Source organism: Winogradskyella marina, from assembly GCF_015645385.1.
GTDB classification, from domain to species: domain Bacteria; phylum Bacteroidota; class Bacteroidia; order Flavobacteriales; family Flavobacteriaceae; genus Winogradskyella; species Winogradskyella marina.
Window position 1 is genome coordinate 1 of sequence record NZ_JADOET010000018.1, and the last position, 57,671, is coordinate 57,671.

General features: G+C 32.4%; 51 protein-coding genes, 2 tRNA genes and 1 riboswitch (1 of these 54 running past the window's edge). Of the genes, 22 read left to right on the top strand and 31 right to left on the bottom strand.

Annotation, left to right across the window (positions count from 1 at the left end; translation table 11 throughout):
* Positions 1-620 precede the first annotated feature (620 nt).
* The 6 genes from thrS to ITJ86_RS15340 all read left to right on the top strand — a co-directional run bounded on the left by thrS (position 621) and on the right by ITJ86_RS15340 (position 8,218).
* The gene (gene thrS, locus ITJ86_RS15315) at positions 621-2,564 is read left to right on the top strand and encodes a threonine--tRNA ligase (protein WP_195872536.1); all 1,944 of its coding nucleotides are present in this window, start codon (positions 621-623) and stop codon (positions 2,562-2,564) included.
* Between the two features lie 33 nt (positions 2,565-2,597).
* Complete coding sequence (infC, locus tag ITJ86_RS15320; protein WP_195872590.1) at positions 2,598-3,146, top strand: translation initiation factor IF-3; 549 nt, start codon at positions 2,598-2,600, stop codon at positions 3,144-3,146.
* Positions 3,147-3,254: 108 nt separating this feature from the next.
* Positions 3,255-3,452, top strand: coding sequence for a 50S ribosomal protein L35 (gene rpmI, locus ITJ86_RS15325; RefSeq protein ID WP_040279932.1), 198 nt, complete (start codon positions 3,255-3,257; stop codon positions 3,450-3,452).
* A 104-nt stretch (positions 3,453-3,556) separates the two neighbouring features.
* A complete protein-coding gene (rplT, locus tag ITJ86_RS15330; RefSeq protein WP_195872537.1) occupies positions 3,557-3,901 on the top strand; it encodes a 50S ribosomal protein L20 in 345 nt (114 codons plus the stop codon).
* Positions 3,902-4,068: 167 nt separating this feature from the next.
* Positions 4,069-7,326 (top strand): amidohydrolase family protein, encoded by a 3,258-nt coding sequence (locus tag ITJ86_RS15335; protein ID WP_195872538.1) that lies wholly within the window; start codon positions 4,069-4,071, stop codon positions 7,324-7,326.
* A gap of 88 nt (positions 7,327-7,414) precedes the next feature.
* Positions 7,415-8,218 carry an HAD family hydrolase gene (locus ITJ86_RS15340; protein WP_195872539.1) on the top strand — a complete coding sequence of 268 codons (804 nt, stop codon included), beginning with the start codon at positions 7,415-7,417 and terminating at the stop codon, positions 8,216-8,218.
* On the opposite strand, the gene ITJ86_RS15345 is transcribed toward ITJ86_RS15340, so the two are convergent.
* The 12 genes from ITJ86_RS15345 to tgt all read right to left on the bottom strand — a co-directional run bounded on the left by ITJ86_RS15345 (position 8,192) and on the right by tgt (position 23,073).
* A complete protein-coding gene (locus ITJ86_RS15345; protein ID WP_195872540.1) occupies positions 8,192-8,614 on the bottom strand; it encodes a secondary thiamine-phosphate synthase enzyme YjbQ in 423 nt (140 codons plus the stop codon). The two genes, ITJ86_RS15340 and ITJ86_RS15345, sit on opposite strands and share 27 nt — an antisense overlap.
* A gap of 24 nt (positions 8,615-8,638) precedes the next feature.
* A complete protein-coding gene (locus ITJ86_RS15350) occupies positions 8,639-8,911 on the bottom strand; it encodes an EF-hand domain-containing protein (RefSeq protein WP_195872541.1) in 273 nt (90 codons plus the stop codon).
* 467 nt (positions 8,912-9,378) lie between these two features.
* A complete protein-coding gene (locus tag ITJ86_RS15355) occupies positions 9,379-12,105 on the bottom strand; it encodes a LamG-like jellyroll fold domain-containing protein (RefSeq protein ID WP_195872542.1) in 2,727 nt (908 codons plus the stop codon).
* 101 nt (positions 12,106-12,206) lie between these two features.
* Positions 12,207-12,875 carry a LytR/AlgR family response regulator transcription factor gene (locus tag ITJ86_RS15360; protein WP_195872543.1) on the bottom strand — a complete coding sequence of 223 codons (669 nt, stop codon included), beginning with the start codon at positions 12,873-12,875 and terminating at the stop codon, positions 12,207-12,209.
* Positions 12,875-14,569: a tetratricopeptide repeat-containing sensor histidine kinase gene (locus ITJ86_RS15365; RefSeq protein ID WP_195872544.1), complete on the bottom strand. Its 1,695-nt coding sequence runs from the start codon at positions 14,567-14,569 to the stop codon at positions 12,875-12,877. Before ITJ86_RS15365 ends, ITJ86_RS15360 begins: the two co-directional genes overlap by 1 nt.
* A 1-nt stretch (position 14,570) precedes the next feature.
* Positions 14,571-15,836 carry an asparagine synthetase B gene (locus ITJ86_RS15370; RefSeq protein ID WP_394370120.1) on the bottom strand — a complete coding sequence of 422 codons (1,266 nt, stop codon included), beginning with the start codon at positions 15,834-15,836 and terminating at the stop codon, positions 14,571-14,573.
* An 87-nt stretch (positions 15,837-15,923) separates the two neighbouring features.
* On the bottom strand, positions 15,924-16,958 hold the full coding sequence (locus ITJ86_RS15375; RefSeq protein WP_195872545.1) for an AI-2E family transporter: 1,035 nt from the start codon (positions 16,956-16,958) through the stop codon (positions 15,924-15,926).
* Positions 16,959-17,029: 71 nt separating this feature from the next.
* On the bottom strand, positions 17,030-18,565 hold the full coding sequence (gene dnaB / locus ITJ86_RS15380) for a replicative DNA helicase (protein ID WP_195872546.1): 1,536 nt from the start codon (positions 18,563-18,565) through the stop codon (positions 17,030-17,032).
* A 167-nt stretch (positions 18,566-18,732) separates the two neighbouring features.
* Positions 18,733-19,686 carry an acetyl-CoA carboxylase carboxyltransferase subunit alpha gene (locus tag ITJ86_RS15385; protein ID WP_195872547.1) on the bottom strand — a complete coding sequence of 318 codons (954 nt, stop codon included), beginning with the start codon at positions 19,684-19,686 and terminating at the stop codon, positions 18,733-18,735.
* A 146-nt stretch (positions 19,687-19,832) separates the two neighbouring features.
* Positions 19,833-20,741 (bottom strand): DMT family transporter, encoded by a 909-nt coding sequence (locus ITJ86_RS15390; protein ID WP_195872548.1) that lies wholly within the window; start codon positions 20,739-20,741, stop codon positions 19,833-19,835.
* A complete protein-coding gene (locus tag ITJ86_RS15395) occupies positions 20,728-21,804 on the bottom strand; it encodes an LptF/LptG family permease (protein WP_195872549.1) in 1,077 nt (358 codons plus the stop codon). Before ITJ86_RS15395 ends, ITJ86_RS15390 begins: the two co-directional genes overlap by 14 nt.
* 138 nt (positions 21,805-21,942) lie before the next feature.
* A complete protein-coding gene (gene tgt, locus ITJ86_RS15400; protein WP_195872550.1) occupies positions 21,943-23,073 on the bottom strand; it encodes a tRNA guanosine(34) transglycosylase Tgt in 1,131 nt (376 codons plus the stop codon).
* A 206-nt stretch (positions 23,074-23,279) separates the two neighbouring features.
* Here tgt and ITJ86_RS15405 point away from each other — a divergent pair, with 206 nt between their 5' ends.
* The 4 genes from ITJ86_RS15405 to ITJ86_RS15420 are packed head-to-tail and all read left to right on the top strand — an operon-like array spanning position 23,280 to position 26,441.
* A complete protein-coding gene (locus ITJ86_RS15405) occupies positions 23,280-24,125 on the top strand; it encodes a transketolase (RefSeq protein ID WP_195872551.1) in 846 nt (281 codons plus the stop codon).
* A 1-nt stretch (position 24,126) separates the two neighbouring features.
* Positions 24,127-24,834: a hypothetical protein gene (locus ITJ86_RS15410; RefSeq protein ID WP_195872552.1), complete on the top strand. Its 708-nt coding sequence runs from the start codon at positions 24,127-24,129 to the stop codon at positions 24,832-24,834.
* The gene (locus tag ITJ86_RS15415) at positions 24,831-25,784 is read left to right on the top strand and encodes a transketolase family protein (protein WP_195872553.1); all 954 of its coding nucleotides are present in this window, start codon (positions 24,831-24,833) and stop codon (positions 25,782-25,784) included. Before ITJ86_RS15410 ends, ITJ86_RS15415 begins: the two co-directional genes overlap by 4 nt.
* A 57-nt stretch (positions 25,785-25,841) precedes the next feature.
* The gene (locus ITJ86_RS15420) at positions 25,842-26,441 is read left to right on the top strand and encodes an outer membrane beta-barrel protein (protein WP_195872554.1); all 600 of its coding nucleotides are present in this window, start codon (positions 25,842-25,844) and stop codon (positions 26,439-26,441) included.
* A gap of 84 nt (positions 26,442-26,525) precedes the next feature.
* Here the strand turns inward: ITJ86_RS15420 and ITJ86_RS15425 are convergent, their stop codons facing one another.
* Positions 26,526-27,581: an FKBP-type peptidyl-prolyl cis-trans isomerase gene (locus ITJ86_RS15425; RefSeq protein ID WP_195872555.1), complete on the bottom strand. Its 1,056-nt coding sequence runs from the start codon at positions 27,579-27,581 to the stop codon at positions 26,526-26,528.
* 133 nt (positions 27,582-27,714) lie between these two features.
* Between ITJ86_RS15425 and ITJ86_RS15430 the strand changes: the two genes are divergently transcribed.
* The 3 genes from ITJ86_RS15430 to ITJ86_RS15440 all read left to right on the top strand — a co-directional run bounded on the left by ITJ86_RS15430 (position 27,715) and on the right by ITJ86_RS15440 (position 29,334).
* A complete protein-coding gene (locus ITJ86_RS15430; RefSeq protein ID WP_195872556.1) occupies positions 27,715-28,089 on the top strand; it encodes an RNA-binding S4 domain-containing protein in 375 nt (124 codons plus the stop codon).
* 73 nt (positions 28,090-28,162) lie between these two features.
* Positions 28,163-28,738 carry a methyltransferase domain-containing protein gene (locus ITJ86_RS15435; RefSeq protein ID WP_394370121.1) on the top strand — a complete coding sequence of 192 codons (576 nt, stop codon included), beginning with the start codon at positions 28,163-28,165 and terminating at the stop codon, positions 28,736-28,738.
* 92 nt (positions 28,739-28,830) lie between these two features.
* Positions 28,831-29,334, top strand: a complete 504-nt coding sequence (locus tag ITJ86_RS15440; RefSeq protein ID WP_195872558.1) for a phosphoribosyltransferase family protein — start codon at positions 28,831-28,833, stop codon at positions 29,332-29,334.
* Here the strand turns inward: ITJ86_RS15440 and ITJ86_RS15445 are convergent.
* Positions 29,326-29,847, bottom strand: a complete 522-nt coding sequence (locus ITJ86_RS15445) for a shikimate kinase (RefSeq protein WP_195872559.1) — start codon at positions 29,845-29,847, stop codon at positions 29,326-29,328. The two genes, ITJ86_RS15440 and ITJ86_RS15445, sit on opposite strands and share 9 nt — an antisense overlap.
* Before the next feature lie 130 nt (positions 29,848-29,977).
* On the opposite strand from ITJ86_RS15445, the gene ITJ86_RS15450 reads away from it, so the two are divergent.
* From ITJ86_RS15450 to ITJ86_RS15470, 5 genes are all read left to right on the top strand, one after another.
* Positions 29,978-30,050 (top strand) — tRNA-Lys (locus tag ITJ86_RS15450).
* 55 nt (positions 30,051-30,105) lie between these two features.
* Positions 30,106-30,189, top strand: a tRNA-Leu gene (locus ITJ86_RS15455).
* Between the two features lie 265 nt (positions 30,190-30,454).
* The gene (locus ITJ86_RS15460; RefSeq protein ID WP_195872560.1) at positions 30,455-31,186 is read left to right on the top strand and encodes a hypothetical protein; all 732 of its coding nucleotides are present in this window, start codon (positions 30,455-30,457) and stop codon (positions 31,184-31,186) included.
* 184 nt (positions 31,187-31,370) lie between these two features.
* The gene (locus tag ITJ86_RS15465) at positions 31,371-31,703 is read left to right on the top strand and encodes a helix-turn-helix domain-containing protein (protein WP_195872561.1); all 333 of its coding nucleotides are present in this window, start codon (positions 31,371-31,373) and stop codon (positions 31,701-31,703) included.
* A gap of 52 nt (positions 31,704-31,755) precedes the next feature.
* A complete protein-coding gene (locus ITJ86_RS15470; RefSeq protein ID WP_195872562.1) occupies positions 31,756-33,108 on the top strand; it encodes a hypothetical protein in 1,353 nt (450 codons plus the stop codon).
* A 35-nt stretch (positions 33,109-33,143) separates the two neighbouring features.
* Here the strand turns inward: ITJ86_RS15470 and ITJ86_RS15475 are convergent, their stop codons facing one another.
* From ITJ86_RS15475 to ITJ86_RS15535, 13 genes are all read right to left on the bottom strand, one after another.
* The gene (locus tag ITJ86_RS15475; protein WP_195872563.1) at positions 33,144-33,575 is read right to left on the bottom strand and encodes a hypothetical protein; all 432 of its coding nucleotides are present in this window, start codon (positions 33,573-33,575) and stop codon (positions 33,144-33,146) included.
* An 8-nt stretch (positions 33,576-33,583) separates the two neighbouring features.
* Complete coding sequence (locus ITJ86_RS15480) at positions 33,584-35,077, bottom strand: phospholipase D-like domain-containing protein (protein WP_195872564.1); 1,494 nt, start codon at positions 35,075-35,077, stop codon at positions 33,584-33,586.
* Positions 35,078-35,195: 118 nt separating this feature from the next.
* Complete coding sequence (locus ITJ86_RS15485; RefSeq protein ID WP_195872565.1) at positions 35,196-35,900, bottom strand: M48 family metallopeptidase; 705 nt, start codon at positions 35,898-35,900, stop codon at positions 35,196-35,198.
* 5 nt (positions 35,901-35,905) lie between these two features.
* Positions 35,906-39,166 carry a type I restriction endonuclease subunit R gene (locus tag ITJ86_RS15490; protein WP_195872566.1) on the bottom strand — a complete coding sequence of 1,087 codons (3,261 nt, stop codon included), beginning with the start codon at positions 39,164-39,166 and terminating at the stop codon, positions 35,906-35,908.
* Positions 39,163-39,822: a hypothetical protein gene (locus tag ITJ86_RS15495; protein ID WP_195872567.1), complete on the bottom strand. Its 660-nt coding sequence runs from the start codon at positions 39,820-39,822 to the stop codon at positions 39,163-39,165. The genes ITJ86_RS15490 and ITJ86_RS15495 overlap by 4 nt, the downstream gene beginning before the upstream one ends.
* The gene (locus ITJ86_RS15500) at positions 39,822-40,658 is read right to left on the bottom strand and encodes a hypothetical protein (RefSeq protein WP_195872568.1); all 837 of its coding nucleotides are present in this window, start codon (positions 40,656-40,658) and stop codon (positions 39,822-39,824) included. The genes ITJ86_RS15495 and ITJ86_RS15500 overlap by 1 nt, the downstream gene beginning before the upstream one ends.
* 4 nt (positions 40,659-40,662) lie before the next feature.
* A complete protein-coding gene (locus ITJ86_RS15505) occupies positions 40,663-41,955 on the bottom strand; it encodes a restriction endonuclease subunit S (RefSeq protein WP_195872569.1) in 1,293 nt (430 codons plus the stop codon).
* Between the two features lies 1 nt (position 41,956).
* Positions 41,957-43,444, bottom strand: coding sequence for a type I restriction-modification system subunit M (locus ITJ86_RS15510; RefSeq protein ID WP_195872570.1), 1,488 nt, complete (start codon positions 43,442-43,444; stop codon positions 41,957-41,959).
* Entirely contained in the window at positions 43,441-44,016 is a 576-nt protein-coding gene (locus tag ITJ86_RS15515; RefSeq protein ID WP_195872571.1) for a restriction endonuclease subunit S, read from the bottom strand. Before ITJ86_RS15515 ends, ITJ86_RS15510 begins: the two co-directional genes overlap by 4 nt.
* 229 nt (positions 44,017-44,245) lie before the next feature.
* On the bottom strand, positions 44,246-44,611 hold the full coding sequence (locus ITJ86_RS15520; RefSeq protein WP_195872572.1) for a hypothetical protein: 366 nt from the start codon (positions 44,609-44,611) through the stop codon (positions 44,246-44,248).
* Positions 44,612-44,849: 238 nt separating this feature from the next.
* On the bottom strand, positions 44,850-45,248 hold the full coding sequence (locus ITJ86_RS15525; protein WP_195872573.1) for a hypothetical protein: 399 nt from the start codon (positions 45,246-45,248) through the stop codon (positions 44,850-44,852).
* A 68-nt stretch (positions 45,249-45,316) separates the two neighbouring features.
* Positions 45,317-45,739, bottom strand: coding sequence for a hypothetical protein (locus ITJ86_RS15530; RefSeq protein WP_195872574.1), 423 nt, complete (start codon positions 45,737-45,739; stop codon positions 45,317-45,319).
* Between the two features lie 40 nt (positions 45,740-45,779).
* Positions 45,780-45,877, bottom strand: a riboswitch (SAM-I-IV-variant riboswitch).
* Between the two features lie 37 nt (positions 45,878-45,914).
* Positions 45,915-47,207 carry a phage integrase SAM-like domain-containing protein gene (locus tag ITJ86_RS15535; protein WP_195872575.1) on the bottom strand — a complete coding sequence of 431 codons (1,293 nt, stop codon included), beginning with the start codon at positions 47,205-47,207 and terminating at the stop codon, positions 45,915-45,917.
* 344 nt (positions 47,208-47,551) lie between these two features.
* Here ITJ86_RS15535 and ITJ86_RS15540 point away from each other — a divergent pair, with 344 nt between their 5' ends.
* The 4 genes from ITJ86_RS15540 to ITJ86_RS15555 are packed head-to-tail and all read left to right on the top strand — an operon-like array spanning position 47,552 to position 51,241.
* A complete protein-coding gene (locus ITJ86_RS15540; protein WP_195872576.1) occupies positions 47,552-48,457 on the top strand; it encodes a MerR family transcriptional regulator in 906 nt (301 codons plus the stop codon).
* Positions 48,457-49,917: a phytoene desaturase family protein gene (locus ITJ86_RS15545; protein WP_195872577.1), complete on the top strand. Its 1,461-nt coding sequence runs from the start codon at positions 48,457-48,459 to the stop codon at positions 49,915-49,917. The genes ITJ86_RS15540 and ITJ86_RS15545 overlap by 1 nt, the downstream gene beginning before the upstream one ends.
* A 19-nt stretch (positions 49,918-49,936) precedes the next feature.
* A complete protein-coding gene (locus ITJ86_RS15550) occupies positions 49,937-50,776 on the top strand; it encodes a phytoene/squalene synthase family protein (protein ID WP_195872578.1) in 840 nt (279 codons plus the stop codon).
* Between the two features lie 18 nt (positions 50,777-50,794).
* Positions 50,795-51,241 (top strand): sterol desaturase family protein, encoded by a 447-nt coding sequence (locus ITJ86_RS15555; RefSeq protein WP_195872579.1) that lies wholly within the window; start codon positions 50,795-50,797, stop codon positions 51,239-51,241.
* Here ITJ86_RS15555 and ITJ86_RS15560 read toward each other — a convergent pair.
* From ITJ86_RS15560 to ITJ86_RS15575, 4 genes are all read right to left on the bottom strand, one after another.
* Positions 51,234-51,809 (bottom strand): TlpA family protein disulfide reductase, encoded by a 576-nt coding sequence (locus ITJ86_RS15560; protein ID WP_195872580.1) that lies wholly within the window; start codon positions 51,807-51,809, stop codon positions 51,234-51,236. The genes ITJ86_RS15555 and ITJ86_RS15560 overlap by 8 nt on opposite strands.
* A 113-nt stretch (positions 51,810-51,922) precedes the next feature.
* On the bottom strand, positions 51,923-54,190 hold the full coding sequence (locus ITJ86_RS15565; RefSeq protein WP_195872581.1) for an aconitate hydratase: 2,268 nt from the start codon (positions 54,188-54,190) through the stop codon (positions 51,923-51,925).
* A 210-nt stretch (positions 54,191-54,400) separates the two neighbouring features.
* Positions 54,401-57,175: a bifunctional aconitate hydratase 2/2-methylisocitrate dehydratase gene (locus ITJ86_RS15570; RefSeq protein ID WP_195872582.1), complete on the bottom strand. Its 2,775-nt coding sequence runs from the start codon at positions 57,173-57,175 to the stop codon at positions 54,401-54,403.
* Positions 57,176-57,462: 287 nt separating this feature from the next.
* Positions 57,463-57,671, bottom strand: the final stretch of a protein-coding gene (locus ITJ86_RS15575) for an AAA family ATPase (protein ID WP_195872583.1). Its footprint extends 745 nt past the window's final position; 209 of the gene's 954 nt are visible here — the last part of the coding sequence; its start codon lies beyond the right edge, outside the window; the stop codon is at positions 57,463-57,465.

Here is a 57,671-nt window from a genome sequence, read left to right on the forward strand (position 1 = left end):
CTCTTCATCGTTAAATTTTAAGTCTTACGACTATATCTTTAACAACTAATAGGAATTATTCTAGTACTCTAAATGATCTATTCTCTTGTTTTAAATCAACCGTTTCCAGTTGATTTTTACGCTGTCAATTCAATATGTTAATGAACTTATTTCTTTACTTTTGCTTAACACTATTTCGCTAAGCGGATGCAAATATAAAACCCTTTTTCGTTCCCACCAACTCTTTAGTTGATTTATTTTAATTTATTTTTAAAAAAACTTATAACAGATATATTTTCAAGTATTTAGAAATTACTTTTTTTTATTGTTTTTTCGTTTCAATATACTTCGGCAACCATTTTAATACCATATAGACATTCTCATGGTCGCGTTAGGGATAGAAGCGGCATCCTTTTTGTATTCGTAAAAAAAGCTTCCTTTATTAAATATAACGACAATTGCCATACTAATATAATAGGAACAAATACGTGTTACAAAAAGATATAGTGTATAGCCCGTTTGTTTTACTTCTTTAAGGAAAACAAAACGCCATAATTAATACTTATATATTTATAGAAACTTCACTTTGACTATTCCTTATATAGATATATCTTTGTAGGCTAAAATTTATACTATATATAATGATACAAATTACTCTGCCAGATGGTTCTGTTAGATCTTTCGAAAAAGATGTAACACCTTATGAAGTGGCTTTAGACATTAGTGCAGGTTTTGCACGTAATGTTATTTCAGCAAAATTCAATGATACAGTTATTGAAACCACCACTCCAATAACCACAGATGGTAGTCTTACTTTATATACATTTAAAGACGATGAAGGAAAAAAAGCCTTTTGGCATTCTTCTGCGCACGTTTTAGCTCAAGCTTTAGAAGAATTGTACCCTGGAGTAAAGCTTTGGGTTGGTCCAGCAGTAGATAATGGTTTTTATTACGATGTTGATTTAGGCGAAGAAGGCACTATTTCTGAAAAGGATTTTAAGTCTATTGAAACTAAAATGATAGAAATCGCCAGAGGTAAGCACGATTTTAAAATGCGTGATGTTTCCAAAACTGAAGCGCTTTCTTATTATAAAGGTAAAAACGAATACAAAGTTGATTTAATAGATAACCTTGAAGACGGCACAATTAGTTTCTGTGACCATGCTACGTTTACAGATCTTTGTCGTGGTGGTCATATTCCGAATACAGGGATTATAAAAGCCGTTAAAATCTTAAGTGTCGCTGGTGCTTATTATAAAGGTGATGAAAACAATAAGCAATTGACTAGAGTTTATGGTATTTCGTTCCCTAAGCAAAAAGAACTAACGGAATACCTTCATTTATTAGAAGAAGCTAAAAAAAGAGATCATAGAAAGTTAGGTAAAGAATTAGAGCTTTTTACATTTTCTAAAAAAGTTGGACAGGGTTTACCGCTTTGGTTACCTAAAGGAGCTGCTTTAAGAGAACGCTTAGAGAACTTTTTGAAAGCTGCTCAAAAGAAAGCAGGTTACGAAATGGTAGTAACACCACATATTGGGCAAAAAGAACTTTATGAAACTTCTGGTCATTATGCTAAATATGGTGCAGATAGTTTTCAACCTATCTCTACACCTTCTGAAGGAGAAGAGTTTTTATTAAAACCAATGAATTGCCCGCATCACTGCGAAATTTATAATACAAAACCATTTTCTTATAAAGAACTTCCAAAGCGTTATGCTGAATTTGGAACTGTATATAGATACGAACAAAGTGGCGAATTACATGGTTTAACACGTGTTAGAGGATTTACACAAGATGATGCGCATATTTTCTGTACTCCCGATCAATTAGATAAGGAATTTAAAGACGTTATCGATTTAGTGTTATATGTTTTTGGTTCATTAGGTTTTGAGAATTTTACGGCTCAAGTCTCATTAAGAGACCCTGAAAATCCAGAAAAGTATATAGGAAGTGATGAAAACTGGGAAAAAGCAGAGCAAGCCATATTAAATGCAGCAAAGGATAAAGACTTAAATTATGTTGTAGAAACAGGCGAAGCTGCTTTTTATGGTCCAAAACTTGACTTTATGGTGAAGGATGCCCTTGGTAGACAATGGCAATTAGGAACCATTCAGGTAGATTATAATTTACCTGAACGTTTTGAATTATCCTATAAAGGTAGTGATAACGAGATGCATAGACCTGTTATGATACACCGTGCACCGTTTGGAAGTATGGAACGTTTTATAGCGATTTTATTAGAGCATACAGGTGGAAACTTTCCATTATGGCTCATGCCAGAGCAGGTAATTATACTTTCTATTAGTGAGAAATATGAAAAATACGCCGAAAAAGTTTTAATTTCGCTAGAAAATGACGAAATTCGCGCCCTCACAGACAATAGAAATGAAACTGTAGGTAAGAAAATTCGCGAAGCTGAAATGCAAAAGTTTCCGTATATGATTATTGTCGGTGAGCAAGAAGAGAAGGATAATACAATAACTGTGCGCCAACATGGTGGAGAAGACCTTGGCACAATTAATGTAGAAGACTTCAAAAAAATAGTAAAAGATAGAGTTAGTAAAAGTTTAAAAACTTTTAAATAATAAGTTTAATTTTAAAATACAGAAGCCATAGCAATACGTAGAAACAGAAAGAATTATACAAGACGTGTATCTCAAGAAGATAAACACCGTATAAATTCTAAAATCAGATCTGAAGAAATAAGATTAGTCGGAGATAATGTTGAAATAGGGATTTATCCTATCAAAAAGGCATTGTCCATAGCCGATGAACAAGGTTTAGATCTTGTAGAGATATCGCCAAATGCGAAGCCTCCTGTTTGTAAAGTTATGGATTATAAAAAATTCCTTTACGAGCAGAAGAAAAGAGAAAAAGCGTTAAAATCTAAAGCTACTAAGGTAGTTGTTAAAGAAATTCGATTTGGTCCACAAACAGATGATCATGATTATGAATTTAAAAAGAAGCACGCTGAAAAATTCTTAAAAGACGGAGCAAAATTGAAAGCTTTCGTTTTCTTTAAAGGACGATCCATTGTTTTTAAAGAACAAGGTCAAATTTTATTATTAAGATTAGCCCAGGATCTTGAAGAATACGGAAAGGTAGAACAAATGCCTAAGCTCGAAGGAAAGCGAATGATTATGTTCATTGCACCTAAGAAAAAGTAGTTTCGACTACACTCAACCACCCAATAAGTTGTTGAGAAACAAAATACTAAAATGCTGATATTTCAGCAAAACGATAATAAGCGAAGCGTAAATTAAAAAGAGGACAAAATGCCTAAAATGAAAACAAAATCGAGTGCTAAGAAACGTTTCAAACTAACTGGCACTGGTAAGATTAAAAGAAAGCATGCTTTTAAGAGTCATATATTGACAAAAAAATCTAAAAAGCGTAAGCTAAAATTGACTCATGATGCTTTAGTACACAAAGCAGATGAGGACAATATTAAAACAATGTTACGTTTAAAGTAATACGGTTTTAATCGGTTAAAATAAATTACAAACCCTGGAGTTAGGCAAAAGAATTTAGCAAGTGTCAATTATTGACCGCCTACTACAAAAAACAATTAAAAGAAATGCCAAGATCAGTAAATTCAGTAGCGAAGAGAGCCCGTAGAAAAAAGGTTCTTAAGCAAGCAAAAGGTTACTTCGGAAGACGTAAAAACGTTTGGACAGTAGCAAAAAATGCGGTTGACAAAGCGATGCAATACTCGTACAGAGACCGTAGAGTAAAAAAGAGAACATTCCGTTCGTTATGGATTATGCGTATTAACGCAGGTGCAAGACAGCATGGAATGAGCTATTCAAAATTTATGGGAGGATTAAAATCAAATAATATTGACTTGAACCGTAAGGTACTTGCCGATTTAGCGATGAATCACCCAGAAGCTTTTGAAGCTATAGTAAACAAAGTAAAGTAGGCTTTTAGCCAAATTAATAACAACATTTCGCTTATAAAAAACCGATTCATTCATTTGAATCGGTTTTTTTATGCTTTAAAATTAAATATTAACGGATTTCAAACATTCATATGTATACGAATTACCGTTTTTTCTTTTTAACTTACCGTTTTATAAAAACCTATCACATGAAACTTATACAACTCATCACAGCCCTCATTCTCCTTGTTACTTTCAATGCTTTTAGCCAAGATAAAGACAAAGCCAAAACATGGGATGTATCACAACCTGAAGGTGATTGGGATTTCAAGGATTTAAAATTGTCTACTGATGAAGGAACATGGATGAATTTAGATGTGAGTCCAGATGGGAAACACATTGTTTTTGACCTTTTAGGCGACATCTACAAAATAGACAGTGATGGTGGTAAAGCCAAACTTTTAAGAGAAGGGCTTCCTTTTGAAATTCAACCGCGTTTTAGTCCTGATGGCAAACATATCTCGTTTACGAGTGACGCCGGAGGTGGTGACAATATATGGATTATGGATAGTGATGGTTCTAACGCCAAGCAAGTCACGAAAGAAAGTTTTAGATTATTAAACAATGCTATTTGGACTCCAGACAGCAACTATATTATTGCCAGAAAGCATTTTACATCTGGTCGCTCTTTAGGTGCTGGCGAATTATGGCTTTATCATAAAACAGGTGGTAGTGGTGTTCAACTCACTAAAAAGAAAAATGACCAACAAGATGTAAACGAGCCAACACTATCGCCAGACGGAAAATATTTATATTATAGTGAAGATGTGTATCCTGGCGGAGCATTTCAATATAATAAAGATCCTAACAGTCAAATCTATGTGATCAATCGTTATGATATGGAAACTGGTAAAACCATTAGAATTACTGGTGGTCCAGGAGGTGCAGCACGTCCTCAGGTATCTAGAGATGGAAAAAAGCTCGCCTTTATAAAACGCGTTCGTACCAAAACGGTTTTATTTATTCACGATTTAGAAACCGGTGAAGAATGGCCAGTCTATGACGCACTCAATAAAGACCAACAAGAAGCATGGGCTATTTTTGGGGTGTACACCAACTTCAATTGGATGCCTAATAATGAGGATATCATTATATGGTCTGGCGGAAAAATTAATAAGATTAATATCAATTCGCTTCAAGTTTCAGATATTCCATTTGAGGCTAAGGCTACCATTAAAATTGCAAAAGCTGTTGAATTTGATACTCCTGTTGCACCAGATACTTTTGATGCGAAAGTAATTAGACATGCAACGACCTCGCCTGATGGGAAATTTATTGTTTTTAATGCGCTTGGATATTTGTACAAACAAGAACTACCTAATGGAAAAGCGAAGCGCTTAACTTCTGGAACTGATTTTGAGTTTGAACCTACATTTTCGCCAGATGGAAATACAATTACTTATGTGACTTGGAATGATGAAGAACTTGGAGCCATTTTTTCAGTTTCAGCAAATGGAGGAATTGGGACAAAATTATCTTCAGAAAAAGGCATCTATCGCAATCCATCCTATTCTCACAATGGTAAACACATTGTCTATCGAAAGGAAAGTGGAAATAACGACCAAGGAAGAACCTTTACAAAGAAGCCTGGTTTATATACTATGAACAGTGATGGTAGCAACACAAAATTTATTATAAAAGAAGGTGATTTTCCTAGATTCAATGCGGATGATACCCGAATTGTGTATCAAAATGGTGGACAGTTTTTCGGATCCTTAACTAAAACATTAAAAAGTGTAGACCTCAATGGTTTTGATGAACGTACCCTTGTAAAATCTAAACACGGCAATATTTTAGTTCCAAGTCCTGATAGTAAATGGATAGCATTTGTGCATTTACATAAGGTGTATTTGGCACCAATGCCTAAAGCGGGAAAAACTTTAGATTTTACGGATAAAAGTAAATTTGTTCCAGTAACTCAGTTATCTAAAGATGCCGGAATCAATCTTCATTGGTCTCAAGACAGTAAAACCTTGCATTGGACTTTAGGTAACCAGTATTATTCAGTTGAAGCGACCGAAGATGCTGAATTAGTAGAAAAAGGAATTCAGATAAATCTTGAAGCCAAAACGGATAAACCTTCAGGTAAAATTGCCTTAAAAGGAGCACGACTTATCACTATGGAAGGAGATGATGTTATTGAAAATGGAACGATTATTATTGAAAACAATAGAATTGAAGCCATTGGACAAACATCAGATGTTACCATACCTTCCGATGCAAAAGTTTATGATGTTACAGGAAAAACAATTATGCCAGGAATGGTAGATGCTCATGCCCATATTGGTGGTTTTAGATACGGATTAACAACCCAAAAACACTGGCAATTTTATGCGAATTTAGCCTTTGGAGTAACGACTTCTCATGATCCTTCTGCACATTCTGAAACCGTTTTTGCACTTTCCGAATTACAAAAAGCAGGTGAATTGGTTGGACCACGCCTCTACTCTACAGGTTTTATTCTATATGGAGCTGAAGGAGATTTTAAAGCCGTCATAAACAATCTTGAAGATGCGCGTTCATCGATTAGGAGAACAAAAGCATTTGGAGCGTTATCAGTAAAGAGTTATAACCAACCAAGACGCGACCAACGTCAACAAGTATTACAAGCTGCGCGCGAAGAAGGTATTTTTGTTGTTCCTGAAGGAGGTTCAACATTTTACCACAATATTACCATGGTTATGGATGGCCATACTGGTGTAGAGCATAATATTCCTGTCGCACCAGTTTATAAAGATGTTGTTGAACTTTGGAGTAACAGTAACGTAGGTTATACGCCAACACTTATTGTAAATTATGGCGGAATGAATAGCGAATTCTATTGGTATCAAAAAACCAATGTTTGGGAAAACGAAAAGCTACTTAAATATACACCTCGTGGTATTGTTGATTCACGTTCTAGACATCGCATGATGGTTCCTGATGAGGAATATGAAAACGGACATATTCTAGTTTCAAAAACAACAAAAGCCCTTAGCGATGCTGGAGTAAAAGTTAACCTTGGTGCGCACGGCCAATTACAAGGCCTTGGAGCACATTGGGAATTATGGTCACTTCAACAAGGAGGAATGACCAATCTTGAAGCTCTAAAAGCGGCCACAATAAATGGCGCTAATTATATAGGTGCTGGTAACGACATTGGTTCTCTTAAAAAAGGAAAGCTAGCCGATTTAATTGTTATGGATAAAAATCCTCTAGAAAATATAAGAAATTCTGAAAGTATCATTTATACCATGATTAATGGTCGATTATACGATACAGCAACCATGAATGAAATAGGTAATCACCCCAAAGAGCGTACTGAATTCTATTGGGAAAATAATAAATATAATCAAGCATTTCCTTGGCATGAAGCATCACAGAGTTTTACACGAGAAGCTTGTGGCTGTCATGTTGGTTCGCATTAAAACAAAATAGCCGATGTTTCCGAAACCTATTGGTATCGCATCGGCTTTATAGTTCACCTCATTTGAATACAACCTACACATACAATTTATGAAAGACATTAAAATGGTCGTCACAGATATGGATGGCACTTTACTCAATTCTAATCACGAAGTGAGTACTAAATTCTTTGATCTATTTAAACATCTTAAGAAACAAGATATTCAATTTGTAGCGGCTAGTGGCCGACCTTATTACAGTATTGTAAAAAAACTTCAAACTATTGAAAGCGACATTATAATCGTTGCAGAAAATGGTGGTTTAGTAATTAAAAATGAACAAACACTTCTCTCTAATGTACTTAATCCAAATCGTGTAAAAGAGCTATATGCCTTAGTTACAAAAATTGATAACACCTACCCTATTTTTTGCACAAAGCACAAAGCCTATATTTATAGAGCATCAGAAGAATTGGTGAAGACCTTTTCTGAGTATTATTCAGCATATACCATTGTTGATAATCTTGAAGAGATTACAGATGACATCATTAAAATAGCTTTATACCACCAGACAAATTCTGAAGCACACATATTTCCACATGTAAAGCATTTAAAACCCAAACTCAATGTTGTAGTTTCAGGAAATCATTGGGTTGATATTTCAGAAGCCATTACTAATAAAGGTAAGGCGCTTACATTTTTGCAAAAAGAACTCGGTGTAAAACCATCTGAAACTATGGTGTTTGGTGATTTTAATAACGATTTAGAAATGCTGAAATGTGCTGAATATAGTTATGCTATGGCCAATGCACATCCTGATGTAAAAGCCGTTGCTAATTTTGAAACCGACACCAACGATAATAATGGTGTAGAACTGGTTTTAGAACAATTAATTGCCGAAAGCAGTAAGCACTAAATGTCTTCCACCTGCTCTATTTCGATGTTCGCAAAGGTAAATCCCTTGCCAAATACCAAGATTTAGTTTCCCATTTGAAATAGGAATTAGAACAGACGGTCCCATTAAAGATGCTTTTATATGTGCTGGCATATCATCAGCACCTTCAAAGGTATGTTTATAATAGGGCTGATTTTCTGGTACCATGTTATTAATATGGCTTTCAAAATCTAATCGTACTGTTGGATCTGCGTTTTCATTGACGGTTAAACTTGCGGAAGTGTGTTTAATAAATACTTGTAATTGACCGATTTTAATCTGGCTAATTTCAGGGATTGCATTTAAGACTTCAGATGTAATTAAATGAAAACCTCTTGAAAAGGGCTGAAGTTTAATTTCGTTTTGAAAAAATTGCATGTAGAAATTGATTTTCTAAAGTTTTTAATCTGTTGAGATTTCATCAAATGCAAGCTTAAACTCTTCCCAACTAATACGTTTATCGCCATCTTTATCATAACCTTCAATAAGTTTTGTACTTACCAACCCTCGAATAAAACCACTTATTTCGGCTTCATGAAGTAGATCTTTAATTTCTGACTTTGATAATTTCCCATTACCATCTTTATCAAAAAACTCAAAAGCTTTTTCGGGTGTACTAAAATGATTGGTAATTAAAATTTGGATTTTATTGAGTACGGTTTCTTTTGATAGCATAACTATTGTCTTTTCATTAAAAATAAGAATTATAACGGGGAAACTCTATTGTATTCATAAAAAAAGGTCGCATTACTGCGACCTTTAACTTAGTTGATTAAAAACCCTACTTCTTAATCACCCTTGCCGAAATTTTCCCAAACCTCGTAATACTTTCAAAAGATACAAGCCATTATGAAAACTAAAATTTTTAATTGACTTATACTCTTTTGCTAAAACCATAAATAACAATGTAGTATTTATAGTCTTGGATATGCTATAATCATTGGCTATCAAAATTAAATCTATATCTACAACATACCAATAGTATGGTGTGAAATGCGTTGTTATGTATGTGAATGACCGACTATTATATAAAATACTCGATTTTTATATAAATAAGGATAAGATGATCACCTTAGCCAAAAAAAAAAAAAAAAACGGCGATATCCTAAAAGGTTATCGCCGATTGATTAAAATTACTTTAATTAAATTTTTATGATCTGCTTTATAGTTTCATTTTGGTTGATATTTATTCTTAAGATATACACACCTGATTGGTACTGATTTAAATCTATGGAAAAATTTGCGTCCGTGCTTACCTTATTTATAAGTAATCTACCATTTATATCGTAAACGGTCACTTTTGATTCTTGCGCATTTGGTATTACAATAGAAACGTTACCATTTGTTGGGTTTGGAAACACTTTGATGCTTTGCATCTGATCATTATCTGCTATACTTAATACTTCTTCAACAGTAACTACAATTTGTACACGCTCACTTTCGCAACCATTGTCGTTTATACTAGATACCCAATACGAGGTTGAGCCAGCTTCTGATGTATCTGGTGTTGGTGCCTCAACTTCTCCTGTTCCACCAGTTTCTGTTGTGTACCATAATAAACCTGATCCGTTAGTACCTACTGTTGCTGTTAGTGCTGTTGCTGTATCATATTGCACATATTCTACAAGAGAATCAGCATCTGGTGGAGTTAATAATGTAGTTATTGGTGAACCAGCTAACCAGTTTGAAGTCGATCCTGTTAAAGCAAAATTATTCAATGTTCCATTATTACCATTTCCTGATACATCAGTTAAGGTGTTTATACCAATGTTTTCACCTGCATGCATACCTTTATTGAATTGATAAGATGCAACTAATCCGGCTTCCGTACATTGAACTTCACTACTTTTAGCATTATCAATTTCTGTAGCTGTTCTAACGACATCCCAAATACGTAATTCATCTATAGAACCACTAAAATGTGACGTACTAGGACTTCCAATAGTTAAAGACCCCATTGGTACAGTATAGATACCAAATGTTCCAGAAGCATCTAAAGCACCATCAATATATAAGCTAGCTTCACCATTTGTACTTATTGAGCTTGTAGTTAATGCTACATGATGCCAATTATTATCATCAACATTTTCATTAGATATAAGATTAAACCCACCATAACCATGTCTGCCAGTTGTATATGTTAACTTTCCATTACTTACTGCTAATAAACTAGAATCATAACCAGAATTACTTAATATAATTATGCCGTCTTTATCAGTTTTGATCCAAGCCTCGATTGTAAAATCGGTTAGCGAGGTATATGTATTTGCTAGCGAAACATAATCATCTACTCCATCAAAATTAAGATGGGTTGCAGGACCAGGACCATATACAGTAACCACAATTTCTACACGTTCACTTTCACACCCGTTTTCATTTGTACTTGCTATCCAATAAGAGGTTGAGCCAGCTTCTGATGTATCTGGAGTTGGTGCTTCTGTACTTGCAGTTCCACCTGTTTCTGTATTGTACCATAATAAACCTGTTCCGTTAGTCCCAGCTGTTGCTACTAAAGCTGTTGCGGTATCGCCTTCGCCGTAATTTACTGGTGTAGTTACCTCAGGTACACTTGGAATAATAGAACCAGTAGTTACAGGCGAACCTGCTAAAAAGTTTCCTGTAGTACCGGTTAAAGCAAAATTAGTAAATGTGCCATCGTTTGCATTTGCCGTAGCGTCAGTTAAAGTTGTAATCGTTGTATTATCATTTCCGTCAAAACCTTGATTGAATTTATAATAGGCTACTAAGCCTGTTTCTGTACCTTGTAGTTCACAGTTTTTTGAACCATTTATTTGTTCTGCTGATCTTGTAACATTCCAAATACGGATATCATCCATATGACCTGTATAATGACGACCAGAATATATGGGATTGTTTCCAATTAATACTGTGTGAATATTATTATTAATAATCCCAGAAGCAGAAGCTTGAGTTTCCAATACACCATCTACATAAATCTTAATAGAGTCACCTCCTAATGTAGCGGCTATATGATGCCAATTCCCATCCGTAATACTAGTCGTTGAATTAATTTCTTGTGTAGGGACAACACCACTAGCGGTAAAGTTTACTGTTCCTGATTCATTCAAATGTAACCTCCAACTATCATCTCCTTTTACCACGAGAGCATCCCATTGCTGAGGCATTACACTTGAATTCATCCAAAGCTCTACGGTCATTTGATTTGTAAAATCGAAATTAGACTCGTTTGGTATTTCAATATAATCATTAGCACCATCAAAATTGAGATGAGTTGCAGGTGGTGGAGGAAGAACTGCTCCAAAGTCTTGCCATCCTTCTGCTGCCTGATAAAGTCCTTCTGTTCCAATAGGAACATACAAAGTTGCCGTTTCCATATTGACACCAAAAAAAACATTGCTAGTAATAGGTAATGGTGTTGCCCACTCGACTGTAACCGAAGTTAAATCAGTACAAAATTCAAATGCATTATTACCAATATTTGTTACCGAACTAGGAATAACCACAGAAGTTAGATTAAAACACGCATTAAAGGAAAGCTGTCCGATACTTGTAATTGAATTCCCCAGATCTACGGATGTTAAATTTGAACAAAACTGAAATGCGTTATTTCTTATTTCAGTCACTGTATTGGGAATTGTAATTGAAGTTAACGTTGTACTACCCTGAAACGCAGCATCTAAAATTGAAACTACAGTGTAAGTAGCACCAGCGTTTTGAACCATTGAAGGCACAACTAGCTCACCAACATAACTTGAAGACGACGTTACACCAACAGTATTGGTAGTCGAGGAAATAACATAATAATTTACTCCGTCTACAGAAAATGTTTGAGCGGAAATTGAAGTTGCAAACACTATTGCAAATAATAAAAGTAATTTTTGTTTCATAATCATAGATTTAGTTAGGAATAATTGTAGTCCAAACCTAATTATTTATCTATGAAATGCACAAAACAAGGGTTGAAACGCGTTATTTTGTATTTCAGAGGTTATTTTAACCGTTTAGCGAATGTTCTGGATAACGAGATTTCTATGTTATTTACGAAAACAGATGATGCCGTAAGTCGTTGAATTTTTGTTCTGTTGACCAAATAGGAACGATGCGTTTGCACAAAAATATCGGTTGGCAACTGTTCTACAATTGTATTCAAGGATTGCCTAACCGTATATTTTTTAGATGTGGTGTAGATATTTACATAGTTGCCATCAGCTTCAATATAATTGATAGAGTTATACTCTAAATTAACGATATCATAACCATCTTTAATCTGTAACGTTTGGGTTTCCCGCTTTTGAGCTATCAAACTAATTGCTGCTATAACCTCTACTTTCTTAATAGGTTTGGTTAAATACCCATTTGGTTTTGTTCTTATCGCTTGACTCATTAAAGCAAAATCTTGTTGACCCGTTATAAAAATGACTGTAGCATTTTCGTTTTTAGCTTCCGATAGTTCTATTCCTGTATTTTTACCATTGAGGTTTATGTCCATTAAAATAATATCTGGTAAAAAGGATGTCATCAAACCTCGAGCTGTCTGTGCATCATTTGCTATTTTCACATTGTTAAAATGTTCTTCTTTCAATAATTCAGAAATATAATCTGCTATTATAATTTCGTCTTCTACAATAAGGATTTTTGTAAGTTGCTCTTTGGTCATTAGGCTATCTGTTGTGAAAATGAAAATTTAAAACCATTACTGCTTTGAATTGAATAATCTACTTTTATTTGTCTAGCGAGTTTATCTATGAGTTTAGGTTTTATGCTCATATTATTAGCTGCTGTTCCATTATCTGAATACTGAAAATACAAGGTGTTTTTCTGTTTGGTTAATTCAAAAATTATGGTTTTGTTATCTTGTGGAGAAAAGGCGTGTTTTATTGAATTTATAAATAATTCTGTAAGCAGCAATCCATAGTACATGGCATAATCTGTGGAAATTTCTACAGACTGGATATTTATATTTGTTTTAATCTTATTATCCTTAAAGACTTCAAAAAAAGAAGCCATGACATCATGGAGATAATTCTGTATATCAATTTTCTTCTTGTCGTTGTTTTTGTAGAGGTGTTGATGTAATGTTGAAATGGCCTCTACTTTCGTCAAAATATTTTTGAGCTGAAAGTTCTCTTGATTTTTTGATTTTTTCAATTGGTCTGAAATAAGAATAACTACCAATTGTAAATTATTGTTGATACGATGGTTGGCTTCACTTAATAAAAACTCATTTTCTTGAGATAAGCTATGCAGTTCCTTATTACTTTTTTTCTCCTTTTTTAAGAAATAAGCAATTAAAAGTGATAAACCTATTGCCGCTAAAAGTAATCCAATGCTTATAATTAATTTTGCTTTATTGGATGCTAACGCCTTATTTTGGTTTTCAATTTCTAGATTACTAATCTTTATTTGGTTTTCTTTTTCTGTCAATTTATATTTCTCTTCAAGTTCAAAAAGAAATTTACTGTGTTCTATTTTATAATAGGCATCTGTAAGATCTAATCTGAGCTCTAAATATTCATAGGCTTTTGTCGTATTACCTAATTTTTCATAGATATTCCTAATATTATCAACAAAAAGAATTTCTCCATAAAACAATTCATTCTCTTTGGCAAAACTCAAAGCTTTTAAACACTCTTCTAAGGCTTTATTATACTGTTTATCTTTTATTAAAACTCTAGTATAATTAATATACGCATCTACTTTATTCTGAATTAAATTGTTTTTTTCGGCAAAGGATATTAGGTCTTCGAGATAGTCTATGGTTTTCTTATAATCCTTTTTATTTTCATAAACTCCAGATATTTCAAGCGAAGAATAAAATATGCCATCCTTATCGTTTATTTTTTTTGAAAGTTGAAGTCCTTTTTTAGCGTACAATAGTGTAGAGTCAGGTATAAAAAAATACTCGGTAAACAATGCCGCTTTTCTACCATAATATTTTGCTAAGTAACGATCTTCTATTTTATGGTGTTTTAATATTGATGTCGCAATATCTAAATGTTTTACTGCATCAGTAAACAAGATTCTTTTGCGATAAAATTCTGCCATTTTCACATGGTACAAAAACTTTAGTTGCTTATTATTAGTTAAATTAATCGCTTCAAATGCCTGAATGTAATAGGTATTGGCCATATCATAATCTAACTTAAGTTTATAGATATCTGCCAGACCTAAAAGAAAATGTATTTCATCTTCTTTAGTGGTACGTTCTTTTAGGTGTTCTGTATAATAAGACAATGCTTCATCTAATTTATTTTCATAAATTAAATTCTGGCCATGGTTTAAAATTGTGTCATCTTGAGCAAATAACAGTTGAAAGCTTGTTAAGAATAGCGCTATAAATATGTGTTTCATATTAAGTCTTCTGCTTCTTCTTTTTCGCAGCTGGAAACAATACATTGTTTAAAATTAAACGATAACCAGGTGAGGTAGGATGTAAATCTAATTCGGTTTTTGGGTCGCCTACTCTATGTGTATAATCTTCTGGATCGTGACCTCCATAAAAGGTAAAAAAGCCTTTACCTTTAATACCGTGAATGTATTTAGCTTCACCATTGGTTCGGTTTTCTCCCATTACCAATACATTAGATTTAATTTGATCTCTAGTAAACGACGTCGTTTGGCCCATAAACCCTTTTACTAAAGCCGTATGATTTTGTGTTAGCATCGTTGGAATAGGATCCCATTTTGCAGAATATTCCATTAAAGAAAAATAATCTACAGTTTTATTTATCTGTCTTTTTTGAGTCATATCTATTGAAGAAAACTCGTAAACATTAGGACTACGTTCTAGTATATAATCTTTAAAAGCGAAGGTTTTAGAATAATCAATTTTATTCTGATATCCTGGATCACTTCCATCACCATCAAACATTGGCTCACATATATCTACTCCTTCAGCCGAAAGCGCAATATCAAAACTATCGGTCGCTGAACACATAGCAAACATAAATCCGCCACCAACAACATAATCTCTAATTTTAAGCGCTACAGCTAGTTTAGCATCAGATACCTTATCGTATCCTAAGGTTCCAGCTAATTCTTCTGCTTCTTTTTTATCTTCAATATACCAAGCTGCGGATCTATAAGCTCTATAGAATTTACCATATTGACCTGTAAAATCTTCATGGTGCAAGTGTAACCAGTCGTAGAGTAGTAATTCATCTTTTAAAACCTCCTCATCATAAATTGTTTCATATGGAATTTCAGCATAGGTCAATACCATAGTTACAGCATCGTCCCAAGGTTTTAGTCCTGTTGGAGTATAAACAGCTATTTTTGGTGCTTTTTCTAATACAACCGCTTCTTGATTTACAGCAGGACTCGCAATATCTTCTAAAATCTGAGCCGCTTTAGCATCAGAAATCACTTCAAAAGAGACGCCTCTAATTTGACATTCGCGTTGAATAATTTCGGCATCAGGTAATAAAAACGAACCACCTCTATAATTAAGTAGCCACTTTACTTTTAGCTCGCGATCTAAAGTCCAATAGGTTATACCGTAGGCTTTTAAATGGTTGCTCTGCGTTTCTGCGTCCATTGGAATAAGAATATAAGACGCATAAGCATTGGAGCTACATACAATTAGAAATAAAATGATGGCAATTTTCTTCAAGTTCATAGATTTAGAACGAAATATAACCAATTTTTAGTCTTTAATGAATTGATTTATCATTCTTTTAAGACCTTGTTTGAATATGTAATACGACTACTTTAAAGTAGATTCACTTCCCGAAAGTAAGCTAGCTATGACTTTGGTACCTTCAAACTGTTCTAAAATAATTTTAACAAATACAGTTATCGGAATAGCCATTACTAAACCAGGAATTCCCCAGAGAAAACCCCAAAACATTAGCATAACTAAAACCGCAATGACGTTTATAGAAAATGATTTTCCCATAAAAATAGGTTCTAATACTGCACCAAACGTAACTTGTACTAAAGAAATTGATAGAATAAAGAAGAACAAAGTACTTGTAGGATCGAGCTCTACAAAAGCAAAAATTGATAAGAAAATTACTGAAATAAAAGAGCCTACCATTTGAACAAAATTAATAGTAAAGGCAAATAATCCCCAAAATATAGGGAAACTCACATCAAAAAACACGCACATTAATCCTGTAAATATACCAGTTAAAGCACTAACTAAGACCTTCACTTTTATGAATTTTATAAGATCTTTTTCGATCTTCATAAAGGTTTTAATAGATGTGTGTTTTTGTTTTAAAAGCGTATTATTCAATAACTTATGAACATTTATAGATTCTGCCAACCACAGAACAACAAAGAAAACAGTCATTAATAAACCGGTTAAGAAAGAGTTTAAAAATCCAAGTGTTGATCCTAAATTTTCCTTCTGAAAAAACTGGCCTAAAACCCCATGCTCTTGTTCTATCTCAATACCAAAATTATCTAATAAGTAGATTTTTAAGTCCGCTGTTTTTAATTCAGCTTTAGCTAAGAATTCAGTATTGTTTGCTAAAATTTGTTTACTCGAAAGTTGTATGAGTTCAATACCTAATTTAAGCCCTAAGGTTACCAGAAGTAAAACAATAATTATGCTTATTATCTTTGGTACATTTCTACGACCTAACCATCGCATCAATGGTAAAAACAACAACGCAATAAACATTGAAAAAATCAATGGAATAAATATAAAGGACAATATCTTTAGTAAATAGAATACTAAAGGGACTGCTATAATTAGCAACAACACATTTGTTGTACGTCTTTGTTCTAACATTCGGCAAATTTCTTTTTAACTAAGCGGTCAAAGATACATCAAAATACACTTTTCATTAGCTTAAAATGCTGTTAAAATGGTACACCGTCATCTTCAGGACCTCCAAAGGCGTCTGAAGCTGAAGGGAATTTATCTGGAGTAAACGTATTGTCGCTGGCTGCATCGTTCATTTTTGAATGAAATTCACCACCAAAAGGAGTATCAAAATCATCTAAATTATCAAACTTACCTAAATGACCAATAAACTTCAATCGAATGTTTTCTAAACCACCATTTCTGTGTTTTGCAACAATAAATTCACCTTGTCCTTCGGTTGGCGAACGTTCTTCATCATCCCATTCGTCAATCTTATAATATTCAGGTCTATAGATAAACGAAACAATATCCGCATCTTGCTCAATGGCACCAGATTCACGTAAATCGGATAATAATGGACGTTTACTTCCACCACGCGTTTCAACTGCACGCGATAATTGAGATAAGGCGATTACAGGAACACTCAATTCTTTTGCCAAGGCTTTTAGATTACGAGAAATCATGGAAATTTCTTGTTCACGATTTCCACCTTTTTGACTTCCACCTGCAGTCATTAATTGCAAGTAGTCAATCATAATCATCTTAATTCCGTATTGAGATGCCAAACGACGTGCTTTTGCTCTTAAATCGAAAATAGAAAGCGACGGAGTATCATCTATAAATAAAGGAGATTGTTCTAAGGTTTTTACTTTAACGTTTAGCTGTTCCCACTCGTGTTTCTCTAATTTACCTGTTCTTAACTTTTCTGAAGATAGTCCGGTTTCACTCGAAATTAAACGGGTTATTAACTGTACAGAAGACATCTCTAAAGAGAAGAAAGCTACAGGTATATTACTACTTACAGCAATGTTTCTTGCCATGGTTAACGTTAATGCCGTTTTACCCATACCAGGACGTGCTGCAACAATGATTAAATCACTTGGTTGCCATCCTGAAGTTAATTTATCGAGTTTATCAAAACCTGAAGGTACACCACTCATACCTTCTTTATTAGACATTTCCTCAATTTTCTTTTTCGCCTGTATTACTAAACTTTGAGCAGATTCAGTAGATTTCTTTACGTTACCTTGAGTGACTTCGTATAATCTTGCTTCCGCATTATCTAATAAATCAAAAACATCTTTAGTTTCGTCGTATGCTTCCTCAATTATTTCGTTCGAAATCTTAATTAAACTTCTTTGAATATATTTTTGAAGGATAATCCTAGCATGAAATTCAATATGTGCCGAAGACGATACGCGTTGCGTTAAAGAAATGAGGTAGAAATCACCTCCAATTAATTCTAATTTTTCATCTTTCTTTAATTGACTAGAAACGGTTAATAAGTCAATTGGCTCACTATTTTCGAAGAGTTTAAAAATGGCTTCGAAGATATGTTTGTGTGCTTCTTTGTAGAAAGAATCTGGACTTAAAATATCAATTACTTCGTCTACACCCTTTTTATCAATCATCATTGCACCTATCACAACCTCTTCTAAATCAATTGCTTGAGGTGGTATTTTACCTTTTTCTAGGTTAATGATAGTGCCCTTATCAACTTTGTAGCCTTGTACTGGGTTTGGTTGTTTCATAAGTAACAAAAGTAGTTAAATAGTGTTGAGAAAATGAAATTGATCGCTTTACGATTTCAACATGTCATCAACAATCTAACTGTTAATAACTTGGATTTATTGTTAATAGCGCCAAAAAAAACCGAAGCTAAAACTTCAGTTTTTTTAGTTGCCTATGTTCATTGGATTTAGTCTTTATAGACTCCCATCGTATCGTATTTTTCCATACGTTGATTCACTAAATCTTCTGGTGATAAGTTTTTAAGCTCTTCATAAGATTTAATAATAGCGTTTTTTACCGCTGAAAATGTTTTATCTCTATTGGTATGCGCTCCACCAAGTGGTTCTTTAATAATAGAATCAACAAGCTTCATACGTTTCATATCTTTAGCTGTAAGTTTTAATGATTCAGCAGCTTGTTCTTTATATTCCCAACTTCTCCATAATATAGAAGAACACGATTCTGGTGAAATTACAGAATACCAAGTATTCTCTAACATCATTACGCGGTCACCTACTCCAATACCTAATGCACCTCCTGATGCACCTTCACCAATAATTACTGTAATGATAGGTACTTTAAGACGTGCCATTTCTAAAATATTTCTAGCAATTGCTTCACCTTGCCCACGCTCTTCTGCTTCTAAACCAGGATAAGCACCTGGAGTATCGATTAATGTCACAACAGGAATTCCAAATTTCTCAGCAGACTTCATAAGTCGTAATGCTTTACGATAGCCTTCTGGATTAGACATTCCGAAATTACGATACTGTCTTGTTTTTGTATTAAACCCTTTTTGTTGACCAATAAACATATACGATTGATCTCCAATTTTACCCAAACCACCGATCATGGCTTTATCATCCTTTACATTTCTGTCACCGTGTAATTCTAAAAATGTATCACCACAAAGTGCTTTAATATGGTCTAAAGTATAAGGTCTATTAGGATGACGTGATAACTGAACACGTTGCCACGCTGTAAGATTTTTGTAAATGTCTTTTTTAGTTTCAGCAAGTTTTTTCTCTATTTGCTTACAGGTTTCAGAAACATCTACGTCACTTTCTTTGCCTATAATCTGACATTTATCGAGCTGTTCTTCTAATTCTTTTATCGGTAATTCAAACTCTAAATATTCCATACAATTTGAAGTTAGTTTTTGTTTAGTTAGTATAGTTAGGGTACAAACCTACGTATTCTTATTTCTATATTACAAGAAATAAATAAAAATATAAGTTCACCATTTCAATTTACAAAAATAGAATTTATTACAGAAACTATACAAGTTTAATTGGTAATACTATTGGATTTAATTCGTCGTCGCTTATAATTTTTAAAAATGGCATCAAACACAACCGTAACCATAATAAGGATAGCACCTAAATAAAACTGTGGTGACATCTTTTCTGTATCGGGAAAAAGCAAAATAGCGATTACTATCCCATAAATCGGTTCTAGATTATAACTTAAAATAACTGTAAATGGACTGATGTAACGCATTATATCTACAGAACCAATAAAGGCGTATGCTGTACAAACTGAAGCTAAAATAAATAGATACACCCAGTCGGAATTAGATAACATAAAGAACTCTGCATTAAAGGATTTACCCGTTAATAAAATAAACACAGTTATAAAAAACACACCACTGATAAACTCATAAAACGAAATTACAGTAGCATTGTGCTTCTCTATAAAAAGACCATTAATTACAGCAAATAATGTTGATAGTAATGCCGATAGTAATCCTAAAACAATGCCATTAATGTAACCCATTTCGCTACTCGTAATTAGAAACACTCCAAGGATTACGATGATTCCAAAAATAATCTCATAGCCTAAAATGCGACGTTTAAAAAAAACAGGTTCTATTAAGGATGCAAAAAAAGCACCCGAAGAAAACATAGCCAAGGTTATAGAAACATTAGCTTGGTTGATGGCTTCAAAAAAGGTAATCCAATGTAAAGCAATGATAATACCAGCAACAAAAAACTGTAAAAGTGCTTTTTTAGATACTTTAATATTTAGTCTTATAACTTTAATGTAGATGAACATTAAAATTCCCGCCATTGCCATTCTATACCAGACCAATTCTAATGCTCCAATAGTAATGAGTTCTCCTAGAATTGCCGTAAACCCAGCAATGATAACAAGAAAATGTAAGTGTAAATAATGCTTTAGTTTAGCGTTTGGCATTTTGTAGCAGATATATTGCTAAAATACCAAATAATACATTAGGAAACCATACTGCTACCACAGCTGGAAAATTAGACTGTTCTGCCATGACTCCAAAAACCTTATCAAAGAAAACATATATCATGGCAATTGCGATACCTACCGCAAGGTTTGCTCCCATGCCACCACGTCGTTTTACCGAAGATACTGCAACAGCAATAATTGTAAGGATAAATATGGATACAGGTAAGCTCCATTTTTTTAATTTTACCACTTCGTATCGACCAATATTAGGCGAACCTCTTCGTTTTTCGGCAGCAATAAATTTGAGTAATTCACCGTAAGACTTAGTTTCTGCAGCATATTGAACAGGTGTTAAGTCTTCGAGTTCAAATGGAAATTGCATGAGTTTTTGACTCTCTTCTTCCACTGTTTCAACTCCATTATTAAATGAGCGTTTAACGTACGTTATAAGTTTATAAGCACTGTCCTTTTCAACATAATTAATTCTGTCTGCGAAGATTTTATACTTCAATTCGTTACCTTCAAAATGTTCGAAAGTGAATTTTAAACCTGTTTCAGTTTTAGGAATAAAATTATTTACATAGACATAATCATTATCATTAATTTGTTGGTAAACATCCTTTGTTTGCTGTATTTTCCTATTCTTTCTTAAATACTTATACTTAAACTCATTGAAACCTTGACTTGCAATAGGAGCTAAATACATCCCTAAAAACAAAGCAATTCCTGCAATAATAGAAGCACCAATTAAATAAGGTCTTAAAAACCTTGAAAACGAAACTCCAGAACTTAAAAAAGCAACGATCTCTGTGTTATTAGCCAGTTTAGAAGTGAACCATATAACCGATAGAAATAAAAATAAAGGAAATAGAAGGTTCGCAAAATAAACTGTAAAATCTAAATAATAATAGGCGACCTCACCAAACGGCACATCGTTTTCTAACATCTTACCAACCTTCTCTGCTAAATCTACTATTATTCCAATAGGAACAAACAGCAATAACATTATGAGAAATGTGAACAAATACCGTTTTAATATGTACCAATCTAGTATTTTCAATTTTGTGTTGTTTGTTATTTAGTTATTTGTGTCAAAGTTGTTTTGACTAATTAAATTAATGATGTCATAAAAAACACTTCTAAAGTCCTCACAAGGGGACAATTTTCAATTTTCAATATTCAAATTCTAGTTCTAGTTCTACAAACGGTTATCCATTTGCTTCACCATTTTTTCTTTCCATGCTCTAAAATCGCCAGCAATAATATGTTTTCTAGCTTCTCTAGTTAACCAGAGATAAAATCCTAAATTATGAATGGTCGCAATTTGCTTGCCTAACAATTCATTTACTGTAAATAGATGCCTTAAGTATGCTTTACTATATTCGGTATCTACGAATGTAATTCCCATCTCATCTATTGGTGAAAAATCATTAGCCCATTTTAAGTTTTTAATATTAATTGACCCGTGAGCTGTAAACAACATTCCGTTTCTGGCATTTCTTGTTGGCATCACACAATCAAACATATCTACACCTAACGCTATATTTTCTAATATATTGATTGGAGTTCCAACTCCCATTAAATATCGTGGCTTATCTTCTGGTAAAATATCACAAACCACATCTGTCATGGCATACATTTCCTCTGCAGGTTCACCTACTGAAAGTCCACCAATTGCATTTCCTTCTGCTCCAGCATTAGCAATATATTCTGCTGACTGCTTTCGTAAATCGGTATATGTACTACCTTGAACAATTGGAAAAAAAGTTTGTTCATAGTCGTATTTAAAAGGGGTCTTTTTTAAATGTGTTAAACAACGTTCTAACCAACGATGCGTCATGTGCATAGAACGTTTTGCATAGTTATAATCGCACGGATAAGGTGTACACTCATCAAAAGCCATAATAATATCTGCACCTATGCTACGTTGTACTTCCATTACGTTTTCTGGTGTAAATACGTGGTAACTCCCATCAATATGTGATTTAAACTTTACACCCTCTTCTTTTATCTTTCTATTAGAAGACATAGAGTACACTTGGTAACCACCAGAATCAGTTAAAATATTACGGTCCCAATTCATGAATTTATGTAACCCTCCAGCTTGTTCTAAAATTGGAGTTTGAGGTCTTAAATAAAGGTGATAGGTATTTCCAAGAATAATATCAGGATTAATATCATTTTTTAATTCGCGTTGATGCACACCTTTAACAGAAGCCACAGTGCCAACTGGCATAAAAATAGGAGTTTCTATAGTCCCATGATCTGTAGTAATTGTTCCAGCTCTTGCTTTGGTTTCTTTATCGTTTGCTACTCTAGTAAATTTCATGTAATATTTTAAGTCTGACGGCAAATATAAATAACTCTATTACATTCCTTCTTAAATTAGATTTAAAAAATAGTTGCTCATTGACATTTGGAATTTTCATCATATTGTTAGCAAATCATGCAATTCGTTAATAAGTGCCTCATTTCTACTTTTGAAAACACTTAGTAAAAAGTTACTTTTGTAGCATAAAACTTAAGCGACATAACATGCCAAACATTAAAGAATTAGAAGATTTAACAACTCAAGTTCGTAGAGATATTTTACGAATGGTACACAAAGTAAACTCTGGTCACCCAGGAGGGTCATTAGGTTGTGCCGAATTTTTTGTATCAATTTACAAAGAAATCATGGAACGAAATGAAGGTTTTGATATGGATGGGATAGGTGAAGACTTATTCTTTCTTTCAAACGGACATATTTCACCTATATATTATAGTGTATTGGCGAGATCGGGCTATTTCCCTGTTGAAGAACTAAACACGTTTAGACTTATCAACTCGCGTTTACAAGGTCACCCAACAACACACGAAGGCTTACCAGGCATCAGAATTGCTTCTGGTTCATTAGGTCAAGGAATGTCAGTTGCTCTAGGTGCGGCGCAAGCCAAAAAACTAAATAACGATGATCACCTCGTTTACAGTCTTCATGGTGATGGTGAATTACAAGAAGGTCAAAACTGGGAAGCCATTATGTATGCTTCTGCTAAAAAGGTAGATAATCTTATTTCTACAATTGATTTAAACCAACAACAAATTGATGGTTCTACAGACGATGTTTTACCAATGGGAAGCCTTAGAGCAAAATTTGAAGCCTTTGGTTGGACTGTTTTAGATATTGAAAAAGGTAATGATATCGAGGCTGTACTTAAAGGTATGAAAGAAGCTAAATCCCTAACAGGAAAAGGAAAACCTGTTTGTGTTCTTTTACATACAGTAATGGGTAATGGCGTTGATTTTATGATGCACACACACGCTTGGCATGGTAAAGCGCCAAATGATGAGCAATTGGCTATTGGTTTAGAACAAAATGTTGAAACTTTAGGAGATTATTAATATGAAAAAAATAGTCGTAATAATCCTATTACTATTTATATCTATTGGCTTCTCTCAAGAAAAAACAATTACACTAGATTACGCTGTAGACTACCTTGTTACCAATAATAAACAGTCGAGAATTGACACTGTAAAAGTTGGCTTAGACAAAAGCGGAACATATCTGTGGACAGATAGCAAGTATTTAGCTAAAAATTTAGCAGCATCAATGTTTCTTGGAAAAGACAGCTTGTTAGAGAATTCAGAATTATCTATTATTTTAGATACAGAAAGCAATTCAATTATGCTATTCTTTAATTCCGAAGGAAATGAGTTATACATGAATATGTTATTATCAAGTTTCTTTCCTGATTCAGAAAATGGAGAAAATAAAGAATTTGACTTTATTACTGAAAATACCAATGACACTATACTCGTCGCTGGAAAAGAAGCTGAGATTTATGATATTTACCCTAGCAATGAAGGTGAATCTCAAAAAATATCAATAGCATTTGACAAAACACTAGAGGTTGACAACAACCAATTATTTAGAAAATTTCTTGAGTTAATTTTCGCAACTCAAAATGGCTTAGTAATGGATGAAATGAATTTTCCTAACGGACTTATTTTAGACATCACACTTAAAGGAAGAAAACTAATTGAAGCCAACAACATAGAACAAAAGACAAAAACAATTACTATTAATCACAGTTTCAAAATAACAGAATGAAAACATATACATACACAGAAAAAAAAGATACAAGAAGTGGTTTTGGAGCCGGTTTAGCAGAACTTGGAAGAACAAACCCTAATGTTGTTGCACTTTGTGCAGATCTTATTGGGTCGCTAAAAATGAATGAATTTATTGATGAAAACCCAGAACGTTTTTATCAAATAGGAATTGCAGAAGCTAACATGATGGGAATTGCTGCAGGTTTAACCATTGGTGGCAAAATTCCTTTTACGGGTACGTTTGCAAACTTCTCAACGGGTCGTGTTTACGATCAAATTCGTCAATCCATAGCTTACTCTGGTAAGAATGTAAAAATTTGTGCTTCTCACGCTGGATTAACCTTAGGTGAAGATGGTGCAACGCATCAAATTTTAGAGGATATTGGATTAATGAAAATGTTACCAGGAATGGTCGTTATTAATCCGTGTGATTATAACCAGACAAAAGCGGCTACGATAGCTATTGCAGATTATGATGGCCCTGTTTATTTAAGATTTGGCCGCCCTTCTGTCCCTATTTTCACTCCTGCTGATCAGAAATTTGAGATTGGTAAAGCCATTCAATTAACTGAAGGTACAGATGTAACTATTGTTGCTACAGGTCATTTAGTTTGGGAAGCTTTAGAAGCCTCAAAAGCATTACATGAAGCTGGTATTTCTGCTGAAGTGATCAACATACACACCATTAAACCATTAGATGACAAAGCTATTATAGAGTCCGTTTCTAAAACAGGTTGTATCGTTACTGCTGAAGAACATAACCACCTTGGTGGTCTTGGTGAAAGTGTTGCTAGAGTTTTAGCACAGCACAAACCTACACCTCAAGAATTTGTTGCAACAAACGATACTTTTGGAGAATCGGGTACACCAGCACAGCTTATGGACAAGTATGGTTTAAATAGTGATGCGATCCAAAATGCTGTTAAAAAAGTTCTGAAAAGAAAATAATTTTGATTTGGCATCGTTTTTGGAAATAAGAACCTAATCTTATAAAAAACGAACATTATGAAAAATTTAAAGAAAACAGTTATTGCAACTGTGATTTTTGCTTTTGTTGGATTTACAATGACGGCTCAAAACGGAAATTCTTTTGGAATTAAAGGAGGACTAAACTATAGTGCCAACGGAGACTATTTTGAATCCATTGGTGCTAATGCTGAAAGTCCTGATCGCAATATTGGATACCATATTGGACTATTTGGAAAAATAGGTAACAAGTTTTACTTAAAACCAGAGCTCATTTATACGGCAACACGAAGTGAGTATAGTAGTGATGAGTTTTCTGTTCAGAAAATAGATGCTCCTATATTATTAGGTGTAAAAGTATTAGGACCAGTAAGTGTATTTGCTGGCCCTTCATTACAATATATTTTAGATACAGAATTTGAAGGTATAGACATTGATAATGTTGAAGAAGATTTCTCAGTTGGATTAAATTTTGGAATCGGACTTAGCTTTAATAATATTGGTATAGACTTAAGATATGAAAGAGGTTTTACTGAAAACGAAGCGACTTTTATTGATAATAATTTAGGATCTGGAGTTGTTAGTAGAGTTGATACAAGACCAGACCAATTAATATTAAGTTTATCTTTAGCGCTTTAATGCTAAAAAAGTTAGTTATAAAAAAAAGCCGCTCAATTATTTTGAGCGGCTTTCTTATTTTAAAAAACTTAACGAAGTTAATTACTAAATCTCATTATAATTAATGGAAATATTTGGATCTAAATAATCTGGTGTTCCATCATTATTTGAGTCTGCTATAGTTACTGTTTTAATAGTAATTATACCATCGATTTCAGTTCGACTTCTTTCAAACTCGTTAGCAGCAAGCACTGGCTCTTCTTCACCTAGATTGGTATCTACGGTATATGTTGTAGGAATTAATTCATCAATCGTTAAAACAAGATCTCCATCATCGTCGATGTCTATAAAGTCTGGCCTCCCATCATCATCTGTGTCATCGTCAATTACATATAAGTCGGTATTGCGATCTTCAATATAAGAAGGTATACCGTCATTATCATGATCCTCTACTTGAACTTGTAACAATTCAAACTTAAACATAATATTATCATAAGATGAACCTGTTGCAACACCCGAAAAATACGCCAAACCAGAAGGTATAAACATCACCCCTAAACCAGGATTGGTAAAATTTAAATTACCATTCTCATCAATACCATCAAACATTGCTGCTTTAAATTCAGGAAACACAAGCGGCCAAGCCCTAACAAAAGCGGCATTGTTTGTGCCGTCTGCTTGAAGTGGAATACCAACAGGTGTAACAGTTGAATCAAAAACCTCATAATTACCATCTAAAGCATCATTTACTGAGCTTCCGCTATACCTTACAAGAATTAAGTCTGTAAAATTTGGAGAATCACCTTCCCCTTCAAATAGATTTAATATATAATATTCATAACTAGCACCAAGATGAGTTGTGGTACGCTCTTCAACAGCAGACATCAACAAAGTATGGTTTTCTGGCACCTCTTCACCTTCTTCTAAAGGGGTAATTACAATATCAGTGTATTTAAAATTAGACCCCGTTTCAAAAAAACCAGAATTATAATAATGTGATGTTAAATACGCGACTAAAGAGTCTTTATCTTTAGCTTGTTGCTCTGTTCTATCTTCTTCAACAAAAGTAACTGTATCACCATCGTCATCATTGTTACATGAGACCACAACGATAAATAAAAGCATGAGTAAAAGACTAGATTTTAAAATTTTAATTTTCATAGAAACTTATATTACCCGTTTTAAGCTACTACAGCTTTAAATGGAGTTCATTATTGCTTATTTTTAAGGCGCAAGATACAATAATATAATATTTTTGCACTACAACATTAACGTAGTTTTTAGTAAAAAAGATATGCGAATTGATAAATATTTATGGTGTGTACGCTATTACAAAACAAGAAGTATTGCGACAAAAGCTTGTAAAAAAGGACAAGTTAAAGTTAATGGAGCTGCGGTAAAACCATCGCGAGAAGTATTTCCTACTGATAAGATTGAACTTAGAAAAGACCAAATTATCTATCAGCTTACAGTTAATGATTTACCTCCAAATCGCGTTGGTGCAAAACTGGTTGATATATACCGTGTAGACACAACACCAAAGTCGGCATTTGAAGCCAAAGAACTCTTAAAGTACAGCAAAGATTATTATAGAAAGAAAGGTACAGGACGTCCTACAAAAAAAGACAGACGTGATATTGATGACTTTTATGATAATGAAGAAGAGTGAGTTTAAACGTAAAATTGCATAGTGACAGAAGCAATGTTTTAATTTAAAACAACTAGTTCAGATTATGAATCAAATGAACAAGACATACTGGGAAGAGCGTTACGACGCTCATAAAACCGGTTGGAATATTGGCTACGTTTCTACTCCACTAAAAACGTATATTGATCAACTTGAAGATAAATCCATTAAAATTTTGATTCCAGGAGCTGGCAATAGTTATGAAGCCGAATATTTATGGCATAAGGGTTTTAAGAATGTCTATGTATTAGATATTGCTGCACATCCCTTAAATAATTTTAAACATCGTGTACCGGAGTTTCCTCAGAACCAACTGTTGAATTTAGACTTTTTTGAGTTGAGCGATAGCTTTGACCTCATTATAGAACAAACATTTTTTTGTGCACTCCACCCAAGCTTAAGATTAAAATATGCACAGCAAATGCATCAACTTTTAAAACCCAACGGTAAGCTCATTGGTTTATTATTTCAAATGGAGCTTACAGAAGATGGACCACCTTTTGGTGGAAGTATTTCTGAATATCAATCCCTTTTTAAACAAATATTCAGCATTAAAGTATTAGAACCATCAATTAATTCCATAAAAGAAAGACAAGGTAATGAACTGTTTTTTATCTTTGAAAACCCATAATGGGTATTTGACATACTTTGATTGTAGTCATTTTTAAAGATTAAGCTACAAACTGTCGTTTATAATAATTCCTAATTTTGTAATAACAACCTATGGCACTAACGAAAAATACGATTTTAAGTCATAAAGAAATTGAGCACAAAATAAAGCGCATAGCGTATCAAATTTACGAAAGCAATGTTAATGAAACAGAGCTTATAATTGCTGGGATTGAGAGCAACGGTTATTTGCTTGCCAAGAAAATAAAATCGCATTTAGATAAAATATCTACTATTAATTCTACATTATGCAAGGTTACCATCAATAAGGTAGAACCAACGACACCAATAAAAACGTCTATTTCTAAAGACGATTATAGTAATAAGTCATTAGTGCTTATTGATGATGTGTTAAACTCTGGCAGCACCTTAATATATGGCATAAAGCATTTTTTAGATGTTCCCTTAACTCAGTTTAAAACAGCAGTTTTAGTAAATCGCAACCATAAGAAGTATCCAGTAAAAGCGGATTTTAAAGGTATTTCGCTTTCAACTTCTTTATTTGAGCATGTCCATGTTAACTTATCTAAACAACCTTACGAGGCCTATTTAGATTAAGTGCGCCACAAGGTCTTCTAAAATTTCTTGCTGTGTTTTATTATCGGTGTTTAGCGTAAACTGAGATTTACTATAATACGGAATGCGCTCAAACAAGTGTTTTCCTATAAATTCTAACAATTCAGCCTCAGTACTTATATGACTGATTAACGGTCTATTTTCTCTTTCTTTAAATAAACGTTTGACTAAAAGCGGAATTGATAGCTTTAAGTAAAACGAAATCAAATTGGTGTTTCCCGTTAATAAGTCCATGTTATTTCCAAAACAAGGAGTTCCTCCACCTAATGCAAGCACTAGATCTTCTGAGGTGTTTAGAAGCTCATTGAGATACTCCGTTTCTTTTTTTCGAAAATAGATTTCACCTTTAGTTTTAAAAAGCTCTGGTATTGAGGCACTTTCCTTTTCTGAGATATAATCGTCTAAATCTAAAAAACTAGAATTCAATCTTGTAGCTAATTCCTTACCTAAAGTTGATTTTCCCGATCCCATATATCCTATTAAAATTATAATCATAACGCTTATAAATTGATTATTAAACTGATAGCTAATTAGACTACAAAAAAACAAAAAAAAATATAAAAAAAGTGTTGTTTTATTGATTAAACATTATATATTTGCACCCTCGTTAAAGAGAAAACATTTTGACCAGTTAGCTCAGTTGGCAGAGCATCTCCCTTTTAAGGAGAGGGTCCTGGGTTCGAGCCCCAGACTGGTCACAAAAAAAGTTAAGCGTAAAGCTTAACTTTTTTTTTATCTTTACTTCATTATTATGCGCACGTGGCGGAATTGGTAGACGCGCCAGCTTGAGGGGTTGGTGGACATTAGTCCGTGGAAGTTCGAGTCTTCTCGTGCGCACTAATATTTATCTACACCCAAAATAACAAACTGTTTAACAGCAAGTTAAAAAATAAACTTCAGATTACTACCCCTAATTTTACCCCTGAATATTATTTTAGTCTTAATAATTGAATTAATTTCTAATTAATAAATTCTTTTAAATGAAATAAAAATTGGGGCGGCTACCACCAGAAAGACACATCTTAAATACAAGCTTAAGGGAAGTCGTTTCCCCCAGAGGGTCAGAAAAAAATTTTTATATTTAGATTTTAAAAAAGTAAATATGGACTATTTAATTGAAAAATTATCTGATCTTGATAAAATAAACGTAGACAATATTGACAACCTTGCACATAATTATATTATAAACTTTGAAAACTATATTACTCAAGCAAGAGAGGAAAAAAAATCGGTTAAAGAAAGTTTTTTAATAGATGAAATAATAAGGTTTGATTCAGCAATAAATATTTTGAAGTATGCCAACAATCTTGGGGATTTAGAAATCACTGCCAATAAGCTACTTGACAACTATAATTCAACCTATAATTCATTAGAGAGCAAGTATAATAAATACGGAAGCGACATTTTCACACCGATAACTAAAAGATGGCGAGTATTAAATAAAAGAAATACTACTTTTTTAAATTATGGTTTTAACCAAGATAAGGATATATTTAGCGATACTAAAAAGGCCAATAAATTAAATCTCTATTTTAGAGATAAGAAAAGCGTAGAAACATTCTATCAATTTGAAGAAAAGCTGATTGTTAAGGGTTTTCTAGATGAAGAAAGAAATAATTGGAAAGGTTCAACAGCTTCACTTTATAGGTTTGTCCATTATTGTTCTATAAACAAGCTATTTAAAGAACGTTATTTTGGTGATTATTTTATAGATGTATTCAAGGCTTTTAGAGGAATTTATAATAAACATGATGCTAAAGACTATGATAAGATTAACAAAAGAGATAAAATTGTAGCTGCCAATTCTGATGAGTTCGATTTTCTAAATCCTTGAGAAATTAATCAAATAGTCTCCCCTTTTTATCCCTTAACATAAGATTAACTTCCTTATACTACCCTACAGAACGGCTAATCAGCACTAAATATACTTCATTTTTACATCTCCCCATTCTATCCCCTTTTTGAATTTATGTAAAAGTTTTCTGGTAAAATTGTTCAAATTATTAAATAAAAATAAAATGAACACAAAAAAAGAACAATACCAAATCCTCTTTACTCAACATCTACTTAATAATACACATAAGAAGATATACTCATTAAACGATGTTGAAAAAATCATCAACAAAGTTATAGATTCATGCGTTCCTAAAATAGTCACTTCCGTATTAGAGCAGCAAAGTTTGAATTCTGAACTAAAGTTATATACAAGGAAAGAAGTTTGCGACATCCTAGATGTTACCACTACCACACTTCATAATTATAAGCACCAAGGAAAACTAGTACCCATCAAGAAGAATGGTAAGGTTTATTACAAAGCGGCAGATTTAAACAATTACATAAACAAACAATAAGATAATTATGAGAAACTCAATAAATAATATCTATGTTTGGCTACCGAAAAAAATGCATACAGACCTAATTCATAAATTAGAAGCGTACGATAATAACAAGACTAAGTTATCTAAATCGAAAATGCTTTATTTAGCAAACCTTCCTATTTACTTAAATTCAAGGCATAAAAATGACGAAAACAACAATAGTTGGACTCCAATATGTAGTGACTTATTAAAAAACATCAAAAATTATTCAAAATATATAAGTTTTCTTATTGACAATGGTTTTTTTGAAAAACACAAATCTAATTATAGTTCAGACAGGAATCAGTGCAATAAATACAGAATTCACAGTAAATATTCAAAACAGGTTATACAATTTCAATCTGTAAAGGCACATTCAAATTTTACAAGAGGCATTAATAAATCACGAATAGATAGAGAATCTATAGCAAATAAATCTTGTAAGCATCTCACAAAATGGTTAATTGCTGAAAAGTTTACAATAAATTACAATGAAGCTGCCGAGTATCTTAAAACCAAATATGCAGGTACTAATAATCTAAAAAAGAGAAACAATAGAATAGTAAGCATAGATGAAATAAAAAATAACATTTTCACTTATAGCAGGAACGGAAGAGACAACAGATTACATTCTAATCTAACACGGCTAGCAAAGGATCTTAGAAAGTTCGTAAAATATGATAATGAATTCCTATATTCAGAAGATATTTCAAATTGCCAGCCATATATAGTTTCTAATTTAATAAATAAGATTAAAGATAGAGTGAATAACAGAGGTATAAAGAATAATATAGATAGTTATCATAATCATATAATAGATAAATATACCCCTATAATGTCCGACCATTTCGACCAAGACGAGTGTAGTAAAGAGATTGAACGTTTCTCTAACCTAATGCTTAACGGATCTTTTTATGAAGATTTTTCTAATTATCTATATGAAGACGGAATAATTTCTTTATTCTATAACGATAGTGCTAGTTACACTTCAAACCGTAAAATATATACATTCAAAAATAAAAGAGATGCTTCTAAAGCTATATTTTTAAAAACGTTGTACTCATCAAAAAAATCTAAAGAAAATATAATCAACACGTTTAAAATGAATTTCCCTTATGTCTATGAAATTATTCAAACTTTTAAAACTGAAGACAAAAGTGATTTCCCTATAATGATTCAGAATATTGAAGCTGATTGCATTATAGATTATTGCACAAAGATATTAGCAAAGAAGTATCCAAAAATGCCACTTTTCACAATACATGATAGTATTCTAACAACAGAATCTTATTCTGATATACTTAATAAAGAAGTTAAAATATTATTATCTCAATACTTTGAGAGCGAACCAAATTTAAAATCTGAACATTGGTGCCCAGAATGTTTAGATGTAGCTTAATTATACTTTAATTTTAAAAGTCATTAGCCATTAAACTAAGCTATATGTGGTTTATACTTTAAACACTCTAGATATGAATCAAAAGCTTCATATGAATATTGATTTTTAGAATTTATTTTACGATAATGTTTTTTGAGCACATTATCACTACGTAACACTTCACTATAGCACATATATGGTTTTCCTCTTTTATTTAAATAAGTAACTTCTGTAGTAAATAAAGTATGGTCTTTACCAAATCCCCTACTTATAATAAAGTATTTTAACGTCTGAGTTTCAAAATACGAGTCTAATTCATGATTCAAGTAGTATTCAATTACATCCTTATTATTTCTAATAAAATGCTTTTCATATAATAAAACTGATTTTGGAACAAAGGACGGCGAATTAATATAGCCTTTTATGTTTCTTACAGTTTTATCGTTTAGTATATCATCTATTTGTCGTTGCTCTCTCCTATAGTTCATTATTATATTTAAAAAGGTGAAACAGAGCCATCTTCATTAACAAAATTACCATAACTGTCTCGTAGTAAAACATTTCCAAAAAAATTAAAAGTATTCCCAGCTCTATCTTTAAAAATGAAATCTTCTACATATTTATACCTATTGCCTTTATTATCAAAATACTTATATTCTGAAGCATCTTGTAATTTTAAAACCGCATCTCTTTGTTTATCGAGCTCCTGTTCAAGTTCATATAAATAACCTTTAGTATAAATAAGAAAATAAGAAGTATAATCTATATATAAATTAGGATACATTTCTAGAATAAAATCCTTATCTGCATCCGTAATACGACAATATTTTAAATAAATTTCACTTATAGAATTTGCAATATTTTCTATATGATAAAAACCATTTACACTAAAGCCTGAGAGACTTAATGCTTTTAAATTTTTAAACCCTGAAAACCATTGTATATCTATACGTGCCTCTTTTTCACTATACAAATTGATATAACTCGCACTTTTTTTAAATTTATTAATTATTTTTTCATTTACTTCATTAAAAGTCATATTTATCCTCTCCAATCTTGCAGCAATATCATATGGAATAATATCACTAGAAATACTTTCTAATATACAAATATTTGAAATCGTTAGATTTTGGTTATAGTTAATTAATCTATTAAATTGAAATAATGTTTTGAATGTTATTTTTTTTATGTTCTTCAACTTATCTAAAGATAGTAAAGGTACTTCTGATTCTAATTCACAATCCAATTCAATAGGGTTAGTCATATTAACTATATTTAAGATCAGGATTAAGAATTCATGTAAGGAATATTTTTCGATTTTTTCGACTTCCCAATGATAGTAAAAGTCATCATCATATTGCTCTATCTTTAATTGGTTATAAAATAGGTCTAATTCATCCTCAGTACCAAAATCACTACACACCTCTTCAATAAAAAAAACCTTCCAGTCGTAACTCAAAGAATGCCACCATGCTATTTTATTTTCACTTACAGTCTCACCATAACTTAATTCCTGCGCTTTAAGAATATAGAAATCTGTTTTTGTTTTAATTTCTACTTCTTTTTTAGGCATTAAGCTATTATCACCTAAAATAGAAATAAAATTCCTTTTAGCCTCTGTAATGTTATTTTTAGAATATGTAACTAAAACATTTTCCCCATCAACTCTCTGAATTGCTTTATTTGTCCAATTATATGAGCCTGTAATTAAGACTTCATCATCTATAATACAATACTTATGATGGCTTTCTCTAAAAAAAATATTCTCATTTGGTATAAGAAATTCTATATTAAGAAAATAATCTCTATTGAATTCATCATCCATTACTATGATTTTAACATCAACATCACATTTTATTTTATCTTCAAGTATCGAAAGAATCTTCTTATCTGTTATCCAAGCTACAGCTAACCAAATATATTCTTTAGCATCATCTAACAAATGAATTATTTTTGCTTGAATATCTTTAAAGTAAATTTCATTTTCCATACATACCTTTTTAATCAAAGCTTATTTTTTTAGACTAAGATTTAATGCAAGTAAAATTTTAATTGATCGTAATAAATATTAATATCTAATGTAAGGTTTAAACTTATTTTATAAATTATTATACCATCATCTTCTCCAATCTATCCTTAATTATTTTCCAATCAGGATATACTTTTTCTAAAAGATTAAAAAAATCTGTACTGTGATTCAAATACTTGAGGTGACATAATTCATGTATAATCACATATTCTATACATTGTTTTGGTGCTTTAATAAGCTCAAAATTCAAATGTATGTTACCATTCTTATCACAACTACCCCATCGTTTCTTCATCCATCTGTATGACAATGTTGGTTCATCCCTGTAAAAGCTTTTTGAGATAGATTTTAACCGTTTAAAAAGCACTTCAAAGTATTTCTCTGCCTTTTCCCTATACCACTTTTTTAACTGCTCCTGAACGGCTAATTTATCGTCTTTATCTTTAACATAAACATTAATATACCCTCCTTTTAATTTTACATATGCCTCATTTGACTTATAAAGTTTCAACCTATATTGCCTACCCAAATACAAATGTGTTTCTCCACTGATAAATTTACGCTCGGGTGTTAGCGGATGAAAAGACAAAAAGAAATCTTGTTGTTTAATAATCCATGAGGCTTTATGCTTTACCTTTTCTCTTACTTTTTCAATAGAACTTTCTTTAGGGGCAGAAACTTTCACCGATTTATCAGGGTGTACTTTTATACCTAATGTTTTACGCTCAGAAAACTCCAAACTATAATCAATTAATGTGTTACCATATTGAATTTTGTCCTTCATAAAAACTACTTATATTTTAAAATAGCAACCTTCATACATTCTTCGATTAAGTGATCAATTTTATCCCAATTAGTATCTATATCAAATTTCTTTAAAAGTTCATATAGTGCATCTCCTATAGATATATTGATTTTCCCAACAACATCAGTGTTTTTTTGCCACTCTACAATCTTATTATCATTTATATATATATGCTGTTTAACTGTATTGTCAACTGCTAAACTTGTCTCTATATGGAATTTTGTATTTAAAAGTGTAGGGTCATTAAACACAGACTTACTAAAATTATAAAAAGCTAGCGCAACGTCATTGTTCGCAAGTTCTTGAGGTGCATCTTTAGACCTACCGTGTAAAAAATTATTCTCATGTTCTTTAGCTCGCTTTAAAAACTCAGCTTCAGATATTCTTTTCAAATAATATTCTTCTATAGTTTCTTTTATTAAGTCTGAGAGCCTTTTGTAATATACAGGGTCTTCTTGCATTTTTACATTAATAGCTTTAACTGTTCTACTAGCAATATGATCTGCTTGAGCTGCTTTACCTGTGATTTTTTCTATTTCAGCCTCCCTCTCCTCTTTATCAAAAATATTAACTAATTCTGTTACTTTCATAATTTCACCTTCAGTTGAAATATGTTTATTGATTAGCTTTTGTATTTGAGGCTCGAACTCCTTATATGCTAAGTCATCATTATATCGTCTTTTTACATCAATTCTTAACTTTAAAAAGAATTTAGCATCTCTTTTATACACCTCGATTTTCTTAGCTGATGTATTGTTTACAAAATCAACAGAGGACAAAGCCATCTTTAATAAACGAGCATAATTCCTTAATTTTTCATAAAAATTATTTCTCACATCTTCAGGTGATAATAATTCTTCATAAGCAGTTGGCTCTAAATTCTTATCTTTAAGTGTCTTAAAAATATCCCATAATTCTGAATGAGATTGTGGTAAGTTTTTTATTTCTTCATTAATATTTGTCAACGTACCTTCTATCTCAGACTCATCAAATTCTGCAAGTCCCGAATAAGTACTTAATGCATTGTCTAAATTTTCTAAATTACCGTAATAATCAATGATATAACCATAGTCTTTTCCTGGATACACACGATTAACTCTTGCTACAGCTTGCAGTAAAGTATGTTCTTTTAATGATTTACATAAATATAATACCGTGTTATTTGGTGCATCAAAACCTGTTAAAAGCTTGGCTACTACTATTAATATTTCAGGATGCTCACGTTTCTTAAATTGTGTAATAACACTTTTCTCAAAACGTTTGAGGTCTCCATATTTATCAATCATAGCATCGAAGTAGTTGTCCTCTCTTTGTTTTTCTTCATTTACATTATAGAATCCATCCTCAGCTCCTTCTCTTTGATCTGATTGTGTAACAATAACTTCTGAAGATACCTTACCAATATCATCTAAAAATTCCTTGTATAATAAGGCGGTTTTAATACTTGGTGCCACTAACTGTGCTTTGGGCTTATATTTATCAGATTCAGTTTGAAAGAAGTTTCTATAATGTTCTGAGATATCCCAAGCTCGAGCATAAATAACTTTTTCAGTTTTATTTAACTCGCTAATAGTATTAAACTTCTTTTTTAAATTGGCTTTTCCATAATCAGATAGAGGCTCTGAAAGCTTATCAAAGTATCTATTTACAGGGTCTTCATCTACTGTTATTAAATTATGCCTACCCTCATAAAGTAGTGGCACTACGGCACCATCTTCAACAGCATCTTTAACCGTATAAGGATGCCCTATATAACCACCAAACTTACTTGCTGTACTCTTTTCCTTTTTCATTAATGGTGTCCCTGTAAAGGCTAAAAAACAAGCATTTGGAAAGACACGCTGCATGCTAACATTGAAAGTTCCATATTGTGTTCTATGACCTTCATCTATCATTACAAAGATGTCGGGTGATAAGAATGGTTTTTTACATTGTTTTACAGCAGACTCAAATTTATTTATGATAGTCGTTATTATAGCATCACTTTTATCATTTAGTAATTCTGCTAGATGAGTCCCAGTTTTAGCCTGCTTAACTTCTTTTTGACACTTTTTAAAAGTATCTGATATTTGGTCATCTAAATCAATTCTATCTGTAACTAATAAAATCTTTGGATTAGAAATTTCTGAACTAGAAGCTATCATTTGAGCTAACATTACCATTGTTAAAGACTTTCCACTCCCTTGAGTATGCCAAATAACACCTCCTTGCCTTTTTCCTGTATTATCAAAATGAGTTACACGACTCAACGTATCATTTACTGCAAAATATTGCTGATACCTTGCCACCTTTTTTATTCCCTCATCATAAATAGTGTAGTTTCTAATAATATCTATAATACGCTCGGGTCTACAAAGGCTATAAAGTAACTCGTCTTGTTTAGTTAGCAACCTTTCCTCTAGTTCTAAACCATCAAAGTAACGTCTTGCATAATTAAAACCATTTGTTCTTTCTGCAAACAAATCATCTTTTACAGATTCTTTTAAAGGTTTATTTTTTAACTCTTTTAACTCTTTCCAATAATTGATTTCTGCTTGTTTAGATGCAAATTGCTCTTTCCATTTTGCCCAAAACTCCTTACTTGTCCCTGTAGTAGCATAACTACCATCATTAGTTGCTATACTTAATAGCAGATTAGAGTATATGTAAAGTGACCTAATGCCTTTTTTACTAAAGTTTCTTATATGCTGCTCAATAGCTAACTCAGTTGGGGACTTAGTACCACTTAATGATGGGCTTTTACATTCTATAATAACAGTAGGTATACCATTTATAAATAAAATAACATCAGGTCTATAAGTGTCCGTTCTGCCTGTACGCATTACCGCATACTCTTCTGTGACATGATAAACATTATTTTTAGGGTTTTCCCAATCTATGTATTGTAAAGTATGGCTCTTTTTATCACCATCTATACTTTGTTCCATAGCCTTTCCCAAAGTAATAAGGTCATAAAAAGCTGCATTAGCATTTATAAACCCTTCATTTATTGGTAAGTCTTTTAATGATAAAATAGCTGAATTTATATTTGAATCTGAAAACTCATAGACCTTGCCTTTGCGACTAATACTATTAATAGTTTTTAATTGCGTTTTAAGTACATTTTCAAATAGTACAGAAGATTTCTTACCTCCTCGCCATTGTAATGCCTTTTCTGGTGACACATACTCATAACCCATGTTTACCAATAACTGAATACTTGGTATTTGAGAACTATGGTCTTCTAAAAATGAGGGTGTTTTCATAATTCATTTGTTTCTAAAAATCTAACCTTTGATTTATCCCACTCTATAACTGTTTCATATTGATAACTTTCATCGTCATAATACAAGATTTTTATTTTAAAATAAGAATCTCTTGGATGCTGAAAAGTCTTCCCTGATAATTGAATATTCTTTCCTTTTTCAATTGTGATATCTTGACTCCATTCTTGAATCCAAAATGTTCCTTCTCCCTCTAATAATTCAAAACCTCTATAAAATGCCCTTTCTCCTCTATTATTTAATTGTATATGAAAAGTGTAATCTGTGCCATTATACCCACTATTATTCTTCCATATCCTTGGCTTTACAGACATTCTTAATCTCCTCTCAAACAAATTATTGAGCTTAACCAATTCATTTATTTGAGACTGCAATTCATTGTCATTTTTCAAAAGATTTTTAAACTGAATCATTGTATAAATAATGGTTACTACTGCCAAAATAGCACCAACCCATATTCCAAACAACTCTACACCAGATAACGGCTCAGTAATTGTATGCACAACTAAATCTTCATCAGGTTTTTGTAGCTTAACTAAATTTTCAAGATTTAAATGAATTGTATCCTGCACACTAACTATTGTGTCTTTTACAATACCATTTTTCGTGTTTTTTAATATGATTATTTTATCCTGCATTATGATTCATTTTTCTCAATGAGATTAACTTTGATGAGTTGAGATTGCTCCACATTTTTATCAAATCTCTGTCTTAACACTTCGGTTATAATGTCAATTACTGTTACAGTAATAGCATTATCTTGAAAATAGAAATCAGTTACAATTCCAACTAATTTAATGTATTTTTTACCATCTATTACGTTTTCTTTCATTGGCATGTACCATAAACCGCAACCACTCAAACCTTTTGGGTTGGGTAATGTGCTATATTTAGAATCCAATTCATTATTATAATCGTTGTTGTTATAATCAACTATAATCTTGCTATTCTTTTTATAGTCGGGAACTTTTATAAATTTACCAGATTTCGACTTTACTCTTAAGATTAAAGGGGTTGGAATATAACCCTTATTGTCCTCACTTTCATAGAAGGTACGAGTCCATTCATTGGGATAACCAAATAAGTAGTATTCTCGTTTATCAGATATTTTATGATTTAATTCTAAATCATGAAGATTCATAAAATTAAATATTGTTTTGATGTTTTCAACAGTTTCATCATCAAGCTTAAAAACCACAATATCAATTTCATCATTCTTTTTATTTTTAACAATCGTATTAGTAATTATCCCTTTTAATGTAAATAAATCCTTGCCATCAGAAACACGCATGGCCTTTACAACATTAGTATTTATTACGTGAGCTGAAGAGATTAGAAAATATTGTTTATCGACCACTACAAAAACACCAGAACCAATTATTTGATAATTATTAAATAACTGACAAGTAAAATTGGAAACGAACTCTCTACATTCTTCCATTTGGTTTATTAATATATCCCTTGAGCTTTTCATGAACCTAAACTTTTACCCTAATTTTCCCTGTTAACAATTGTTGCATTAAACCTTTTTTCTGCGATTTTAATTGCTCTAAATAGTTTTGATACTTTTCTAACTCCTCATCGATTTTATCAAAGAATTCTGCAATAACAGTTTGTTCGTTTAAAGAAGGAATATTCACATTAATGGTCTCAAAAACATTCCATCGTAACCCACCTCGTCGTGCAATAGAGCCAGACATATTGCTTTGATAGTTATAAATCATCCTATCTGTTTTAAGTAGTCTAAACATAAACGAATCATTAATTGTTTTGTCCGTTTTAAAAACGGTATACATTGGGCTAACCAAACCTCTTTCCATTAAGTCTTGAAAACCAATAGAACCTTCTTCAATGTGGTTTGTTGCATAGGCGAAATAACCTTTAGGTACTATTTTGTATTTAGACAAATCATCTCCAAACACTTTTCTGCCGAAATAATCTAAAGACCTAACTAAACCATCATATTTAGTGCACGATAGCACTTCTAAATCATCATCTTTTTTATTCTTATCAGTAAACTGTGTTGCAATTTCCCCAATTCTAACTTTTCTCCACTCCTCACTAAACCCATCCAAACGTGTTTTACCTGTTAAGAGCTGTTGCATTAAACCTTTTTTACGTAGCTCTAACTTATTTATAAGGGTTTGTGTTTTTTCAATGGCTTCGTCCCAATCGGATAAGATAGAGGCTATTTTTTTTTGTTCTGAAAGTGGTGGAACAGGAATTAGTATTTTACCCAAATTAGTTTTAGATACTCCTAACACTGAAATGCCTGTCGCCACCCTATAGATAGACCTTATAACCTCTTCATTTTTAAATAGGTATGATTTAAAACCATTAATAAAATTACCCCCTTTATCTCTCAAGGCAAATGTATGTAACCCAGAAATTAATTTAATATCATTAACGTTTATCAATTCTATACAATCACAAATCCCTTCATAATCTTCAGAAGCATCTGCCATTACCAAATCACCATCTATTAAATAATCAGGTTCAGATTTGATTAGTTGATTATCTATAATTTTGGGCAATAATGGTTCTTTTGATACATCTAAGAGTTCATATTTAAATGAGGAATGGATATCTCCATAATGAATATTATATATAGATTTTTCATCTAATACTTCGTTTGAAAGTTGCCTCCTTGATAACGAGTTAGTTTTTAAAAAGTCAAAGACATGAGCTACATTTTCAACACCCCAATCATCAGGAATCCATCCAATCTTGGTTTTCTTATAACCAATTTTATTTTCTTCTATCACCTCCATATTAAAATCCTAATACTTCTAAATGTTGTTCTAACTTTTGCTCGACTTCTTCTATCTGCTCTTTTATAGCTTTTATCTCTACTTGAGTAGCTTTAATATCTACAGGTTCTTCTTCTTCAAACGTATCTACATAACGAGGGATATTTAAATTATAGTCGTTTTCTAAAACTTCTTCTAATTTTGCTACATAACTATACTTATCTATAGTTTCCCAATTTTTATATGTCGTAACTATCTTATCTATGTTTGCTTTACTAAGTTTGTATTGGTTTTTAGCATTCTCATACTCATTACTAGCATCTATAAATAGTAGTTCTGTATTATCACCTTTATTTTTATCGAATATTAGAATTGTAGCAGGAATACCTGTTCCAAAAAACAAATTAGCAGGTAAACCTATTACTGCTTTTAAAAGATTTTCTTCAATAAGTTGTTTTCTAATTTTGCCCTCAGAGCTCCCTCTAAATAATACACCATGAGGCAATACAACACCTGCTTTACCATGCTCGTTTAAGGTTTCAATCATATGCGTTATAAAAGCATAATCACCTTTACTTTTTGGTGGAACACCTCTATGAAAGCGATTATACCTATCTGAACTAGCATTCTCTGCGCCCCATTTATCTAAAGAAAATGGTGGATTGGCAACTACTATATCAAATTTCATTAAAGCATCATTCTCCTTTAACAATGGGTTATTAAGCGTATCTCCCCATTCTATATTGGCATTGTCCATTTCGTGAAGAAACATATTCATTCTTGCTAATGCCCATGTACTTCCGTTTAATTCCTGACCGTTAATAGCTACGTTTTTGCTACCAATTTCATCAGCTACTTTTAATAATAATGAACCTGACCCACAAGTAGGGTCGCATACTCTATCTCCTTCTTTTGGCTCAACTAACTTGGATAATAATGTTGATACTTGAGATGGTGTATAAAACTCACCTGCTTTTTTACCTGCGTCTGAGGCGAAATTTGCAATAAGATACTCGTAGCTATCACCTATAACATCATTTCCTTCTAGATTAGATGGTCTTAAATCTAACTCTACAAAATCAGTTAATAAGTTCTTTAAACGTCTGTTACGGTCTTTAGTTTGCCCTAAATTGGGTTCTGAATTATAATCTATATTACGGAATACTTTCTCTAATTTTGAACGGTTTGCATCTTCAATATTCTCTAAAGCAATATTAATAAGCTCACCTAAATTATCTGCGTTTCTATTCTCATATAAATACTCAAAGGAACTATCTTCATTGACCTTAAAACGCTCATGTTTCATAGCTCGCTCTACACGCTCTAAATCGCCATTGTATTTATCCATATAACTCACCCTTTTTTCTTTATTTACATCTGATATGTACTTAATAAAGAGCATAGTTAAAATATAGTCTTTATATTGCGTTGCATCTATAGTACCTCTAAAGGTGTCGCATGCAGCCCAAACCTTATTGTTTATTTCTTGCTGAGTTAGTTTTTTGCTCATGATATCATCTTATTATTATTCATAATTTTATTTATAAGCCCTTTTTTAAGCTCTTTTCTCTTTATTAATAAATCTTGTGTTAATCTTAAGTCTTCATCTAAAAGATCTATAAATTCTACTATTTTTATCTGTTCTTCAATTGAAGGTAAAACAACATCAATTTGCTCTAACTCTTTTTTTGGTATAGAAGTAATTGTTGCACCTGCCCCAATAAGCTTAAGATTATACTGAATTTTTTCTGAATTTAGATATTGTGCCAAAAACCCACCTAATACTTTTGATGGATGCGTTCTAATAATATAAAATAATGATGAAGGAATAACTTGCCCAAAACTATCATTGTAAGCCCATGCAAAGACTCTTTGTCCTTTACCTGCTAATATTACGTCATTGGGTTGCAACAAGAATTTTTCATTTTTATCATTAAGTGGAACAAAACTATTTTCAAACTTTGAAGGCTTATAAAAAGCATCAAAATGACTAGCATGCAAGTACTTAACAACTCCTTCTTGAGTGGGTTTATCATAAGCCCCAAACTGAATTTCCGCAATATCTCCGAGTTTTTGTAACATAAAAATGCTCTAATTTTTAATAATTTCATCACAAATATACATAAAAATATTATTGTAGAGCATTTCTAATTTTGTTTTTTATTTTGTAGAGTGTTTCAAACACAAATAGTGTTACAAAGAAAAACCTTAAATAGTAGTCCTTGAAGTTGTTAAAAAATGATACTTAATCATTGTTTTTCACCAATTACATTATAGAATTTTGGAAGTGGAATTTAAAAAGGGTAAACTTTTAATTAATTTTATAATATAGAGTATTTGGGATTCCTTCTATTGGGTTTACAAGTTCAATTTCAGTATTTGATATTTTTATGAAGCTCCAACTCGCCGCAGTACCTCCCCCTGATAATCCGACTTCATAACTGTTTTCTGTGATAGATTCAATTGCTTCAATCGCTCCATGACCACTTTCAATTCCTTCTTTGTAGCAAGTCTCATAGGAAGCCAATATATAACAAAAGTCGTCTGACGTGAATCTGAAATCATTTTGACCATGTTCTGATGTCCAAGTACCTTGAATCCATGAAGGTGGATTAAAATATTGGTTGTTGCTAGAGCTGTCATCTGATGAAGAGCAAGCTGTTAATGTAAGAATCAATAATAATAGAGGATAAATTTTTTTCATGATTAGATGTGTTACTTTAAAAAGTTTATATCGTTATAGACTCAAATTAAACACAAAATTATTGAAGAACATTACGGTTATCCGTAACCCCAACTAGAACTGTTATAACCAAAGCATCCAATATTCACATTTAAACCCCTTTAAACATCTTGAGAGGATCAAAATATGTCACTCAATTCTTTTACTAACACATAATAAAATTGCTACTAACTTACAATTTAATCTTACTATCAATATTATTATTAACTTCTAACATTACCGTTTTATCATTAAAGACGATTACAATTCTATTTTGATTTAAATTAGACATCAGTTCTTTAGCGATATAAATGACTCCCTTTTTAAATAATTCGTGTTCTATTGGAAATTTAGGATAATTGATAAAGCCTAATGTAGCCGAAGGTTCATCTTGACCTAGAAAAACGATATCACATAGAGTAACCTTAGTGCTTAATAAAATTCGGTCGTTCATTTCTTTTAACTTCTGCTGAGCTCTTGTTAGCTTAGCCTTAAGTTCGGATACTTTCCAAGCCTTCTCAGAATACCCTTTATTTAAACCTATTGTGATTTCTGCTGTATAACCCGGAACGGTTACTTGATTTATTTTCATGCTGATGTTTTAAATCTATATATTCTTGACAGTATTAATTGGATCACAGAATAATAGTTATAGATTAATTAAAATTCAATTATTGGTTGATCGGTAGGTTGGTTTTTAGTCCAACTTTTTAAAACGTTGATATGATACTTCAGCATCATTAAATTACGGTTTTCAGATACTGAGACATAATCTTCACTAATATGTTTAACCGTTGTGTCGTCGTCGTGCTGAGACAGTGCTAAGGCAACACTCTCCATTATTTTCTTGTCAATATCCTGCTCAACTTCTTGAATAGATCTTCCTTCTGTTTTAATACCTAAGCCGTTTAAAACCTTACATACAGTATTATAATCAGAATTCTTATCAAGGATATGGTTATTTCTTATAGTAATTCGAGTTGAACTTACATGTTGTGGTTTCTTTCCAAAGATTAAATCTTTTAGCTTAAATTTATACTTGTAATAATACTTCTCGAATTTTGTAATTTTCTTGTATTGCATAATTTTAACGCTTTAAAATTACACCAATAAAAGATTTGGAAGTTGCACATTATTTTGACAGACTGTCCACATCTTTTGACCACCGTGGACTCTCGTCTCGGTTGGTATCTTATTAAGATAAGATTCTTGATGTATGAATTATTTATTTAGGTAAATATAATAAAACATCTTAAGCTTATTTATTAGATGAACGTTTATCCCAATAATCTTTTTGCTGTTTCGCATATTCCACCTGAGTTCTCTTAATATAACCAAGGAACTCCTTTTCAGTTGCATGCCCTGTAATCTTCATAATAGTTAGTGTCGGAAGTTTTCCATACATATTAGTTGCAAAACTTCTTCTACCTACATGCGAAGAGATTAAATCACACTTAGGATACTTACCTTTAGTTTTTCGATGAACAACAACTTTCTTACCATTTTCTAAAATTTCACGAGGCATAACTTTAGCTCCTGAAACCAACTTAGTAATTCCTACCTCCCTACAAACAGTCTTTATATAATTATTAAATTTTTGAGGAAATATTCTTAAGGGAAATTGACCATCCCTTTTATTTAAAATACTTCTGATATAAGGGTTTACATGAATCAATACAGGTGTTTCTGTTTTCTTAGTTGACAACTCTATAAATTCATCATCTTTAATGTAAGTAGAATCAAGTTTTAATAGATCAGAAACTCGTAAACCTGTCCAAACAGCTATAATTAGCCAATCTCTCGCATTGTCTAGTTTTTGATCTTTGAACTCATGAGAAAAAATAGAATATATCTCATCTTCAGTTAAATAAACATCTTGTGTTCTATTAGAAGGTGCTTTAAATAGTTTGCTTTTATAATCTTTGGACACCTCATAACCTTTCATTTCTGCTTCACGGCAAAGTTGAGCTACGTATTTTACATACCTCCCAATAGTATTAGGTGACAAATGATGCTTATTTGTTAAATAACTTATAAAACGCTGATTAAAAGCAACATTTATATCCTTTAGTTTTATTTTTTTAGAAAGTTCATCCTGTAGCCCAATTAATTTCACTTTTAATGATTCAAAATATTTAACTGTTCTTACATCTAGATCTCCATTATCAACCCTTTTTTGTATACCATTTATATATTGATCTAAAAATGGTAATAAATAAATTTCAGAGTTAATCTTGTCATCATCAAAATTTTGATTAAAAAAATTCTTGATTGCCGATCTTAACCATTTCGTGTTAATCACGGTACCTTCAAGATTATCATTCTCAAACTCTTTATTAATATGAACTTTTAAGTCTCTAAGTTTCTTATTTAAATTACCGTAATCTAACTTATCAGTCTGATTAATCTGCTCTTTAGCTACACTCCATTTCCCTTTAGGTATCTTTATACCTGTTGAAACTTCATAGTCCGCTCCTAGTCCTGGTTTAAATCTTAAATAGATTGACTCTCCACTTTTGTTTTGTCTTACTCTATATTTTATTGAAGCCATCTGTAGTGATTAATTTTATTACCCCTATTTTTACCCCCAATTTACATTAATTTCATTAAATACTAACTATTAAATAAGATTAAAATTAAACACCAAACAAACAGAAGTCATTATAAATAAAGATCTAAAGAGACATTAACTATTTAATCAAATTAAATAGAATAAATAGTTTCGAGTCTTCTCGTGCGCACAATTACCTAAAAACTTACGCTTCATATCCTAAATAAATCACCTGCACGCATTATTTCCTTTCTCCCATTATTCTTTTTTTTTCATAATTTTCGTTAATTCCTAACTTGGTATTAATATAAATCTTATTTTTGTTTAAACTTTTGTAAAAAACAATGAACAACATTAAAGATAAGTTTAGTATTAAGGATCTAGAAAACCTCACAGGTATAAAAGCCCACACTATAAGAATATGGGAAAAGCGCTACAATCTTCTCGAACCTAAACGTACCGAAACTAATATTAGATATTATGACTTGGCCAGTTTTCAGAAGTTACTTAACGTAAGTTACCTAAATAATAACGGTTATAAAATTTCAAAAATTGCTACCATTGCGTCTGATAAAATTCCAGCATTAGTAAAAGAAATTGCGGCAGAAAGCAACACAGACAACCATGCTATAAATGCATTTAAATTGTCTATGCTAAATTTTGATCAAAGTTTATTTTACAAAACTTATAAATCGCTACTTTCTGAAAAGACGTTTGAAGAGATTTTTTACAACATTTTTATCCCGCTTTTAACTGAAATTGGATTGTTATGGCAAACCGACACTATAACTCCTGCTCACGAGCATTTTATTTCACAACTTATTCGTCAGAAAATTCTAATTAACACAGAAAAGCTACAAGAAAATCAAAACTATAATTCAGACAAAACCTTTGTATTGTATTTACCAGATAACGAAATACACGACATTGGTTTAACATATATTAATCATGAAGTAATTAGACATGGTTATCGATCCATTTATTTAGGTCAAAGTATTCCTATTGAGAGTTTAATTGATCTTAAAAATTATTACAACAATATTGTATTTATTTCTTATTTTACGATAAAACCAGAAAAAGAAAATCTATCTGATTATTTTCAGAAATTTTCTGATCTCATATTAACGTCACCAGACACAGAGTTTTGGGTATTGGGAAGTATGCTCAGTTATATTGACAAAGACAAATTACCTAAACAAGTAAAAGCATTTAGCTCTATTAAAAGTTTTACCAACACTTTAGAAAATTAATGACTAAAACAGTATCCATAATAGGTTCAGGATTTTCAGCTTTATCAGCAGCCTGCTATTTAGCCAAAGCTGGTTACAAGGTGTCTATGTTTGAAAAAAACAGTACAGTTGGTGGCAGAGCACGACAACTTAAAAAAGATGGTTTTACCTTTGATATTGGTCCAAGTTGGTATTGGATGCCAGATATTTTTGAAAAATTCTTTAAAGACTTCGGAAAGACAGTTAATGACTATTATGAATTAGACAAATTGAGTCCTGCCTATAAAATTTTCTTTGCAGATGATATTATTACTGTTGGAGATCATATGGATCAAATTTGTATGGAATTTGAACGAATTGAGAAGGGCAGCTCAAAACCACTTCAACAATTTATAGCCACAGCTCAAGACAATTACAATATCGCTATAAATAAAATTGTTTTAAAACCTGGCCTTTCCCCTTTTGAATTGGTAACCAAAGACACCATTACTCGTTTAGACCAGTTTTATAAAACGATTAGTTCTGAAGTTCGTAAGAAGTTTAAGAATCCCAAACTAATTTCAACATTAGAATTTCCTGTTTTGTTCTTAGGCGCTAAACCCAATCAAACACCATCGTTTTATAGTTTTATGAACTTTGCCGATTTTGGTTTAGGAACTTGGCACCCTAAAGGTGGCATGTACGAAATAGTTAAAGCCATGAAGCGTTTGGCTGAAAGCTTAGGTGTCACAATTCACACCAACAGTAATGTCGAAAAAATTAGTGTCGAGAATAAGAAAGCGAAAAGCCTAACAGTTAATGGACAAGTTATTAGTTCTGATGTCATTCTTAGTGGTGCCGATTATCATCATTCTGAAACGCTCTTAGACAAAAATTACAGGCAGTACAGTGAATCTTACTGGGAAAGCAGAACATTTGCCCCTTCATCTCTTCTCTTTTATGTTGGTTTTAATCAAAAACTGAAAAACATAGAACATCACAATCTTTTCTTTGATACCGATTTTGAAAATCATGCTGAAGAAATTTATGATGATCCTAAATGGCCTAAAAATCCATTATTTTATGCTAACTTTCCTTCTGTAACAGATGAAAGCATGGCACCTGAACATTGTGAAAACGGATTTTTCCTAATTCCAATTGCTCCAGGACTAGAAGACACACCAGAGCTACGTCAGCAATATTTCGACCTTATTATGAGTCGTTTTGAAAAACGAACAGAACAGGACGTTAAAAACCACATCCTATTTAAAGAATCGTATTGTGTTACTGATTTTATTAACGATTACAATTCTTATAAGGGGAACGCCTACGGTATGGCAAACACCTTAATGCAAACTGCATTTTTAAGGCCAAAATTAAAAAGTAAAAAAGTAGATGGACTTTATTTCACAGGGCAACTCACTGTGCCTGGACCAGGAGTTCCACCTGCTTTGATTTCAGGAAAGCTAGTTGCTCAACTGATTCAAAACAATGAAGTTTAACAACTAAAAAATTACACTTATGAAATTAATTTTTGACCATGTTTCCCACACTTGTAGTAAGGCTGTCACACAAGCTTACAGTACCTCATTCTCAATGGCGACTAAAATGCTTTCCCTTAGTATTAGGCAAGACATATACAATATTTATGGTTTTGTTAGATTTGCTGATGAAATTGTAGATTCATTTCATGATTATGATAAAGAAAAACTCTTTAATATGTTTGAGAGTGATCTTGAAGCAGCATTAGAACATAAAATTAGCCTTAACCCTATTCTAAATTCTTTTCAAGAAACCTATCATAAATATGGTATTGATAAACATTTGGTCAATTCGTTTATGGACAGCATGCGTTTAGATCTTCACAAAAAAGATTATTTAACTGACGCTGAATACAAAACCTATATTTATGGCTCAGCAGATGTTGTTGGCTTAATGTGCTTAAAAGTTTTTGTAAAAGGAGACAATGCTAAATTTGACGCATTAAAAGACTCAGCGATGAGCTTGGGATCTGCGTTTCAGAAAGTGAACTTTTTACGAGACCTAAAAGAAGATTTTGAAGACTTAAGTAGAACTTATTTTCCAAACACTGATTTAAATAAGCTTAATGAAGCTTCAAAAAAGGCCATTATTACTGAAATTGAAGAAGATTTTGCAAAAGGCTTAGAAGGCATTAAACGATTGCCATTAGAGGCTAAGTTTGGTGTATTTATGGCATATCGATATTATAGTAAACTTTTAGAAAAACTTAAAAAGACACCAGCTTTACAAATAAAATCGACAAGAATTAGGGTTCCTAATTATAGAAAAATAGAATTATTAACACGCAGTTACGTAAAATATCAATTAAATTTACTGTAACCTTTTAAAGCCTCTATAATGCAAACCGTTTTTTGGATATTAATTTTTTTAGGCACCTTCTTTATTATGGAGTTTAATGCGTGGTTTACGCATAAATACATAATGCATGGATTTTTATGGAACCTACATAAAGACCATCATCAAAAGGATCACGATAGTTGGTTTGAAAGAAATGATGCCTTTTTTGTCTTTTATGCCATTGTAAGCATCCTATGTTTCTATCTCTGGAGTTATGAAGCTATTTGGTACACCTTGCCAATTGGACTAGGCATACTAGTTTATGGTATGGCTTATTTTATCGTTCATGATATATTTATTCATCAACGTTTTAAACTATTTAGAAACGTTGATAATAAATATGCGAGAGGTTTAAGACGTGCGCACAAGATTCATCATAAGCACTTAGGAAAACACAAAGGAGAGAATTTTGGAATGCTTATAGTTCCTTTTAAGTATTTTAAATAGGTTGTTCTGAAAGCAATTCGTCGAGCTGACTCCTAACTTTTTTACTATTCCAATCTACAGCTCCAGACTCATCTACTACAATCTCACCGCTCTTATTAATTATAAAAGTTCTAGGAATTGAATGTACAGATAATTCTAAAGGAGGAGCACTCAATGGGCTGTAAACTTCAAAATTGAATCCATTTTTAGTTTTGAATTTTTCTACCTTATCAAAATCATCATTAGTTACAAAAAGAAATACAACCTTGTCATTATAGTCGTTATATACGTCTTGAATACTAGGCATTTCTGCAATACATGGAGGGCACCAAGTCGCCCAAAAGTTTATAAATACCACTTTACCTTTTGTATCCTTAAAATCTAAATCTAATTGCGAATCAGAAATTAGTTTCCAGTTAGAATAACTTACCGACTTACGTTCTTCTTTATCGATTATTGAAGATTGATTAAAGTAGCTCATGCCTTTATGAACCCAAACTTGAAAAAACGAACGTGTTTGCGGAATTATAAAAAGCAGTATAACAGCTACAAATATAATATTACTCTTAGTCCATCTTTTCTGTTTCATACTGAAATTCCATTTTAATAATGGTCGCTATATAATACATTCCTTTCAAAATAAGATACAAAAAACTCCCAGTTAAAATAACTGGGAGTCTATAAAATATTGCGGTCACTTTATTAAGCGTTTTGCTTCTTAATTAAGTTTAAAGCAGAACCTTCATTATACCATTTAATTTGTGCTTCATTATAGGTATGATTTAATGCAATAACATCTTTAGATCCATCTGAGTGCACAATTTCAAGGTGCAATTGTTTGTCTGGTGCAAACTCATTTAAGTCCGTAAAGTTAAATGTATCATCTTCTTGAATTAAATCGTAATCTGCTTCATTATCAAAAGTTAAACCTAACATACCTTGTTTTTTAAGGTTGGTTTCATGAATACGCGCAAATGATTTTACGATAACAGCTGCTACACCTAAATGTCTTGGTTCCATAGCTGCATGCTCTCTTGAAGAACCTTCACCATAGTTATGATCACCAACAACAACTGACCAAACTCCAGCCGCTTTATATGCTCTTGCTGTATCTGGTACTCCACCAAACTCATCTGTTAATTGATTTTTAACAAAGTTGGTTTTCTTACCGAATGCATTAACAGCTCCAATTAAACAGTTGTTAGAAATATTATCTAAATGACCTCTAAATCGTAACCATGGACCAGCCATTGAAATATGATCGGTTGTACATTTACCAAAGGCTTTAATTAATAACTTAGCCCCTTTAATTTCATTTCCGATAGGCTCAAAAGGAGTTAGTAGCTCTAATCTTTCAGAATTAGGATCTACAGTTACCTCTAAACCACTTCCATCGGCAACAGGTGCTAAATAACCATTCTCTTTAACTTCAAAACCTTTTGGTGGCAATTCCCATCCTGTTGGTTCTTCGAACATCACTTCTTCACCATTTTCATTGATAAGTTTATCTGTTAATGGGTTAAAGTCTAAACGTCCAGAAATAGCAATTGCTGCTGTCAATTCTGGTGAAGCAACAAATGCATGTGTATTTGGATTCCCATCAGCACGCTTAGCAAAGTTTCTATTAAAAGAGTGTACTATACTATTTTTAGGTGCATTTTTAGGGTCATTATATCTTGCCCATTGTCCGATACAAGGACCACAAGCGTTTGTAAATATTTTAGCATCTAATTCTTTAAATATGCCAAGAATCCCATCACGATCTGCTGTAAATCTTACTTGCTCAGAACCAGGATTAATTCCTAATTCAGATTTCATTTTTAAGCCTTTATCTAAAGCTTGTTGTGCAATAGATGATGCTCTCGATAAATCTTCGTAAGATGAATTAGTACACGAACCAATAAGTCCCCATTCTACTTGTAATGGCCATTCATTTTCAGTAGCTTTTTTAGTCATATCACTACCTACTTCAGTAGATAAGTCTGGTGTAAAAGGGCCATTTAATAATGGTCCTAATTCAGATAAGTTAATTTCTATAACCTGATCGAAATACTGTTCTGGATTAGCGTATACTTCATCATCTGCTGTTAAGTATGGTCTAATAGCATTTGCTGCATCTGCAACATCTGCTCTTTCGGTAGCACGTAAATAACGTTCCATAGAATCATCGTAACCAAATGTAGACGTCGTCGCTCCTATTTCAGCTCCCATGTTACAAATTGTTCCTTTACCTGTACAAGACATTGATGTTGCACCAGGACCAAAATATTCTACAATCGCACCTGTTCCACCTTTTACAGTTAGAATTTCAGCGACTTTTAAAATAACATCTTTTGGCGCTGTCCAACCTGAAAGTTTTCCGGTTAACTTCACACCAATCAACTTAGGAAATTTAAGCTCCCAAGCCATTCCTGCCATGACATCAACAGCATCAGCTCCACCAACTCCAATAGCAACCATTCCTAATCCACCTGCATTTACAGTATGTGAATCTGTACCAATCATCATTCCACCAGGAAATGCATAATTTTCTAATACCACTTGATGAATAATACCAGCACCTGGTTTCCAGAATCCAATACCATATTTATTAGATACCGATTCTAAAAAGTTAAATACCTCACTACTCGTTTGGTTTGCGTGTTTTAAATCTGTATCAGCACCATCTTTAGCTTGAATTAAGTGATCACAATGAACTGTAGTTGGTACAGCCACTTTAGGTTTTCCTGCTTGCATAAACTGTAATAACGCCATTTGCGCAGTTGCATCTTGACAAGCTACACGGTCTGGAGCAAAGTCTACATAATCCTTTCCTCTGGTAAACGCTTTATTAGGTTTTCCATCCCACAAATGTGAGTAAAGTATTTTTTCTGAAAGTGTCAATGGCTTACCAACAATCGCTTTAGCTGCATCAACGCGCTCAGTCATGTTAGCATAAACCTCTTTAATCATATCAATATCAAATGCCATAGTCTTTTTTTTAAATTTTAATTCTACTAATATACAAAATGCAATAGTACTTTAAAAGCGTTCGATACATATAATAGCGATAGTGGAATAGGAATTTTCTATATATAATTATTCTAAATTGGAAACAAGGTTTTGTGGAAATAAAACGTATTAAAAAACAAAAAGCCTGAATCTAAAATTCAGGCTTTAACTTATAGTATAAAATATTAATTATCTCACTAATTGTTTCGTAGAAGGCTTAAACTTCGTTAAAACAATACCATCAACAGCAGCTTCATATTCAGCTAAAGTAGGTGTTCTACCTAATATTGTAGATAAAACTACCACTGGTGTAGATGATAATAAAGACTCTCCTTTTTTCTCTCCATCATCTTTTACAACACGTCCTTGGAATAAACGTGTAGATGTTGCCATAACCGTATCTCCTGGTTCTGCTTTTTCTTGGTTACCCATACATAAATTACAACCTGGACGCTCTAGGTATAACATGTTTTCGTACTTAGTACGTGCTAATCCTTTTGGTGCATTATCATCAAACTCAAAGCCTGAGTATTTTTGTAATACTTCCCAATCTCCTTCTGCCTTTAACTCATCTACAATATTATATGTAGGAGGTGCAACAACTAAAGGTGCTTTAAATTCAACTTTACCTTGTTGAGCTTCAATGTTTTTTAACATTTGAGCTAATATTTTCATATCGCCTTTATGTACCATACAAGAGCCTACAAATCCTAAATCAACTTTTTTAGTTCCACCGTAGTATGATAATGGTCTAATATTATCATGCGTGTAACGCTTAGAAACATCTTCGTTATTCACATCTGGATCTGCGATCATTGGTTCAGCTATTTCATCTAAATCAATAATAACTTCTGCATGATATTTTGCATTAGCATCTGGTCTTAAAGATGGTTTAATACCAGTTTTAAGCTCTGTAATTCTAGTTTCTGCTTTTTCAACAAGACCTTTAAGAACTTGCTTCTCGTTATCCATACCTTTAGCAATCATGATTTGGATACGACCTTTAGCAATCTCTAAAGATTCGATTAATGTTTCATCTTCAGAAATACAGATAGAAGCCTTAGCTTTCATTTCAGCTGTCCAATCTGTAAATGTGAAAGCTTCATCTGAAGTTAGTGTTCCGATATGAACCTCAATCACACGACCTTGGAATACGTTTTCCCCTCCAAATTGCTTCAACATTTGTTGTTGTGTGGCATGTACCACATCACGGAAATCCATATAAGATTTCATTTGACCTTTAAAGGTTACTTTTACAGATTCTGGAATAGGCATAGAAGCCTCACCTGTAGCTAAAGCTAGTGCTACTGTACCAGAATCGGCACCAAACGCCACTCCTTTAGACATACGTGTGTGAGAATCTCCACCAATAATAATGTCCCAATCACCAACAGTTATATCATTAAGTACTTTATGAATAACATCTGTCATTGGAAAATATTTCCCTTTTGGATCACGACCAGTAATTAAACCAAAATCGTTCATAAAGCTCATTAACCTTGGAATGTTGGCTTTAGACTTATCATCCCAAACTGAAGCTGTATGACAACCCGATTGGTATGCTCCATCTACAATAGGAGAAATTACCGTTGCAGCCATCATCTCTAATTCTTGAGATGTCATTAACCCAGTAGTATCTTGGGACCCTACAATATTTACTTCTGCACGAACATAAGAACCTGCATGTAACGTAGCACCTGAAGTACCTACTGCATTTTTATTGAATATTTTTTCTACTGCTGTTAAGCCTTGTCCTTCAATTGTCACTTCTTTAGAAGGTGCATATACTTGAGGAATATCAATACCTAAAACGTTACAAGCAAATGTTTGTAATTTTTTACCGAAGACAACGGCGTAAGATCCACCAGCTTTCATAAACTCCATTTTCTGCGGTGTAAATGCAGCAGAAACATCTTTAAGCTCTTGATCTCCGTTGTATAATTTTTTCTCTTTTGTATTTATAGTTAATACAGTTCCTGTAGCAACTGAATAGACTTCTTTTAAAATTGGCTCTCCATCTTCATCAACAATAGTATTACCATTCTCATCCTTTTGCTGCACCCAATTTTTAAGGTCTAATCCAATACCTCCTGTAACACCAACTGTTGTTAAGAAAATTGGTGCAATACCATTGGTACCAGCAATTACAGGCGCAATGTTTATAAATGGTACGTATGGGCTAGATGAAATACCTGTCCATAAGGCCACATTGTTTACACCTGACATTCTTGAAGATCCCACTCCCATGGTTCCTTTTTCTGCAATTAGCATCACACGCTTATCTGGATGTGCTTCTTTTAATGCTAATAATTCATTTTGCATCTCTTTATTATGCTCAAACATACATTGCCCATGTAACTCACGATCTGATCTTGAATGCGCATCACCACCAGGAGATAATAAATCGGTAGAAATATCACCTACACCTGCGATGTATGTTACGACCTCAATCTCTTCGTCAATTTCTGGTAACTTAGTAAAGAATTCTGCTTTTGCATAGCTCTCTATAATATCTTTAGCAATTTTACTACCCAATTTAAAAGCATCTTCTAAGCGGTCTGTATCTGCCTCATATAAAAACACCTGAGTCTTTAGGACCTTAGCAGCTTCTTCTGCTATAGCAACGTCTTCACCTAAAGCTAAATCTAATAAGACTTCAACTGAAGGTCCACCTTTCATATGAGATAATTGTTCTAGAGCAAATGCTGGAGTTATTTCTTCAACGATTGATTCGCCTAAAATAATTTCTTTTAAAAATTTAGCCTTTACACCTGCAGCACTAGTTGTACCTGGTAACACATTATAAATAAAAAAGTTAAGAGAATCCTCCCTATACTCATTATCTACATCTTTAATTTGCTCAATGATTTTACTTAATAATTCAGCACCATCTATTGGCTGCGGATGAAGTCCTTGATCTTTGCGTTCTTCAATCTGCTTTAGGTAATTTTGATAAATACTCATGTAAGAAATCTTTAGTTACTATTTTTTAATCTTAGTGATGTAAAAAATACAGTCTTATTTATAAATTTAAAAGTCATGCAAATTAATATAAAGATTTATAAATACAATAGCCTAAAACATTATTATCATACTATTTTAGGATAGTGATATAAAATTTTTATATGATTGTACTTTTGCAGGTATTTTTCGATAAGAAAGAACTATTAGATCTCGACTTTTTTATGCATAAAATCACCTCAAAGTATCATTTGAAGGCTTAACGCTATGATAAAATTGAAAACGAGTGCTTAGAATAAACTTTGAATAATCTTTTCGTCTGTAACGCCTTCGGCTTCGGCTTTGTAGTTTTTAATAATTCTGTGTCTCAGGATTCCGGTGGCTACTGCTTGAACATTTTCAATATCTGGAGAAAATTTACCGGTTGTTGCCGCATGTGTTTTAGCTGCTAAAATTAAATTTTGAGACGCTCTAGGACCAGCTCCCCAATCTACAAACT

Bases quoted from the DNA above. Each gene is read 5' to 3' on its own strand.
- thrS (WP_195872536.1), top strand. From the start codon at position 621: ATGATACAAATTACTCTGCCAGATGGTTCTGTTAGATCTTTCGAAAAA.
- rpmI (WP_040279932.1), top strand. From the start codon at position 3,255: ATGCCTAAAATGAAAACAAAATCGAGTGCTAAGAAACGTTTCAAACTA.
- rplT (WP_195872537.1), top strand. From the start codon at position 3,557: ATGCCAAGATCAGTAAATTCAGTAGCGAAGAGAGCCCGTAGAAAAAAG.
- ITJ86_RS15335 (WP_195872538.1), top strand. From the start codon at position 4,069: ATGAAACTTATACAACTCATCACAGCCCTCATTCTCCTTGTTACTTTC.
- ITJ86_RS15340 (WP_195872539.1), top strand. From the start codon at position 7,415: ATGAAAGACATTAAAATGGTCGTCACAGATATGGATGGCACTTTACTC.
- ITJ86_RS15345 (WP_195872540.1), bottom strand. From the start codon at position 8,614: ATGCAATTTTTTCAAAACGAAATTAAACTTCAGCCCTTTTCAAGAGGT.
- ITJ86_RS15350 (WP_195872541.1), bottom strand. From the start codon at position 8,911: ATGCTATCAAAAGAAACCGTACTCAATAAAATCCAAATTTTAATTACC.
- ITJ86_RS15355 (WP_195872542.1), bottom strand. From the start codon at position 12,105: ATGAAACAAAAATTACTTTTATTATTTGCAATAGTGTTTGCAACTTCA.
- ITJ86_RS15360 (WP_195872543.1), bottom strand. From the start codon at position 12,875: ATGACCAAAGAGCAACTTACAAAAATCCTTATTGTAGAAGACGAAATT.
- ITJ86_RS15365 (WP_195872544.1), bottom strand. From the start codon at position 14,569: ATGAAACACATATTTATAGCGCTATTCTTAACAAGCTTTCAACTGTTA.
- ITJ86_RS15370 (WP_394370120.1), bottom strand. From the start codon at position 15,836: ATGAACTTGAAGAAAATTGCCATCATTTTATTTCTAATTGTATGTAGC.
- ITJ86_RS15375 (WP_195872545.1), bottom strand. From the start codon at position 16,958: ATGTTAGAACAAAGACGTACAACAAATGTGTTGTTGCTAATTATAGCA.
- dnaB (WP_195872546.1), bottom strand. From the start codon at position 18,565: ATGAAACAACCAAACCCAGTACAAGGCTACAAAGTTGATAAGGGCACT.
- ITJ86_RS15385 (WP_195872547.1), bottom strand. From the start codon at position 19,686: ATGGAATATTTAGAGTTTGAATTACCGATAAAAGAATTAGAAGAACAG.
- ITJ86_RS15390 (WP_195872548.1), bottom strand. From the start codon at position 20,741: ATGCCAAACGCTAAACTAAAGCATTATTTACACTTACATTTTCTTGTT.
- tgt (WP_195872550.1), bottom strand. From the start codon at position 23,073: ATGAAATTTACTAGAGTAGCAAACGATAAAGAAACCAAAGCAAGAGCT.
- ITJ86_RS15405 (WP_195872551.1), top strand. From the start codon at position 23,280: ATGCCAAACATTAAAGAATTAGAAGATTTAACAACTCAAGTTCGTAGA.
- ITJ86_RS15410 (WP_195872552.1), top strand. From the start codon at position 24,127: ATGAAAAAAATAGTCGTAATAATCCTATTACTATTTATATCTATTGGC.
- ITJ86_RS15415 (WP_195872553.1), top strand. From the start codon at position 24,831: ATGAAAACATATACATACACAGAAAAAAAAGATACAAGAAGTGGTTTT.
- ITJ86_RS15420 (WP_195872554.1), top strand. From the start codon at position 25,842: ATGAAAAATTTAAAGAAAACAGTTATTGCAACTGTGATTTTTGCTTTT.
- ITJ86_RS15425 (WP_195872555.1), bottom strand. From the start codon at position 27,581: ATGAAAATTAAAATTTTAAAATCTAGTCTTTTACTCATGCTTTTATTT.
- ITJ86_RS15430 (WP_195872556.1), top strand. From the start codon at position 27,715: ATGCGAATTGATAAATATTTATGGTGTGTACGCTATTACAAAACAAGA.
- ITJ86_RS15435 (WP_394370121.1), top strand. From the start codon at position 28,163: ATGAACAAGACATACTGGGAAGAGCGTTACGACGCTCATAAAACCGGT.
- ITJ86_RS15440 (WP_195872558.1), top strand. From the start codon at position 28,831: ATGGCACTAACGAAAAATACGATTTTAAGTCATAAAGAAATTGAGCAC.
- ITJ86_RS15445 (WP_195872559.1), bottom strand. From the start codon at position 29,847: ATGATTATAATTTTAATAGGATATATGGGATCGGGAAAATCAACTTTA.
- ITJ86_RS15460 (WP_195872560.1), top strand. From the start codon at position 30,455: ATGGACTATTTAATTGAAAAATTATCTGATCTTGATAAAATAAACGTA.
- ITJ86_RS15465 (WP_195872561.1), top strand. From the start codon at position 31,371: ATGAACACAAAAAAAGAACAATACCAAATCCTCTTTACTCAACATCTA.
- ITJ86_RS15470 (WP_195872562.1), top strand. From the start codon at position 31,756: ATGCATACAGACCTAATTCATAAATTAGAAGCGTACGATAATAACAAG.
- ITJ86_RS15475 (WP_195872563.1), bottom strand. From the start codon at position 33,575: ATGAACTATAGGAGAGAGCAACGACAAATAGATGATATACTAAACGAT.
- ITJ86_RS15480 (WP_195872564.1), bottom strand. From the start codon at position 35,077: ATGGAAAATGAAATTTACTTTAAAGATATTCAAGCAAAAATAATTCAT.
- ITJ86_RS15485 (WP_195872565.1), bottom strand. From the start codon at position 35,900: ATGAAGGACAAAATTCAATATGGTAACACATTAATTGATTATAGTTTG.
- ITJ86_RS15490 (WP_195872566.1), bottom strand. From the start codon at position 39,166: ATGAAAACACCCTCATTTTTAGAAGACCATAGTTCTCAAATACCAAGT.
- ITJ86_RS15495 (WP_195872567.1), bottom strand. From the start codon at position 39,822: ATGCAGGATAAAATAATCATATTAAAAAACACGAAAAATGGTATTGTA.
- ITJ86_RS15500 (WP_195872568.1), bottom strand. From the start codon at position 40,658: ATGAAAAGCTCAAGGGATATATTAATAAACCAAATGGAAGAATGTAGA.
- ITJ86_RS15505 (WP_195872569.1), bottom strand. From the start codon at position 41,955: ATGGAGGTGATAGAAGAAAATAAAATTGGTTATAAGAAAACCAAGATT.
- ITJ86_RS15510 (WP_195872570.1), bottom strand. From the start codon at position 43,444: ATGAGCAAAAAACTAACTCAGCAAGAAATAAACAATAAGGTTTGGGCT.
- ITJ86_RS15515 (WP_195872571.1), bottom strand. From the start codon at position 44,016: ATGTTACAAAAACTCGGAGATATTGCGGAAATTCAGTTTGGGGCTTAT.
- ITJ86_RS15525 (WP_195872573.1), bottom strand. From the start codon at position 45,248: ATGAAAATAAATCAAGTAACCGTTCCGGGTTATACAGCAGAAATCACA.
- ITJ86_RS15530 (WP_195872574.1), bottom strand. From the start codon at position 45,739: ATGCAATACAAGAAAATTACAAAATTCGAGAAGTATTATTACAAGTAT.
- ITJ86_RS15535 (WP_195872575.1), bottom strand. From the start codon at position 47,207: ATGGCTTCAATAAAATATAGAGTAAGACAAAACAAAAGTGGAGAGTCA.
- ITJ86_RS15540 (WP_195872576.1), top strand. From the start codon at position 47,552: ATGAACAACATTAAAGATAAGTTTAGTATTAAGGATCTAGAAAACCTC.
- ITJ86_RS15545 (WP_195872577.1), top strand. From the start codon at position 48,457: ATGACTAAAACAGTATCCATAATAGGTTCAGGATTTTCAGCTTTATCA.
- ITJ86_RS15550 (WP_195872578.1), top strand. From the start codon at position 49,937: ATGAAATTAATTTTTGACCATGTTTCCCACACTTGTAGTAAGGCTGTC.
- ITJ86_RS15555 (WP_195872579.1), top strand. From the start codon at position 50,795: ATGCAAACCGTTTTTTGGATATTAATTTTTTTAGGCACCTTCTTTATT.
- ITJ86_RS15560 (WP_195872580.1), bottom strand. From the start codon at position 51,809: ATGAAACAGAAAAGATGGACTAAGAGTAATATTATATTTGTAGCTGTT.
- ITJ86_RS15565 (WP_195872581.1), bottom strand. From the start codon at position 54,190: ATGGCATTTGATATTGATATGATTAAAGAGGTTTATGCTAACATGACT.
- ITJ86_RS15570 (WP_195872582.1), bottom strand. From the start codon at position 57,175: ATGAGTATTTATCAAAATTACCTAAAGCAGATTGAAGAACGCAAAGAT.